Raw genomic sequence first — 56,868 nt, forward strand, 5'->3', positions numbered from 1 at the left:
TACTCGATCACGACCAACCAGGCCGCCATCAGCGCGCTGTTCCGCGTCGTGAACCGATACGTGGGCAATCTGGCACCGATGCCGGCGGTTTTTCCCGACTACAAGGCACCGATCGTGCGCAACGGGGCCGAGGGCCGCGAGCTCGCTACAGCGCGATGGGGAATGCCATCATCGTCAAAAGCGTTGATGGATGCCACGAAGAAGCGGGCTGAAAAGATTCAGGCCAAAGGCAAGGCGGTGGATTTCAAGGAATTGCTCAGAATGGAGCCGGACGGCGGCACGACCAACATCCGCAACGTGAAGAGCAAGCACTGGACGCGGTGGCTGGGGATCGAAAATCGCTGCGTGGTGCCGTTCAACTCTTTCAGCGAGTTCAACAAGGCCGAGGGCGGCGACATATGGTTCGCGCTCGATGAGACCCGTCCCCTCGCCTGCTTCGCCGGCATCTGGACCAACTGGACGTCCGTCCGGAAGGTCAAGGAAGGCGAGACGACCAGCGATCTCTACGCATTCCTCACGACAGAGCCGAACGCCGAAGTCGCTGCCATTCACCCGAAGGCAATGCCGGTGATCCTGACGAAGCCAGACGAGGTCGAGACCTGGATGACAGCACCTCCGGACGAGGCCCTGAGGCTGCAGCGGCCGCTTGCCGACGGTACGCTCCAGGTCGTCGCCCGCGGCGTCAAAGAAGACCCGGCAAGGTCTATAATTTGACCAACGTGGTCTCTGAGCTTCATCGCCGCAATGACCAGGCCGCAGGCGGCGACGGCGCCGCTGAAGCACCACCGCCAGTGCTTTAGGTAGAACTCGGCAACGGCGTGCGTGGCCTTTTAACTGATCTTCAAGCACCTCGAACTCGGAGCTGCCCGGGCCGATGGCGACCAGAGTAGGCGCCATGCTGCTTTTGTTGCGGCGGAGGCGCAAGGTCGTCGACTTTAGGCCTCAACTTAAGTCGAAACATCTTAGTGCCCTCGAGATGCTTGCGTCCCTCTACAACCTGATGAAGTATCTTCGCAAACGAAGGGCAGGAAATGGCGATCGAGGTGGGGCTACACCCAGGAGCGACCTGGCACAAGTGTGACTTTCAGTGTCACACTCCGCGAGACCTGAGCTGGTCTGGGTCGCCTGACTTGCCCGGCGGAAACGAGGAGGCCGAGCGAGCTCGCCAGCAATGGGCAGAAAACTTCATTGCTGCTGCAGAGGCGGCGAAGTTGCAGGCTGTGGCTATATCGGACCACCACGACACTTGTCTGTCGGCTTACGTTCTCGCCGCTGCAGAGCGGTTGAATTCAAGCGTGCGCGTCTTTCCCGCTGTTGAAATCACGTGCTCAGATAACGCGCAATGCCTTGTCATTTTTGACCCTGCGGCAAACGATGACACCCAGAAGCTGGCTCTGAGTTCGGCAGGAGACATTCTCGCTGCCGCGGCCGCCGATGCGAAAACCTGCAAGATTCTACCCGCACGCAAGACTATCGCCGAGTTCGTGCAGGCCGTTCAAACAGAGAAGCATCTCCGGGAAATCAGCGTCGTACTGCCGCATTTTAGTAAGATGGATGACCACAAGAGTCTTAACGAGCCCGGCCATCATCCACGGTTCGCGAATCTGCCGATTGACGGCGTTTATATAGAGCGAAGCTACGCTTCGCTTGATCAGACAACCTTGAACAAAATCCGGGGCAAGATTGCCGACTGGGGAAAACGCCGGCGTGCTGTACTTGCAACTGGAGACAACCGCCAAGCCAGCTGGGACAGGCTCGGTGTCCACGACTGCTGGATAAAGTTGGGCGAGCATTCGATTGAAGCGTTCCGGCAAGCCCTGTTGGCCGATGAGGCGCGGATCGTTTTCGAATCGCCGGCATCTCCCACTGAGCACCTCGTGGAGCTCCGGTTCAAGAGCAGCCTTACAGGACCCGATACTGTAAGGGTGACGTTCAACGATGGGTTCAATGCAATCATCGGCGGCCGAGGTTCTGGAAAGAGCGCGATCCTCGAATTTATGCGCTTTGGCCTGGGTCGAACGGACAAAGACTTCGATCCGAAGATCGACCCTGAATACGATCGTGAGGCCAAGCTCATAAATGAAACACTGGCCGGCGACGGTTTTGTTGAGGTTGTATTGGAGCGGGAAGGCGTCCGGGAGACATGGAAACGGACGCTGGCAAACCGCGAGATGATCTCCGTGAGTGCGGCGGGGCGGATGCTCGAGCAGACGGCGAGCGCTGCGCGGGAGCGCTTGCGGTCGCGTGCTTTTCGCCAGAAGGGGTTGTCGAGCACCATGAATAACCCGGCCACCGCGTCGGAGCAGATAACTGGTATAGCCGCCGCAGAGGAGGTCGACCGGGAACGTGACGTCAAGCGGGCCATAAAAACGGCGCAGCGGGGCGTTGCTACAGCGCTTAGCAACCTGGCCGCGCTGTGGCAATCAAGATTTGAGGGGAAACAAAGTGCAGAGAAGGTCGAAGATCTCCGTCAACGCATCGGGGCTCTGACCAAGCGCCTCGAGGAGGAGGGTCTGTCTCCGCAGGCTCTGGCAACGATCGAGGAAGGACCGAAGTATGGTAGGGCCAGCGAGTTTATTGTGGCAGTCGGAGAGCAGGCCGAACAGGCCAAGAACGAGCTCGGCAGGCTGGAGGCGGCAACGCTGACTGTGGACCTGGCGGCCTACGATGGCGCCGGTGACTTCGCGGAGGTGGCTGGTTTGGCTCAGGAGTTAATGGCGGCGAAGGAGGCGATCAGGTCGTCACTCTCTGCGGCCCGAACCGTGCTCGATACGCTCGCCGGCAAGCAACAAACGACCAAAGGCGCCTTTGCGGCCAAGAAGGACGCCTTCACTCTGATTTACGGGGCAGCAGTTGAGGAGCAGGGCAAGCACAGCAACTTGATCGATGACATTGCTCGGCTGAATGCCGAACTGCAGACCGCGGAAGCGGCGCAGGCACGTGCCCGCAGTGCGGAGCTGGCCCAGGCGGCCGCGGAGAAGGCCTATGCAGACTCTATCAAGCAGCTGGATGATTTGGTGGCCCAGCGCTACGCGATCTTGAAGTTGGCTGCTGACGCCGTCGCCGGCAAGTCAAGCAACTTGCTTAAAGCCAAGGTACGCAAAGACAAGCTTCCCCTTGAGTATCGTGCTGCGCTCCACAAGCTTTTCGAGGCTTCTGGTACCCAGCAGGCCGAGGAGAGTTGCACGGAGTGGGTCAAGGCAAGCTTGGAGGCGGACGAGGCCGAGGGCTGGGCCAAGCTTCGGCAGAGCTTCGTGATACTCTACGAAGCGAAAATCATGGCCGGCTCACCTCCCGATGCCAGCGATGGCCTGCTGACTGCCCTCCAACAAGTTATCTTCGGAGGAACGCGACAACTCACGGAGCGCCAACGCAAACGCATCTATCAGAACCTGACGGACGTCTCGATCGCGCAGATCGTGGCTGCTGTTCCGGATGACGTTATCAACATGTCGTATCTTGATGACGGAAGGCCAATCGACTTCCGGATGGCCTCACCAGGTCAGCAGGCTTCAGCTCTTTTGGAGCTTTTGCTCAAGCAATCAGCAGGGACGTTGGTCATCGACCAACCCGAGGACGACCTGGATAATCGGGTGATCATGCGAATCGTGGAGCTCCTCAGAACTTCCAAATCAACACGTCAGCTGATCTTTACAACGCACAATGCGAACATCGTTGTGAACGGGGACGCTGATAAGATCATCGCATTGAAATCGCCTGAGCCGACCTCAAATCCGAACAACAATGCACCGCGGGTCCAGCTCGACTGCGACGGAGCCATCGAAACACCCGCGGTGAGAAAGGTGATCACCACGATCATGGAGGGAGGTCGAGACGCTTTCGATCTCCGCAGCCGCAAGTATCGCTTCGACACCCAAGGTTGAAGGACCAGCTTGTGAAAAAACACTGAGCGCAGTATCCTGATAAGACGCTGACAATATTCGCATAACGACCCGCTCGAGTCTAAGAGCCAAACAGGTGCGAGCAGTTGTGAGAAAGCACTACAGCGACGTAACCACGATCAAGGCCGGCTCGCGCTGAACTCTTTCCACATTGTGCCGCTCGAATCGAGCGTGCAGGTTTACGAAGACTAGAGTTGCTGGAGTCGTATGGCATCAATCGTTCTTGGGTCGCCATATCTGGAGCTAGCCGATGTGCTGGCCTAAGAACCCTTTGACCGCAGGAAGGCCGGCGTTATCCTAACGTCATGTCTTACGAATTTTTCAACCTGTCGCCTGCGGATTTTGAGGAACTCGCCGCCGACCTCATAGGCCGTGAGCTCGGCATACGTTTCGAGGTCTTTGCCGCCGGTCCGGATGGCGGAGCGGACGGTCGTCATGCCAGAGACGGCAATTCCACAATAATTCAAGCTAAACACTACGCTCGGTCGCCGTTCTCGGCCCTCAGGGCGCAGATTCGCAAGGAGCGGGCATCGATCGACAAACTGTCTCCTAACCGCTACGTGCTTGCAACGTCATGCCCCATCACGGCAGCTAATAAGGCCGAGCTTCAAACGATTGTGGGCGAGATGGTGCTGGATGCGGCTGACATCAAAGGACCCGGTGACCTGAACGCTTTGCTGCGAGACTATCCGGACGTCGCTAAGTCGCACATCAAGCTGTGGCTTTCGGGGACGGCGATGCTGGAACGAATTGTCCATTCGTCCGCTGCCGCGTTTAACGCGATGACCAAAACCGAGATCAAGGAAAAGATCCGGATCTTCGCGCCGAATCCGAGCTTTGATGAAGCGTTGAAGGTGCTGGACCAGAGCCATGTCCTCATCGTGTCCGGCCCTCCCGGCGTTGGTAAAACCACACTGGCCGAAATGCTCGCGTATTCTCACATGGCCGATGGCTGGGAGCTCGTGGCTATCCGCAGCTTGGAAGACGGTTTTAAGTTCATTGATGACACGAAGCGGCAGGTGTTCTTTTTCGATGACTTTCTGGGGAAAGTGGCGCTCGACCGCCAGGCTCTAGCGCACAAGGACTCGGAACTTGCCCGCTTTATGAAGTGGATTCGGTTATCGCCGCGGGCGCGGTTCATACTGACCACCCGCGCCTACATCTTCGAAGAAGCGCGGCGCGTTTCCGAACACCTTGCGGACAAGCGGTTGGATGTTAGCAAGTATGTGCTTGACGTCGGCAGATACACCCGGCGCATTAGGGCGCGGATCCTCTACAATCATCTGCTCGCATCAGGCACCCCGCAGCCGTTCATCGCGGCTCTTGTTGAAAGCGGGGAGTTGAAGAGGATCGTCGATCATCAGAACTATAATCCCCGGGTCGTCGAGTGGATGACGGATGCCGATCATTTGGCTGACGTGGATCCTTTAGCCTACCCGAAGGCGTTTCTCGCGGCACTTGCCAACCCGTCAGCCTTATGGGACGTCGCGTTCCGCACGCACATTTCGAAGGCCTGCCAGCACCTGCTCTATGCATTGTTTTTCTGCTCCGAGTACGGCGCCACGATTCTCGACCTGAGAATGGCCTTCGAAGCTCTGCATCCCCTCCTCTGCTCCGCGTTTGGAGGTACCAGGGATTCCAAAGATTTCGAGGAGTCGCTGAAAGTTCTCGAAGGTGGCTTTGTCGCAATTTCGGGTCAGCTTGTGCGCTTTGTGAATCCTTCACTACGAGACTATCTGACGGCGTATCTGCGGGACATCTCGATTTTGGCGGAGTGCGCACGGGCGTCGCAGCGCACGAGCTGGGCCGACCGGGTGTGGAAACACATCGAAGCCCTTAAGCTGCACGATGCGGATCAGAAACATCTGGCCTTGCAGTTCTTGGACATCGCTGCGGCCTTAACCACGCTGCCGGTCTGGAATCGAACAGTGGAGGACGGCGTCACTTATTTGCGGCCGGCGGGGCTCTCAAACACAGCGCGGCTGACGCTTCTGCTGGACTGGTGGGTCGCATCGAAGGACGAACGCTTCCTGCCTCTACTGTATGACCTTGCAAAGAACCCGGTCGATGGTCTGGATTCCTGGCGCGACGGAGGCGAAGCCCTGGAGTTGATCGGGAAACTTCGCGACGGATATTATTTCGAAGGCCTTCCGGAGGCCGAAAAGGTGGCAGACGACATCGAGGCCGCTGCGATTTCTATGATCGGAAACTATCCGCCGCTCGAGGAGCTCGAGAAGCTAGCTGATACAGCAGACGGCTGGGATCGGTTGCTCGGCGAACGGGTATCGGAGGCACTGGATGAAGCGATACGTTTTCAGATCGCTGATATTGATGAGGCGATCTCGCAGATTGACTCGGAATCGACACTGAAGGATTTCATTTCCTCCGTCGAGCGGCTCGGAGCGCGGGCTGCCGTTAGTAGTGAGCGAATCGCGCTTGCCGTGTGGTCGGTAAATGAACGAATCGGTAAGATCTCTGAAGATGCTTTCGGTATGGATCAATCGACGCCTCAGCATAAGAGCATTGAGAGGCCGGATCAGTTCGACGATGACGACCTGACAGGCTTGTTCAGACAATTGGTCGCGTACCCGCAAGACTCTCTCGGCTGAGGCTAACGAGCTCGATTTTGGAGGCAGCCGACATTAAGGGTTTGGTAGCATCTCCGCCATTGAACCGCCTCAAACCGCGCTTATATCGGAGTTGATTTTAGCGAAATACGCGCGGCGTGTTGGGGGGACAAGCCCACAAACTTAAACCCCTGCTTGCTGGCCTGCTGTGTGATGGCGCGTACCGAAAGGGACCCTCACGCACTAGAGAAGGAGAGCGCTCATGGGCGTCTTTCTGCATCTAGAAGCCAGCCAGCCGAACGGAGCAACGTTTCGTCTTGGCCTTGGGTGCTTCGTGCATCCGAATTGGGCTTCGATGATGCTTCTGCTTCACAGGCTGTTCTAACGGATCGGGCACCTCAGCGATGAGGTGCCCTTTTCGTTTAGGCTGTGATGCCAGCCAAGGGCCAAGGCCCCATCGGAACGGGCTGTTCCCCGATCATTAGCACGGCTTACCGGCCGGGGACCCACAGGAGAGCCGCCTTGGAATGGCTCACCCGGCTGTCACTAGCGCGAGCCTTAATGGAAGACTCTGATTAGGTTTGCGAGGACCGGTCAGGCCCGACGACGACACCTGTACTGATGCTCCTTTAATGATTGATAGGAGGATTGTCCGGGTCGTAGACGAGCGCAGGAGCTGCAGACTTGAGGACCAACTCTCGCAGAGATTCCCAGATGCGTACGAGGGATCCAAGGTCCTCCCTAATATCGTGTTCAGTTCGAAAGGCGCTGGAGCTGCGGAGTATGACGCCCATCCCCTCTGGCACTTCAATGTGCCGGACGATCTCTAGCAACCGTATCCGCTCGTTGGTGTCCATCTGGTTGCTAGCAGCGCCGCCCAATGCTGTGTTGGGCAGAAGAATCGTGTAGCGGCCAGGGATCGAAAGGTAAGTCGTCAAGCGTGCGCCTTGATCTCTGGATCCTTCTTTCAAAACCTGAACAATCAACACTTGGCGACGTTTGATCACGTCGCTTAGCTTGTAATCCCGGATGTAGGGTCTGAGGCGGGCGACGTCTGCTCGCGCCTCCCTCAATTCCGCTTCATTCACGCCGCCAGAATTGGCGCGAGTATCAAGGTCCTTTTGGTCAGACTGTTGTTGCCGGTAAAGCCCATGCTTTTCTTCTGGAGGTATTTGAAAATAGTCAGGATGAATTTCGGAGAATGACAAAAATCCGTCCCTCTGAGCTCCATAGTCGACGAATGCTGCATTGAGCGCTTGTTCGACTTTGCTGACCTTTGCCAGGTAGATGTTTCCTTCTATTCCAATTCGGTCGAGCCCCGGAGGGATCGCCTGTTGGATAGGAGCCGGCTCCGCGAAATCATCTTTTGGCGGCTGCAGCTCACTCTCTGTTTCGATCCAGCGGAGCGTCTTAGCGAGCCAGCGAAAAGATTGATCGTTGGCAACTGATAGACGCTTGAGTTGCGGTCCAGCATTGCGAAAGAACTTTAAGTGGCGGCTAAATCGCTTGCGAACGGCCGCGGTCACGCTGGCGATGTCCGCCGTGGATGCCGTATCAATTCCCTTGGTAACAAGGGCCGCGAGTGCCGTGAACGGCTTCGACTTCTTGAGACCCTCTGTGGCTACCAGAGCGGCGGCGCCCATTACAGCTATCAAAGGAAGTGACTGCGTCGTCATAACCTGTGCCGACACTGCACCCAAAGACGCAGCAATCGAAATAGTAATTGTTGCGTTGAGGAGGATACCGCTAGCGACAGTCCCGCTCCGCTCTATATTGCTCCCCTTCCCGATCTCTTGGACTGAATCCAAGACCGCCGATGCGGCATCGGGATGTATGATATCCGGCTGATTTTGCAACTGCTCCGCAAATTCGACCGCGGCCGCCCGATACTCTTCTTCCTCCTGACGCGTACGATTGTATCGCTCCTCGGCAGCGAGAGCTTCAAGACCGTCCGCTGAGGCTAGAATGAAGCTCCCGTGGATTTGTAATAGGCTGTCCGCTGCTTCTCGATCCGGAACCTCCAATCGCGGAAGGTCTTTGTCCTCGTCAGCGGCCCCCTTAGCGTTGGCGAGGCGAACGCCGGCAATATAGAGCAAAGAAAAATCAATCTGCTCTATCTCCTGGTTCACCAGATCGCGGTATGCACTCGCTCTTGCTAAGAGGTGATGGTGCGGAGAGTTTCCTTTATTTAGCTGCTCAACCAGGCCGCTGGAGAGCTCGCGTAGGCTGGGCAGCATACGCTTAAGGCGATCGACGTTATTCCCTCGCGCGTCAAGCGCAGCGGGTGGAGCGAGGGTAACAACGCCGTCCTCGTCGATCTCGAAGTGCGGTCCATAACCTTGTTGCGGCAGCTCAGGTCCGTCCGATACGACCGGCTCATCCGGAAGTTCGCCGTCTTCCTCCTCGTATATGCGGCTATTGCTAGGGGCCCATTCGAGAGCTGTCGACTCGAGCTCGGCCACCACTTGGTCGACAATTTCGGCGGGAATCTCGTCGTTGAAATAGCCTTCAATTTCTTCACGGGCGTCATAGGGACCGCCCCAGATCCATTGGTAGCCCCCTTCCCCGCTGTCGTATGGCGTACTCTCCGCAGGATCCTCGAAATTGGAGAGAAACCAAGCCTTCACCGCTTCTACCAGCGCATCGCCCTCCAGGCCCTCAAGTGGCTCCTCCGGGGGAAACAGCTTATCGTTCACGTTCAGGTCGGCCATGAAGCGCCCTTGGGTTGCGCAGCTCTACCCTACATTGGTGGTTCGCCTCTGCAAGTCCGCTGATCTGCTCCTGAAACGGACTCGAGAAGGACCTTGCCGATTGTCGAAGGGCACCCCGTGAAACGGGCTGCCCTTCTCGGTGTCAGGTAATGAACCCGGCCAAGGCCGATCGGAATGCTTCCAGAGGCCTGCGGCTCGGCAGTTCGAACCCCTTTGGCATAGTGATGATCGACTTATCTCGATCCCTTTTGCAGGTGATCGATAGCAGACCTGCCTCGTAGCGTCTCCGCTTCGGGTTGTCGTGCTCGTTGGCCAGCTTGCAGATTGCGGCCAAAGCCGCGGGCTGGAAGAAGTCCTCCACTTCCCGAAGCGTTTCAAGGACGGCTTCAACCCGCTTTGCAAGACCATCCATCTTCATCCGGATGGCGCCGATGGTCGCGGCGACCTTTTCTGGCTCTCCTGCGAGTAAAACTGAAGCTGCCGCAAAATCCGCCATTAGGCGGCTGAACTCTTGCCGCACGTCGGTCCTCGGGGCGCAAAGCCGCTTTGGCAGAGCTGCGCCGATCACGCGTCGATCCATGGCGGCGGCGGCCGAAAGCGTGTCGTACACCCAGGGCATCTGGGTCTCCAGCTGGCCGCGAAGCCGGTTGAAGTGCTTAAACACATCCGAGCTAGAGATGGAGTTTAGATAAGCGATAAAGGGGTTCACTGCGGAGCGGATCTCGCGCACCCGCCTGAGCGCATCTTGCCGAACCACGGCCGCATCGAAGTCAGCAGTGTATTTATCGAAGTCCTCGCCGTAGATCGTGCCGGCGCAGATCCAGCCGACCAAGAAGCGCGACTCTCCTTTCCTCATGACGAACCCGGCCAGATGTTGGTGATGGCCGTGGACACACGAAAACTTCTCTCTGTCCGACTTCCGAAGGTCGTATTTGTACTCGACGTAAGGCTCTTCGTCGCCGGCCGGTATCTCGTAGACGAGGTTTGGTAGGTTTTCCGGATCATCCGTCATCAGCTCCGTTTCGAGGAGCTGGTCATCGCTCAGTGCTTCCCAATGGCGCCGCGCTTGGCGGGCCTGCGGCTTCAACATCAACTCTCCTGTTGCTGGTTGCGCGAATCGACTCAGTACGGAGGGCATTATAGCGGTTCGCGATGCGTTCTTTTCGACTCGTCGGCGCTCACCCCGCTATTCACAAAGGTGGTGTTCGCGAGTGGCACCTCAACAGCCGCCGTCAAGGGTTCAGACGAGCGGCAGAGCCGCCCTGGACGGCGGTCTGTTATCGGCGCAAGGGGGTGGCCGAGCGGGAGATCGCCCAACCGAGGCCGCCAAGATGGTCGAGATGAAGCAACCCGACCTCTCCTAGCTCCTTCGGGGCCGGCTGAAGCTCGTTTCGGTGGAAAAGCTGATGCGCATGCTGACCGCCTTCGACCAGGACGTCGAAATCACGGTAAAACCGCATCGCAAACGTGGAGAGGCTGGCCGGATCACGTTCATTCCGGTGGCGTAGGATGAGAAGGACGGGCTTATGAACTTCAAAGCAACGGCCGCCGGCGCCGCTCCTGAGCCCCTCCTCCACTGTCCGAACTGCAATCACGAGATTCATCTTACGGAGTCGCTCGCTGCGCCTCTTATTGAGGAGACCAAGCGCCGCTTCCAGCAGCAGTTGGCGGAAAAAGACGCCGAAGTCACCCGCAAGACCGACGCGCTCCGCCAGGAGCGGGAGCAGCTGGCCAAGCAGCGCGAGACGATTGAGGACCAGGTCAAGCAAATGCTGGCGGCCGAGCGCGCCCAGCTGGTCGCCGCCGAAGGCAAGAAAGCACGCGAGGCTGCGGCCGCCGAGCTGCAGGCCAAGGCAAATGAAGCAGCCGAGCTCCGCCAGACCCTAGCGGCCAACACTGCCAAGCTTGCCGAGGCCCAGCAGCAACAGGTCGAGCTGATGCGCAAGCAGCGTGCGCTCGACGATGAGAAGCGCGAGCTCGATCTGACCATCGAAAAGCGTGTCCAGGCCTCCGTTGAGCAGATCCAAACCAAGGCACGCCAAGAGGCTGATGAAGCTGCGCGGTTGCGCCTTGCCCAGAAGGATCAGACGATTGAATCGATGGCGCGGACGATCGAGGAGCTCAAACGAAAGGCGGAGCAAGGCTCGCAGCAGTCGCAGGGCGAGGTTCTCGAGCTCGAGCTCGAGGAGCTCTTGCGCGGCCGCTTCCCGACCGACACTATCGAGCCCGTCGGCAAGGGCGAACTCGGCGCCGACGTGATCCAGCAGGTCAATGGAGCAGTGGGGCAGTCTGCCGGCATCATCCTGTGGGAAACCAAGCGCACCAAGGCGTGGAGCGATGGGTGGCTCGCCAAGCTGCGTGACGATCAGCGCCGGTCCGGTGCCGACGTCGCTCTTATCATTTCGCATGCCCTTCCGAAGCATATCGAGCAATTCGACCTGGTCGATGGGATCTGGGTGGCTCATCCCCGGTGCGCGCTGCCCGTCGCTGTGGCGCTTCGCCAGGCGCTGATTGACGTGAGTAACTCGCGTCTGCTCCAGCAGGGCCAGCAAACCAAGATGGAACAGGTCTATCACTACCTCACGGGCAACAAGTTCAGACAGCGGGTCGAGGCGGTGGTCGAGAAGTTCAACGACATGCGCAAGGACCTGGACAGCGAACGCAAGTTCATGGTGCGCCAATGGGCCAAGCGGGAAACCCAGATCCTCTCGGTCATCGACTCGACTGTCGGGATGGTCGGGGATCTGCAGGCCATCGCGGGCAAAGCCATGCCTGAGATCGCGAGCCTGGACGTGCCGCTCCTCGAGGACAGTGCCGAGCCTTCAAGGAAAGCCGGATGATTGCGAGACGTTGACGCTGAGCTCAGCTCCCCCCTCCTCGCTTGAGGCAGCGCAACGATTCTATCTTGCTGGCCGGCACGAGGAAGGACTCTCTCATACAGAAGTGAGAAGGTGCCGGCTATGTCGGGCGGCTCTTACCGAGATACGACTTCGAGGAAGCGGCTCTGTCGGGCGGCGTTCGACTCGCCTTGGTCTCCGTTGAGACGAGTAGCGCAGTTCACAATGCCGAGAGTAGACTCGCCGACCGGCCGCCAAAAACACCGTTTGAAAAACCGTTTTAGCTCGGCATTCTCAAACGGTTTCTCTCGCTAAGGTCTTGATTTGTATGGTGGGCGCACCAGGGCTCGAACCTGGGACCCGCTGATTAAGAGTCCGCAAAATCGAGAACTTGCTTACAACCGGAACCGGCGCGGAATGCCTGGGCCATGAGCGTTCAGCCTCTCTGTCACCTGCGCCTGCCGTCAACGCATCCCTTTCGTACGATCTTTTACCTTCTCGCGCGATCTCGCCGCTGTCGCGGTTTCAAGCGTCGGCGGCAGTCTGCATGATGCCCCGGCACACCATACGGCAAAAGCCGCTACACCAGCTTGCGCTTAGACCGATCGCAATGCCACGTTCTGCCATAATTCCTGCAGGCTCTTGGCCGCGTCGTATGCCAGCCGCAATGGCAGCCGGGTATTGCGGCGAAACAACTGTAGAAGCCTTTCTCAAACGAGTCGGTAAGGAGTATCCTCGACCACGTGTGAAAGAAGGGAGGCGTCAGCTGTGGTTGAGAGACGATCTGGACCGAGCTATCGCGCCGGACATGGTGCCGGGCGACCTCGCCGAGGATTTGTGACGTTGGAGCGTCCGCTTCCACGCTTTGTGGAGGTGCGTCGGCTTGCCCGCGGTTCGGTCGCGTTCTATTTCCGGATCCCCACCTATTACCGCAATCTCGGCTGTGAGATGGCGAATGAGCCACTTGGGACGAGCTACGAAGTCGCATGTGGTGAAGAGGGAAAAGGCGGACGCGCTGCCACACTCAATGGCCTCTTCGATGAGTGGAACAACCACCGCAGAGGGGAGCCGGGCGAGCAGGCAAAGATCGCGCGCTATGGCACGATCGATTGGCTGTTCCGACAATACAAGACGGAGAAGGCGTATACTGAGAAGGTCTCAGCTCGGTCGCGCCCCGACTACGAACGGATCATGCAGATGATCTGCGACACCGTCGGAAAGAGCGGACGGCGGATCGGCGAACGGCAGATCATGGAAGTTACGCCACGAGCCGCCGATAAGATCTACGACAAAATCATCAACGGGCCGAACGGCATCAGACTGCGGCAGGGAGAAAAGGTGGTCGGGCTCTGCCGAAAGGTATGGCGGATCATGCGTCGGCTGCACCCGGAGCTGTTCGATAAGAAACACCCGAACCCCTGGGACGATTTCACCCTCAAGAGCCGCACCAAGACCAAGAAGCACGCGGTCACTCGAGAAGAGGTTTATAAATTTGCATGGGGCTGCATCAAAGAAGGGCGGCCTGAACCCGCGGCCGTCGCGGTGATCTGCTTTGAATGGCTGCAACGGCCGGAGAACGTAGTGGCCGGTTTTTTGACTTGGCCCGACTATCGCAGCAAAAACTGGCCACACGCTGTGCGCATCGAACACCATAAGAACAAGGCGTTGGTCTGGCATCCGCTCGAAGAGACTCTCGACGGAGAGACCGTGAAGTTTTACGCCGAAGCGGAGGACGTTTTGAGCCATCTGCCCAAGCTCGGCGTTCCGATGATCATGCGTCGGATTCAAAAGGGTGAACGCAAGGGCGATGCCAAAGTGTGGTCCTACCCTGGCATGGAAAAAGTGGTGCAGCAGATGCGAAATAAGATCGACGGCGTGTCAAAGCTGTTCACGCTTGATGCCTGTCGACACGGCGGTATGACCGAACTCGAGGAGGCCGAGTTGACGGACGGCCAGGGTCGTGCGCTCTCGGGCCACAAGACCGCACAGGCCTATCGCGCTTATGCCAAAGAAACGATGGTGCGAGCATTGGCTGCGACCCGTAAGCGGCATGCACATCTCTTGGCGCAGAAAGAGCTCGATCGGCAGAATGCTGATGGAGCAGCATCACCGCGAGACGAAATGCAGCAAACCTCCCCAATGTCGAAGACTAGCGTCGGATCGCGGAGATAGACTTCGTGCTTCGTTGATCGCTGCAAAAGGGTCGACGGCGTTTTGCCGCTGGCGATCCCGCATGCGACGTGAAAGGCAACAATCGAAAGGTTGCTATTCGCAGACAGCGTTCACGCGCTCAATTCGCATTCTGATAAGTTGAGCGGCGTTCAACTCGCGATGTCATCCATCGGTCTTCGACCCAAAAACGAAACCAGCACAGAATTTCCAAATGCGGGGCAAATTGAATTTCCAAATGCGCCGGAAATCCCGCGTCGAACAGGGCCATTTGCGCAGTAAATTCAGTGCGTTGGCTATGGCTGGGGCGGGAGGGATCGAACCTCCGAATGGCGGAATCAAAATCCGCTGCCTTACCACTTGGCTACGCCCCATCAGGCCCGTAGGAACGGCGGCGACAGGAGCGCCCGCGGATTCCCTCGAGTGGTGCCGGTCTATAGGGAGAGGCGCGGCATTTCAACCGCCCGGAGGGGCAAAATACCACAGGCGCCGGCGGCGCCGCGCCATGCCTGATAGGGGCGCTACGCCACCCCGCTCTCGACGGCCGCTCCGCCACCCCTCCTGACAGTTGAGACCTCCCCCGTTTCATGGGAATACGGCGGCAAGAACTGTCTCCCCGGGAGTGAGCCATGACCTACCGCGCGCCGATCTCTGACATGCTGCTGTCGCTCAACCACGGCGCCGGCCTGAAGGCTGCCATGGAGGCCGGCCATTACGGCGATTTCGACGGCGATATCGTGAGCGCCGTGCTGGAGGAAGCCGGCAAGTTCGCAACCGATGTGCTGGCGCCGCTCAACAAGGTCGGCGACGAGCACGGGATCAAGCTCAGCGACGGCAAGGTCACGACCGCGCCGGGCTGGCCGGATGCCTACAAGCGCTGGACCGAGGGCGGCTGGAACGCGGTCTCCGGCCCCGAGGATTTTGGCGGCCAGGGCCTGCCGCTCGCGATCAACGCCGCCTGCACCGAGATCTGGAGCGCCGCCAACGTCGCCTTCGGCCTCTGCCCGCTGCTGACAGCGTCGGCGATGGAGGCGCTGGACGCGCATGGCAGCGACGAGCTGAAGAAAATCTATCTCGAGAAGCTCGTCTCCGGCGAATGGACCGGCACGATGCAGCTGACCGAGCCGCAGGCCGGCTCCGACGTCGGCGCGCTGCGCACCCGCGCCGAGAAGCAGGCCGACGGCACCTATCGCATCAAGGGGACGAAGATCTTCATCACCTATGGCGAGCACGACATGACCGACAACATCGTGCATTTCGTGCTGGCGCGCCTGCCGGACGCGCCGGCCGGCACCAAGGGGATATCGCTGTTCCTGGTGCCGAAATTCATGGTCAACGAAGACGGCTCGCTGGGTGCGCGCAACGACATTTTCGCAAGCGGCGTCGAGCACAAGCTCGGCATGCATGCCTCGCCCACTTGCACCATGACAATGGGCGATCATGGCGGCGCCATCGGCTTCCTGGTTGGCGAAGAGAACCAGGGCATGCGCTGCATGTTCACGATGATGAACCAGGCCCGCCTCGGCGTCGGCCTCGAGGGCGTCGGTGTTGCCGACCGCGCCTATCAGCAGGCATTGTCGTACGCACAAGAGCGCAAGCAGGGCCGCGCCCTCGGCAAGAAGGGTGACGGCTCCGATGCGATCTTCGTGCATCCCGACGTCAAGCGCATGCTGATGCGGATGCGGGCGCAGACCGCGGCGGCGCGCACCATCTGCTATGCGACCGCCGTGGCGATCGACGTCTCGACACGCGCCAGCGATCCGAAGGTCCGCGCGGACGCTGCCGCGCGCGCGGCGCTGCTGACGCCGATGGCCAAGGGCTATTCCACCGATGTCGGCAACGAGGTCGCCTATCTCGGCGTGCAGGTGCATGGCGGCATGGGCTTCATCGAGGAGACCGGCGCAGCACAACACTATCGCGATGCCCGCATCACCGCGATCTACGAGGGCACCAACGGCATCCAAGCCATCGACCTCGTCACGCGAAAGCTCGCGGCCAACGGCGGCGCAGCGGTGTGGGCGCTGCTCGACGAACTCTCGGCCATCGTGAAGCAGGTCGAAGCTTCCAACGATCCCGCCTTCGGCACCACGGGCGTGAAGTTGCGCGAGGCACTGGAGGCGCTGACGCGCACAAGCAAATGGCTGCTGGAGCGGGTTGCGTCCGCGCCGAACGAGGCGCTGGCCGGCGCGACGCCGTATCTGCAACAGTTCGGCGCCACGCTTGGCGGCTGCATGCTGGCATCCGAAGCGCTCGCCGCGAAATCCCATGGCATCACGGACGCCGCGCGCTACGTCTCGCTGGCGCGCTTCTTCGCCGAGAACATCACCGTGCAGGCCGGCGCGCTCGAGCGAACCGTGACGGAGAGCGCGGAGTCGGTCGCGGCGGCGGATGTGGTATTGTTGGGGTAGCTGGGACGGCGTAGTCTGGATGAAGCGCAGCGTAATCCGGCGCTGTCATTGCTTGTGGCACGAATCCCGGATTGCGCTGCGCTCCATCCGGGCTACGAAGCCGCGAGCTTCGTACGTCGCCCCGGCCGCCACAGCACCACGCCCGCCGCCAAAAGGTCGAGCACCACGCACATCGCAAATGCCGTCGTGTAATCGCCGGTTACGCTGCGCACGAGGCCGACGATGCCGGGGCCGAAGGCGCTGACGATGCCGCTGATCGACGTGCCCAATCCCATCGCGGCGGCAAAAGCGCCGGCGCCGATCTCGCGCTGGATGATCAAAGGCGGGAACGTGATCATGTTGCCGATCGAGAAGCCGTAGACGGCGCAGCACACGAGCAGCACGGTCGGATTCGTGCTTTGCAGAAGCACGAACAGAGCCGCCGCCTGGCTCGTCATCGATGCCGCGCAGGCGAGTCGCGGATCGAGCCGGTCGACGAACAGGCCGAGCGACAGGCGCCCGACCACTGCCATCGCCGCCATGATGGTGACCGCAAGGCCCGCACTGGCGCGGCCGATCAGCGGTTCGAGAAACGTCACCTGGTGGATGATGAATCCCATCTGCGCCAGCAGCGCGACCGCGATCGGCAGCACCATGGTCCAGAACGCCGCGTTGGCGAGCAGCGTCTTGCGCGAGTGAACCGCAGGCAAGGCAGTGCCGCCAGCGGATGAATCCCCACCCGACGTCGGCGGCATTTCGGTCCGCCAGCCGGTGAAGATGACCACCACCGGCAGCACTAGCACCACCATCGCGAGCGTGGCGGCCAGCATCGCGGAACGGAAGCCGATGCTGGCGCTCAGCGACAGCAGCAGCGGCACGAGGACGATGCCGCCGCAGGTCGCGCCGTTGTAGGCGAGGCTGAGCGCGAGCCCGCGGCGCCGTTCGAACCAGGAGTTCAGCACGGTCGCGATCACCACCGTGCCCATGCCGGTCCAGCCGACCGACATCAGCGCATAGGCGAGATAGAGCTGCCAGGGCGTCTGCAGCAGCGCCAGCAGCACCGTCGAAGCGCCGAGCGCCGACAGGCCGCACAGGATCAGCGACCGCAGCCCGATGCGGGCGAGCAGATCGTCGGTGAAGATGACGAGGACGGCAGTCAGGAGAAAGGAGAAGGTGCTGGCCGCGGAGACCAGAGTGCCCGGCCAGCCATGGGCGCGCTGAAGCTCGGCGAGATAGACGCCCTGGCCGTAGAGGCCGAAGCCGAACATGAAGAAAGCCATCAGGAAGCAGGCCAGCACGACGCGCCAGCCGCGATAGTGCAGCGAGGATTCGTCAACACGAGTGGCAGCAATCATCAATCAGGCAATCGGCCAAATGGAGCGGCGCGAGGCGATCGTGCACCACAACCAGGGGTTTTTCAATCGAAAATGGCAGCTGATTATTGCAACGCGTCGCACGGCGGGAAGCGTGATGCGCCCGTCTCGGGCGAATTCGGTCTTCAAAAGGTCGCGCGAGCGCATTGGCACGCCTGCAAGATGATGTAGGCTGACGTTTCGCGAGTCTAGCCAATGTCAGTGTCGCGGCGACCGCAGGGGCCCCTCATGCCGAATGGCAATATCGTCGTCACCGAAGAGCGCGAAACACGCGTGATCACCCTGCGTCGCCCGAGCAAGAAGAACGCGATCACGCAGGACATGTATCGGGAGATGAGCCGCGCGATCGACACCGCGCAGAACAATCCCGACATCCGCTGCATGATCATCACCGGAGGCTCCGGCGTGTTCACCGCCGGCGATGATATCGACGATTTCATGCACGCCGACACGTCGCGCCCCGAGACGCTGTCCGACGGCGCCAAGTTTCTCTATTCGCTCGCCCTCAACGCCAAGCCGGTGATCGCGGCCGTGGACGGTGCATCGATCGGCATGGGCACCGTGATGCTGTTCCATTGCGACTATGTGCTGGCCTCGAACGCGGCAACCTTCTCCGCGCCCTACATCCATCTCGGGCTCGTGCCGGTCGGCGCGTCCAGCCTCTTGATGCCGAACACGATGGGCTACCAGCGCGCCTTCGCCATGCTGGTGATGGGGCGGACTTTTACGGCCGCGGAAGCGCATGCCGCCGGCTTCGTCAACACCGTGGTCTCGCCGGGACATACCGAGGTCGAGGCGCGCAAGGTGGCGCGCGATATCTGCCGGCTGCCCGCCGAAGCGGTCGCGACCTCGCGCAAACTGCTCCGCGTCGCATCCGAGGAGCTCACCCGCCGTATCGACCAGGAGGCCCATTTGTTCGGCGAGCGGCTGAAGTCGGAAGAAGCCACCGCCGCGTTCAACGCGTTCGCGAGCAGAAAAAAGAAGAAAAAGTAGGCTGTCGTCCGGCGCAGCGCCGCGGAATGACGGCGAGAACTTTCGTGAAATCTTCGTGCGGACCGACTAGTCTGGTTTCATGCAACATGTTCTCCGCCTGACCGTCTTCGCGCTCGCGCTCGCCGCCCTGCCCGCGTCCGCCCAAACCGCCGCACCCGTCGAGCTGCGCATCCTCGCGATCAACGATTTCCACGGCAATCTGCGCCCACCGCCGGGCGGCATCCGGATCAGTGATCCCGAGGACAAGTCCAGGAAGGTGATGGTGGCGGCCGGCGGTGCCGAATACATGGCGACGCTGGTGAAGCAGCTGCGCGAGGGACACAAGAACACGATCTTCGTCGCCGCCGGCGACCTGATCGGCGCAAGCCCGTTCCTGTCGGCGATGTTCCACGACGAGCCTTCGATCGAGTCGCTCTCGATGATGGGGCTCGCGATCACCTCGGTCGGCAATCACGAATTCGACGAGGGCAAGACCGAGCTGTTGCGGATGCAGAACGGGGGCTGTCATCCCGTCGACGGCTGCCAGGGGCCGCACCCCTTCACGGGCGCCAAATTCCGCTATCTCGCGGCGTCCACCATCGAGACGGCGACGGGCAAGAGCGTGCTGCCGCCTTACGAGATCAGGGAGTTCGAAGGCATCCCCATAGCCTTCATCGGGCTGACCTTGAAGGACACCGCGGGCATCGTCTCGCCATCGGGCATCACGGGTCTTGAATTCCGCGACGAAGCCGAGACGGTGAACGCGCTGGTGCCGCAGCTGAAGGCGCGTGGGGTCGAGGCGATCGTGGTGCTGATCCACCAGGGCGGCGAGCCGGCTGGCGACTACAACGAATGCCCTGCCATCACGGGGCCGATCGTCGACATCGTGAAAAAATTCGAGCGCGCCGTCGACGTCGTCGTCAGCGGCCACACCCATCGTGCTTATGTCTGCGATATTGACGGGCGGCTCGTCACCAGCGGCGACAAATACGGTACGCTGGTCACCGCGATCGACCTCAAGCTCGATCCGGTAACCCGCGACGTCGTCAGCGCCCGGGCCGAGAACGTCCTCGTCGCCAACGCCTCGCTGCCCAGGGATCCCGAGCAGACCGCACTGATCGACGCCTACGACAGGCTTTCGGCGCCGATCGCCAATCGCCCGGCTGGATCGGTGACGCAGGCGCTGTCACGCGTGCCGAACGACGCCGGCGAAAGCCCGCTCGGCGACGTCATTGCGGACGCGCAGCTCGCCGCGACCAGGGACGCCAAGGACGGCAGCGCCGTCATCGCGCTCACCAATCCCGGCGGTATCCGCACCGACATCGTCCCGAAGGAGAACGGCGCGATCACCTTCGGCGACGTTTTCGCCAGCCAGCCGTTCCGCAACCGGCTCGTCACCATGACGCTCACGGGCAGCCAGCTCAAGGACATGCTGGAGCAGCAATGGCTCGATCCGAAGCGGCCGCGGATTCTCCAGGTCTCGAACGGGTTCAGTTACGCCTGGGATGCGGCGAAGCCATTCGGCGAGCGCGTGATCAACGAGAAGATGACGCTCAATGGCAGGCTGATCGAAGCCGGAAGCGGCTACCGCGTCACCCTCAACGATTACCTCGCAGTTGGCGGCGACGGCTTTACGGTCGCCAAACAAGGCACGGGGCCGCAATATGGCGGCTACGACGCCGACGCGCTGTTCGCGTTCTTCAGGGCGCACGGACCGATCGGGCCGCTGCCGCTGAGCCGCATCCTGCGCGTGAATTGATCCGGATCAAACGGGCCGGTTCGGGACACCCTTTGCCATTCCCGGGGGAACGCATAGATTGGGTTTTGCATTTGCGTTTTGGCGCCGGATGCGCCAAGCGACGTCGAGAGCCCGCATCCCATGAGGCCGACTGATGAGTACGCTTCTCCTCTCCCACAAGGCCTGCCTCGACCACGTCACGCCGCCGGGACACCCTGAAAGGCCGGACCGCCTGCGCGCGGTGGAGGAGGCGCTGTCGCATGAGCGCTTCCAGTTCCTGGTGCGCGACCAGGCGCCGGAGGGCGATCTCGATCTCGTCACGCTCTGCCACAACGAGCACTACGTCACGGAGCTGCGCCACATCGCGCCGACCAGCGGACAGGTCTATATCGATGGCGACACCTCGATGTCGCCGGGCACGTGGGAAGCGGTGATGCGCGGCGTTGGTGGCGCGGTCGCGGCGACCGAAGCGGTGATGGCGGGCGAGCATCGCAACGCATTCGTCGCGGTGCGCCCGCCCGGCCACCACGCCGAGATCGGCAAGCCGATGGGTTTCTGCTTCTTCGACAACGTCGCCATCGCCGCGCGCCACGCGCAGCGCAAATACGGCATCAAGCGCGCGGCCATCGTCGATTTCGACGTGCATCACGGCAACGGCACGCAGGATATCTTCTGGTCGGACCCGACCGTGATGTACTGCTCGACGCACCAGATGCCGCTGTTTCCGGGCACCGGTGCCAAGAGCGAGCGCGGCGACCATGACACCATCGTCAACGCGCCGCTCGCCTCCGAGGACGGCGGGCCGGAATTCCGCATCGCGTTCGAAAGTTTGATCCTGCCGCAGCTCGAAAAATTCAGCCCGGAGCTGCTCGTCATCTCTGCCGGCTTCGACGCGCATTATCGCGATCCGCTGGCGTCGCTGAATTTGCGCGCGGAGGATTATGCCTGGGTGACGCGCAAGCTGATGGACCTCGCCGACAAGACCGCCGGGGGGCGCGTTGTTTCTGTGCTCGAGGGCGGCTACGACCTGCAAGGACTGAAAGAATCTGTTACGGCGCATGTCGGCGCCCTGATGGGTGCCTGACACACCCGCCACATTGCGCCCGCAAAACTTTGCTTTCTCCGACATGAAGCGAATCGGGCAATCGGAAACTTATATGGCCGAAAATACCCAAATCGACATCTCCAGGCTGACCTTCGAACGCGCCATTGAAGAGCTCGAAACCATCGTGAAGCGGCTCGAGGACGGCAAGGTGCCGCTCGAGGAATCCGTGACGATCTACGAGCGCGGCGAGGCCCTGAAGCGCCGCTGCGAGGAGTTGCTGCGCCAGGCCGAGGCGCGCGTCGACAAGATCACCACCGATGCCAGCGGCCAGGCCACCGGCACCGCGCCGCTCGACGTCCAGTAAGGGCCGCCTTCAAAGCCGCCTATCTCACGCAGCGGGCACCGGCAATTTTTCATGATCGCACGCCGCCGTCGGCGTTGCTGCTGCTGCTTGATTCAAGGGAACCGGCACTCTGGAGATCACGGAACCTCCCGCAGAGGGCCCCTCGCCCTCCCAAATCCGTCTAAAAATAGCTTCCGCACGCGAAAAACCTTGCCGAGGAACCGGGCAAGCTTGGAACCCTTCCGCTGGCGCTGGGATTAACCACTCTGGCCCGGGGGTTGCAGGTGCATGCCCGTAATCGGCCCAGCGGGTTGGCTTTGGCCCAAGCTTTGGTGTAAAGCTGCGCGGAGTGTGGCTTTTTGTAAGCCTTGCGTAGGCACTGATTACCGACGACAAGCGCTTCAAACTGCTGATGAATTGGCTGGGATGGACGAAGCCGATCTAAGTGACAGGGATCACAGAGACTGAACCGGAGAGCACTTAAGCTCACCTAAGCTTGAAGACGGGGCTTTGCCCCATGCAGGTGGCTCCGACGGTTTAAGGACTCGCGCTGCGCCGATATTGAGCAAACCCATCGCGCACCGGAACAATCTTCCGGCGCTGACAAATTGGAAATCGCCGTGAACGCATATAGTAAAACGCCGCTTCTCGACACCATCCGGACGCCGGACGACCTGCGCAAGCTCAAGGTCGAGCAGGTTCGCCAGGTCGCCGACGAGCTGCGTCAGGAGACCATCGATGCCGTCTCGGTGACCGGCGGTCACTTCGGCGCAGGCCTCGGCGTGGTCGAGCTCACCACTGCGATTCATTACGTCTTCGACACCCCGCGCGACCGTCTGATCTGGGACGTCGGCCACCAGGCCTATCCGCACAAGATCCTCACCGGCCGGCGCGATCGCATCCGTACCCTGCGCACCGGCGGCGGCCTGTCCGGCTTCACCAAGCGCAGCGAGAGCGATTACGATCCGTTCGGCGCCGCGCATTCCTCGACCTCGATCTCCGCCGGCCTCGGCATGGCCGTCGCGCGCGACCTCTCCGGTGGCAAGAACAACGTTATCGCCGTCATCGGTGACGGCGCGATGTCGGCGGGCATGGCCTACGAGGCCATGAACAATGCGGGGGCGATGAACTCGCGCCTGATCGTCATCCTCAACGACAACGACATGTCGATCGCACCGCCGGTCGGCGCGATGAGCGCCTATCTGTCGCGGCTCTACTCCGGCAAGACCTATCGCACGCTGCGCGATGTGGCCAAGCAGATCAACCAGCGCCTGCCCAAGATCCTCGCCAACCGCGCCAATCGCGTCGAGGAATATTCCCGCGGCTTCATGATGGACGGCGGCACGCTGTTCGAGGAGCTCGGCTTCTATTACGTCGGCCCGATCGACGGCCACAACCTCGACCATCTCCTGCCCGTGCTCAAGAACGTGCGCGACATGGAGACCGGCCCGATCCTGCTCCACGTCGTGACGCAGAAGGGCAAGGGCTACGGCCCGGCGGAAGCCTCCGCCGACAAGTACCACGCAGTGGTCAAGTTCGACGTCGCGACCGGCACCCAGGCCAAGTCCAAGCCGAACGCGCCGGCCTATCAGAACGTGTTCGGCCAGAGCCTCGTCAAGGAAGCGGAGAAGGACGACAAGATCGTCGCCATCACCGCGGCGATGCCCTCCGGCACCGGCGTCGACATCTTCAACAAAGCGTTCCCGGACCGCACGTTCGACGTCGGCATTGCCGAGCAACACGCGGTGACGTTCGCCGCCGGTCTCGCCACCGAAGGCTACAAGCCGTTCTGCGCGATCTACTCGACCTTCCTGCAGCGTGGCTACGACCAGATCGTGCATGACGTCGCGATCCAGAGCCTGCCCGTGCGCTTCGCCATCGACCGCGCCGGCCTCGTCGGCGCCGACGGCGCCACCCATGCCGGCTCGTTCGACAACGCCTATCTCGGCTGTCTGCCGAACATGGTGATCATGGCGGCGGCCGACGAAGCCGAGCTGGTGCACATGGTCGCAACCCAGGTCGCGATCAACGATCGTCCGAGTTCCCTGCGCTATCCGCGCGGCGAAGGCCGCGGCATCGAGATGCCCGAAATCGGCGTTCCGCTCGAGATCGGCAAGGGCCGCATCGTCCGCGAGGGCAGCAAGATCGCCCTGCTCTCCTTCGGCACGCGCCTTGCCGAATGCGAGAAGGCCGCCGACGAGCTCGCGGCCCACGGCCTTTCGACCACGATCGCGGATGCGCGCTTCATGAAGCCGCTGGACACCGAGCTGGTGCTCAAGCTCGCGCGCGACCACGAGATCCTGATCACGATCGAGGAAGGCTCGGTCGGCGGTTTCGGCTCGCATGTCGCGCAATACCTGACCGACCAGGGCGCGCTCGACAGCGGCCTGGTGCGGTTCCGCACCATGGTGCTGCCCGACGTGTTCCAGGACCACGACACCCCGGCGGCGATGTACGGTCGTGCCGGTCTCGACGCCAAGGGCATCGTCGCCAAGGTATTCGAGGCGCTCGGCAAGGACGTCAAGGCCGAGACGGTCAAGCTCGCCTAACAGCGAGCTTCGACCTTCCGCGAAGCAGCTCTGATGAAAATCTATCTGGCAGGCCCCGACGTGTTCCTGCCAGATGCGGTCGAGATCGGCCGGCAGAAGGTTGCGATCTGTGCCACGCACGGCCTCACCGGCCTCTATCCCCTCGACAACGACATCGACCTCGCCGCTCCCGACGCCTCGCGGCAGATCTTTTGCGGCAACGAGGCGATGATGGACGCGGCCGATGCGATCATCGCCAACCTCACGCCGTTCCGCGGCGCAGGCGCCGATCCCGGCACCGTCTACGAGCTCGGCTACATGGCCGGCCGCCGCAAGATTTGCCTCGCCTATTCCAACGACGGCGCCGCCTATGCCGACCGCCTCAGTCGCTTCATGGACGTGACGTCCGAGGACGGGCGGCTGATCGATGCGCAGGGGCTGACGGTCGAGGATTTCGGCCTCGTCGACAATCTCATGATGATCCACGCGCTGGAGCTGCATGGCTGCCCGCTGGTGACGCCGGCGCAAATGCCGATCGACGTCTGGCACGATCTTGCCGCGTTCGAGGCTTGCGTCCGGATGGCGGCCGCGCGATTGATCGCTACATAAGCGCCTCTGGCGTCTTCGGAGAGATGATGTCCCCTGCCCGCAAGCGCGCGGATGTTCTGCTGGTCGAGCGCGGCCTGTTCGAGAGCCGGGCGCGGGCGCGCGCGGCGATCGAGGCCGGGCTCGTCACGGCCGACGACAAGCGGGTGGCAAAACCGTCGGAGACCATCGCCGAGGACGCCGTGATCCAGGCCGAGCCCGCGCACCCCTACGTCTCCCGCGGCGGCGTCAAGCTCGCCGGCGCGCTGGAGCGCTATCCGATCGAGATCGAGGACCATGTCTGCCTCGACGTCGGCGCGTCCACCGGCGGATTTACCGAGGTGCTGCTGGCGAATGGCGCGAGTCTCGTTTTTGCCGTCGATGTCGGCACCAGCCAGTTGCATCCCTCGCTGCGCGGTCACTCCAGGATCGTGTCGATGGAAGAGACCGACATCCGCGCCTATGACGGCAAGCGTTTGCCGGCGCGGCCCGATGTCGTCGTGATCGACGTCAGCTTCATCTCGCTCAAGACGGTGCTGCCCGTGGCGCTGTCGCTGGCGGCCGCGCCGATGAGCCTGCTGGCACTGATCAAGCCGCAATTCGAGGCGGACCGGAAGCACAACAAGAAGGGCATCGTCCGCGACGCCGCCGTGCACCGCGAGATCTGCGACGACATCGCCGCCTTTGCGGCCTCGCTCGGCTGCACCGATATCGAGGTGTTCCCGTCGGCGATCACCGGCGGCGACGGCAACATCGAATTCTTCCTGGGCGCGCGCCGTGGTTGAGCGCGTGAGGATCGATCACGTCGGCCATCGCGGCGACGGCGTCTCGCTCGACGCTGGTGATGCCGTCTATGTGCCCTACACGCTCGGCGGCGAGACCGTCGAGGTCGATCGTGTCGTCGGCAACCATCCTGATCGCCGCAAGCTGCTGGCGGTGGATGTCGCCAGCCCCGAGCGCGTCGCGCCGTTCTGTCCGCATTTCGGCGTCTGTGGCGGCTGCGCGATCCAGCACTGGGCGACTGAACCGTATCACGCCTGGAAGCGCGGCATCGTGGTCGAGACCCTGGCCCAGGCCGGCATCGACTGCGAGGTGGCGCCGCTGGTCGATGCCCACGGTGCGGGACGCAGGCGCATGACGCTGCACGGCCGGTTCGGCACCCATGACATCCTCAAGGTCGGCTTCTCGGCTGCGAGCTCGCACGATGTCATCCCGATCGATCGCTGCCCGATCCTCGATCCCGGGCTCGAGGGCGCGCTCGATGCCGGTTGGGCGCTCGCCGAACTGCTGACGTCCAAAATGCTGGTGACGAAGCCGCTGGACATCCAGGTGACCGCGACCGCCAACGGTCTCGACGTGGACGTGCGCGGCTCCGGCCCGCTGCCAACGCCGCTCGTGACGGCGCTGTCGCGCGTCGCCGAGCAGCATCGCCTGGCACGGCTGACACGGCACGGCGAACTGGTGCTGCAACGCCTGCCACCGACCCTGCAGATGGGCCGCGCCGAGGTGACGCTGCCGCCGGGCTCGTTCCTGCAGGCCACCGCCGCCGGCGAAGAGACGCTTGCGTCGCTGGTCGCGGAGCGCGTCGGCAAGGCCAAGAACGTTCTCGATCTCTTCTGCGGCGTCGGGCCGTTTGCGTTGCGGCTCGCCGAGAAGACCCGCATCAGCGCCCATGACAACGACGTCGGCGCCATTGCAGCGCTCGAAAAAGCAGCACGCACGCCGGGCCTCAAGCCGATCAAGGCCGAGCCGCGCGACCTGTTCCGCCGTCCCCTGGTGGCGCCGGAGCTGCGCGATTTTGACGCTGTCGTGTTCGACCCGCCGCGCCAGGGCGCACAGGCGCAGGCCTTGAAGCTCGCCGCGAGCAAGGTGCCGGTGGTGGTCGCGGTCTCCTGCAATGTGGCGACCTTTGCTCGCGATGCGCGGCTGCTGATCGATGGCGGCTACAAGATTGACGTAGTCGTGCCGGTGGATCAGTTCCGCCACACGCCGCATGTCGAGCTCGTTGCGAAGTTCACGCGCTAGTTAGCGCCGAAGGCCACTCAACGCCGGCGACTCGCCGGGCAGCATGTTCGATCTGAGATCGCTATCCATACGGCCGGAGTCCTGCTGGGTGAACCCGGCGCCGAACGACAGGCTGAGGTTGGAGGTCGGCTTGAATTCGACACCCGCGAACGCGCCATAGCCGGGTGCGCCGCCGGAGGTGAGCGGCGCAAGCGAGCTGCCGATGCCGTTGCCGTATTTCAGGGTGTCGAAACCGGCAAAGAACGTGACGGGCATGCCGCCCGCGGTCTTGGTGTTGTAGCCGAATTGCGTGCTGTCGTAGGAGAGCGCGCTGAAATTGCCGCTCAGTCCGGCCGGGCTGAGGCCGCTCCAATTGAGATTGCCATGCTGGCTGCCGACAAAGAAGCCGTTCGCAAAATTGCTGCGGCCGCTTGCGTCGGCGCCATTGAAGCTCGGGAAATTGCCGTAGCTGTCGGCGCTCTGGCCGGCAACGCCGCCGAAGCCGAAAGGTCCGCCGGGGATCCAATATTGCAGGGGTGCGCCTTGCGCATGAGCCGGCGCTTCGCCGAGGCAGAGCAGGGCAAGAAAAACCGCGAGACCGCAAGAGCGTGTAAGCCTGGACATCCAAATAACCGTCGAAAAGCTTGCGAATTATACCCACCAGACAGCATGAATGCCAGCATAGCGACACCAGTCTTCCCTTGAGTTCCGGGATCACGTTTTCCTGCCAGTTTGAACTTCCCGCATGCCGGATTGACCCACCTAAGGGGGCGCGTCAGCACGGAGGCTGTCATGGAGGTCAATTCCGACAGGTTGAATGCCTTTATGGGCAAGATGGTCACCGAATTCGGGGCAGCGATGAATGCGTCGCTGGTCCTGCTCGGGGACAAGCTCGGTCTCTACCGTACCCTTGCCGCCAAGGGACCGATGAACTCGTCCGAGCTCGCAAGCGCCACCGGGACGGCGGAGCGCTACGTCCGCGAATGGCTCGCGAGCCAGGCGGCATCCGGCTACATCGAATACGATTCCGCTTCGGCAAAATTCTCGATGCTGCCGGAGCAGGCGATGGCGCTTGCCGATGAGGACAGTCCGGTGTTCCTCGGCGCGTTCGGCAATGTCATTGCCTCGGCGTTTCTCGACGAGCCGAAGGTCTCGGACGCGTTCAAATCCGGCAAGGGCGTCGGTTGGAACCGGCGCAGCGAGTGCCTGTTTTGCGGCACCGCACGCTTCTTCCGGACCGGGTACATGCATCATCTGGTGCAGGAATGGCTGCCCGCGCTCCACGGCGTCGTGGACAAGCTCAAGCGCGGCGCCAAGGTCGCCGATGTCGGCTGCGGGCACGGCGTCTCGACACGGCTGATGGCGGAAGCCTTCCCGAACTCCCGCTTCTACGGCTTCGACTATCACGAGGGTTCGATCGAGGCCGCGCGAAAGGCGGCCACCGAAGCCAGATTGGGCGACCGGGTCAGCTTCGCTGTTCATTCCGCCAAGACCTATCCGGCCGAGGGCTATGATCTCGTCTGCTTCTTCGATTGCCTGCATGACATGGGCGATCCCGTCGGCGCCATCGGCCACGTGCGCGAGACCATGGCAAAGGACGGCACCTGCATGCTGGTCGAGCCGTTCGCAGGCGACCGCCTCGAGGACAATCTCAACCCGGTCGGGCGGGTCTATTATGCGGCGTCGACCATGATCTGCACGCCGGCCTCGCTCGACCAGGAGGTGGGCCTCGCACTGGGCGCGCAAGCCGGCGAGGCAAGGCTGCGCAAGGTCGCGCGAGAGGGCGGACTGACGCGCTTCCGCCGCGCAGCTGAAACGCCCTTCAATCTGATTCTGGAGGCGCGGATCTGATCTTCCCCATTCCGGCGCGTGGCTGCGGTATTTGGCCATGCCGATGCTGCAGCCACGCCTGGCGCCGACATCCTTGCCTCGCTCGCGCGGCAACGTAAGCTGGCCGCCGCAAATGATCGGTAATGGCGCTTTGGCGCCCGCGTGCGACGTCTTGCGTCAGATCGACCGGCAATTGAAGGCGCTGACGCGGTCCAGCGAGCAGCAGCCGTGATCGGCTATGCCGTCCTGTCCACCGAGGACGATGTGTCCGCCGGCGGATATTTCGTCACGGGCACCATGAATGACTTGTTGCCGACCTGGTAGATGATCTTGCCGTTCTGCCCGTCGTCGGTCGCAATCTGCGCCTGCCCGAACATGATGACGTTCTTGTAGACGGTGCCGGTGCCCTGACGGGTGACGCCGTCGGTGGTGACGCTGACCTGCGCTTCGTTGCCGTTGACGCCGAGCACCCTGAAGCTCGCGCTCTTGCCATTGTCACTTGAATAGCCACCCCAGCTTCCCATCAGACGGCTGTCCGAGGCCGGCGGCGCCTGCTTGTCCAGCGTCGCGGTCTGCTTGCCAGCGCCCGCGGAGGATAACAGCACCAAACTCTTGCCGTCCTTGGTGCCGACCGTGATGTTACCGAAGGTGAGAAGCGAACCGGCGACCTCGCCAAAGCCGCGCTCGGTGTGCCCGTTATGGGTGTACTCGACCTGCGCCCGGGCACCGCGGATGTTCACGACCTTGAAGCCGACGGGCTGGTTGTTGCCCGCCCAATTGCCCTTCCAGTCACCGAGCAGGGCGCTCTGGTGATACACCCGCTCGTTGGCGGGCGAAATCTGGCTGGTGCTCGATGAGACGATGGCCATTGGATTGCTCGGCGGATTTGTCTGACAGGCCCGCTTGGTTCGCGCCCCGACAGGAACGTCAGAACAGTATCCGGAAACAATTGGAAGCAGCCGATTAGGGCCACGCAACAGTTAACGCATGGTTAAAATTCCATCGCGGGCAAATAGGGCAAAAGGTCTCGTCCGGGGGCCGCGCTCAGCGACCCCAGCGGTCTGACCAGATCTTCTCGCCGATCATGCAGTTCACACGCGGCTCCCTGTCCTTCTCCGCAACGCGCATCACCGGGCGCTCCGGCATACGGCCTGCAACCTCCATCAAGAGCTTGGTGCGGATGGCTTCCTTGAACTTCTCGCGATCCTTGATCGTGATGACAAAGGAACCGGGGCCGCCGATGACACAATCTTCATAGTAGAAGTCGAGATTGTCGATATCCATGGTCGAATAGGACGGCTCCTTGACCATGATCGGGAGGCCGTTGATCACGATGCCCTTCTCGATCGCCGCGTCGCGCGCAATCGTGACCGGAGTGCCATTGTTGTTGGGACCGTCGCCGGAAATATCGATCACACGGCGCAAGCCTCGATTGGGATCCTCGTCGAACAGCGGCATCGCGAAACTAATCGCGCCGGAGATCGAGGTGCGCGAGGCGCGCCGGATCGGCGTCTTCAGGATTTCGGCGGCGACGGCATCGGCGGTCTCCGGTCCGTCGATCAGGCGCCAGGGGATGATGATCTTCTGGTCGGTCGAGGCGGCCCACTCGAAATAGGTCACCGCGATCCGGCCGTTCGGGCCCAGCTTCAGCGCCTGCAGGAATTCCTTCGACTGGATCGCCTGCGCATAGCCTTCACGCTGGATTGCGAGCTCGTCCATGTCCATGGAGTAGGAGACGTCGACAGCGAGGATCAGCTCGACATCGACCGTCTGCGCGTCCCTGTCGGCTGCTTGCCGCTGCGGCTGAATTTTAGGCGACTCAAATTTGGGTCCTGGTGCCGCGATGCCCGCGACGTCCCCTCCGGCGAACATGCCGGTCACCAGCACAGCCCCGATCGAGAACAGCAAGCGCATCGCAGCCTCCCGTCGTATGACGCGATGGTGACATGCAATCGCCTTGCCGCAAAGTCCGAAGATCGCTCGCGCTTCACATTCCAGTTAGGGATTTGCGCGTTAGGACTTGCGGGTCGGGGATTGCGAAGCATTACGCAAAGCTGCCGCCATGTTGCCGCGCTCGCGCCGCTGACTGCGCGATCGCTGGCACGGGTATGCCGTCATGCGCCATGCGCCCCGGACGAACGGGCCACTGGACAGAGCACCCTCGCCCATTTGTCCGGCGCCATTTCCATGCTAGGCTGGCGACACAGATGGGGATGGAGTCCCCCGACAACCGCCCGGCGGCCTGTGACCGTAATGGGCTGATGACTCCTGCTTGAGGAGGGGCAATTTCTAAGCCTTTGCCTTCGGCGGGAGCATGGACAAACCCGCCGCTGGCGGGTTTTTTGTTGCCTGGATGCGAAGGCCAAGGAGAGGTCAAGCAGAGGCCGAGGAGAAGTCCTGGACGTGACGACGACAACACCGAATGCTGCACTTGCGGGGCTGCCCAGGGGAATCTGGGTGCTCGGTTTCGTCTCGATGCTGATGGACGTCTCTTCCGAGATGATCCACGCGCTGTTGCCGGTCTATCTCGTCACCGTGCTCGGCGCCTCCACGCTCACCGTCGGCTTCATCGAGGGCATTGCCGAGGCGACCGCCTCGATCACGAAGATCTTCTCCGGCGCGTTGTCCGACTGGCTAGGCCGGCGCAAATTGCTCGCCGCGCTGGGCTACGGACTCGCCGCGCTGACAAAACCGCTATTCCCGCTTGCCCCCAGCGTCGGATGGCTGGTTGCCGCGCGCTTCATCGACCGCGTCGGCAAGGGCATTCGCGGCGCGCCGCGCGATGCGCTGATCGCCGATATCGCACCCATCGGCCTGCGTGGCGCGAGCTTCGGCCTGCGGCAGTCGCTCGACACTATCGGTGCCTTCGTCGGGCCGCTCATGGCGATCGGCCTGATGTGGTGGACGGCGGACAATTTTACGATGGTGTTCTGGGTGGCCGTGCTGCCGGGCTTCCTGTCGTTCGGACTGATCGCGTTCGCGGTGAGTGAGCCGGAGCCGGACCCTGGCCGGGAGCCGTCAAGGAATCCACTGAACACCGCCGCGATGCGCCAACTCGGGTCCGTATACTGGCGCGTGGTCGCGGTCGGCGTCGTGTTCACGCTGGCGCGCTTCAGCGAGGCCTTCCTGATCCTGCGCGCGCAGAACATCGGCCTCAATGCGATGTGGGTGCCGGCCGTGCTGGTGCTGATGAACATCGTCTATGCGTTGTCGGCCTATCCGGCCGGCGTGCTCTCGGACCGGATCAACCGCACCGGCCTGCTCGCGCTCGGCCTCGTCTTCCTCGCGGGCGCCGATCTCGCGCTCGCACTGCTGCCAAACCTTGGCGGCCTCGCCCTGGGCGTCGTGCTGTGGGGACTGCATATGGGATTGACGCAAGGCCTGCTCTCGGCCCTCGTCGCCGACGCGGCGCCACCGAGCCTGCGCGGCACCGCGTTCGGCTATTTCAACCTGTTCACCGGCCTTGCCTTGCTGGCCGCAAGCGTGATCGCCGGCGCCTTGTGGGATGCCTATGGTCCGGCCGGCACGTTCCTGGCGGGGCTCGGCTTCGCGCTGGTCGCGCTCGTGGGACTATTCGCCGTCGGCGGCGGGCTGGCAACGGAGGAGAAACGATGACGGGGGGCTGTTCGCCGTGCTGAGCGGAGTGCTTGCGATCATGATCGGCAGCATGCTCGGCGGCTGCGCGCGCTATTTCATCTCCGGCGCGATCGCCCGGCGGCTGGGCGAGACGTTTCCGTGGGGCACCGTGACCATCAATGTCACCGGCGCCTTTCTGATCGGCATTTTTGGCGCATTGGCGACCCATCCCGGCTCGGTCTTCGCCGCGCCCGATCCATGGCTGTTCGCGGTCACCGGTTTTCTTGGCTGCTACACCACGGTGTCCTCGTTCAGTCTGCAAACGCTGACGCTGGCGCGCAACGGCGAGGCGATGCACGCGCTCGGGAATGTCGCGGTCTCGGTCGTGCTCTGCCTCGCGGCCGTCAGTTGCGGCTTCCTCCTCGCGGACACTCTGGCAGGCTAGAGGCAGATGAAGTCCCCCTCCTTTGCCGATCGCTGGCGCACCGCGACGCTCTATGCCTGGATTGCCGCCGGCAGCATGGTCGGCGGGCTGGCGCGCTATCTGGTCGGGCTTGCGCTCGACACCGGCCCCGGCTTCCCGGTCGCGACGCTGTTCATCAACGCCACGGGCTCACTGATCATCGGCTTCTACGCGACCCTGACCGGGCCCGACGGCCGCCTGCTGGCCCGGCCCGAGCACCGGCAGTTCGTCATGACCGGGTTCTGCGGCGGCTACACGACCTTTTCGACCTTCAGCCTGGAGACTTTCCGCCTGCTCCACGGCGGCATGAAATATACGGCGCTCGCCTATATCGCGGCATCCGTCATTTGCTGGCTGGTGTCGGTATGGGCAGGCCATATGATAGCCAGCGGCACCAACCGCTTGCGAAGGAGCTAATCATGCAAATCCCCAATCAGGCAGTTTCGCTCCGGATCTTCATTGGCGAGAACGACCATTTCGACGGCAAGCCGCTCTATGAAGCGATCGTGATGACGGCGCGCGAGCGGCATCTGGCCGGCGCCACCGTGCTGCGCGGCCCGATGGGCTTCGGCAAGTCGAGCCGGCTGCACACTTCGAAGATTCTGCGGCTCTCGGAAGACCTGCCGCTGCTGATCGAGATCGTCGACAGCGAGGACAACATCAATGCATTCCTGCCCATCCTGGATGGCATGATGTCGAGCGGCCTGATCACCTTGGAGAAGGTGCAGGTCCTGCAATATGGTGAGAAGGCCGCGCGCTGAGCGCGCCGGCAGGAACCCGAGCCCGCCATATCCGGGAGGCGGAATGAACGATACCGTTGCCAAACCGAAAACCAGGACGAAGACCAAGGTCGAGCGGCCGAAGCTTCATAAGGTCATCCTGATCAACGACGACTTCACGCCGCGCGAATTCGTCACGATGATCCTCAAGGCCGAGTTCCGGATGACCGAGGATCAGGCCTACAAGGTGATGATCACCGCCCACAAGCTCGGCGCCTGCGTGGTCGCGGTTTTCACCAAGGACGTCGCCGAGACCAAGGCTACCCGCGCAACGGATGCCGGCCGCACCAAGGGCTATCCGCTGCTGTTCACCACGGAGCCGGAGGAATAGTGGCTCCGGCCCGGCTTTGGTGCTTTGGCGCCCTGTTGCGATTTCAGCGCCGAATCGGCTCTGCCGAATAATGTATCTATTGGCCGTCAACAGGCGCATGGTGAGCCATCACCGGCCCGTCACGGCATCTATCGGTGACTGAGAGAGTCTTTGCGCTCCCGCCCAATGCGGAGCGTCCCATGCAAGACACCACCAAGAGAACCATCCCGCTGAGCAATCGCCTTGCCCAATTGGCAGCCGAGGCTCGCCGTCGCGCAGAGATTGCCCCGCCCGGCGTTCAGCGGGAATCGCTTCTCAAGGCGGCGCGCTTGAGCGAAACAGCCTCGCACATTCATGATTGGCTAAGTTCGCCGGGCCTGAAGGCGCCGCGCTAGTCGCGAATGCATCAGCCTGCCGATGGAGCGAAGCCCAAGGCAGCAGTGCCAGTTTGAGCGCCGGCGCAGCATTCCCGGAAACCAGAACTCAAATATAAGTTGCACGTGGTGAACGATATCTTGTTTTGATTGTTGAGATAGCGTTCCCCGAACGCAGCGGGAGCAGGCAACAGCAAAGCAGCCCCCCGATGATGAAATCTCTTATCGCGTTCGCGATGTTCGCGCTCCTCGGAGTGTCGGTAATGGTGTTGCCCGGCTTCGCTCCGCAAGTGAAAGCGCGCGAAACCGTTGCTTTGGCGAAGGCGGACCGGCTGGCGAGCCATCCGGTGGCCAGGAATTGCCTGGGCCAGGTCTGGCCGGACTTCGAAGCGTCGTGTCTGCGCCGAGGTGAATCCGATGTCAGGGTTCATGAAGCTCGTTTGGTGACGGCGCGCCGCTAGATCCAACAGTCGCAAAGCGCCGGCCGAGCTTGTCGGATGATCCAGGAAAGTGTCGTGCACAGATGTCAACACCTCCAACCTCCTTGCCGAAAGTTCTCGTCGTCGAAGACGAGATGATCCTGCGCATGCGCGCGGTCGATATCGTGGAGGATGCAGGCTTCTGCCCTGTGGAGGCCGTCAACGCCGACGAAGCAATCTCGATCCTCGAGTCGCGGTCGGACATCTCGCTTCTGTTCAGCGACATCCAGATGCCGGGAACCATGGACGGCTTGAAGCTGGCCCACGCGGTGCACGATCGCTGGCCTGCCATCAAAATCGTGCTGGTTTCCGGTCAGGTAAAGCCGTCTGAAACCGAAACGCCTGCGGACAGCCGCTTCTTTCGCAAGCCGCTCGCCGTCGACGAAATGATCTCGCAGTTGCAGACAATGATCGGAGCGGGCGCGCTAAAAATCCTTCCGACCACAACGACAGATCCCGGGGAAAACCTTGAGGTTACTCGATCGCCACAGGAATCGGTTCTGGTAGCGGAGAACGACAATCTGCGCCTGTTGCTGGAACAGGCCGACACCGACGCCAAGGTCCTGCTCGCTCAAGCCGGCATCGAAGCCCACGAACGCGAGGCCGCCGACAAGTTGCAAAAGCTCATCCTCGGAGAGCTGCATCATCGCATCAAGAATACGCTTGCGACGGTGAGCGCAATCGCAGCCCAGAGCTTCCGGGCCGCAATCAATCTCGAGCAAGGCCAAAAAGCCATGGATGGCCGCTTGCTGGCGTTGGGGCGTGCCCACGACCTGTTGATACAGGTCAGCTGGTCAAATGCGAGCCTCACTCACACCCTGAGCGGCGCCACCGATCCTTTTGACAGTCAGGGGGGCCGACGATTCCATTTCAATGGGCCGGACCTCCGGATCACGTCCGGTGCCGTGATAGCGCTGGCGATGACATTCAACGAGCTCTGCACCAACACAACGAAATTCGGCGCGCTGTCCAGTTCCTCCGGCCATGTCGAGATCGCATGGACGGTGGACGAGATCGAGCAAAGGCTGCGCCTGAAGTGGAGCGAAAGCGGCGGCCCCGTGGTGGCGCCGCCGACGCGGCGAAGCTACGGCACCCGGATGATCGAGTCGCTCGGCCAGCAACTGAACGGGCAGGTGCGGCTGGCCTACGAACCGTCCGGATTTGTCTATCAGCTGGATGTACCGCTGAAGTCCGTGATGGCGTCGAACGCCTGAATTCTGCTCACCGGCTTGGCGGCGGCGGACATCCGAGGACGACCTCAGGCCATCAGCACCGGCGTCTCCTCCGTCAGCCCGTACACGCGCTGCGCCTTTGAAAAGCCCGCGATCGGGAATTCGCCGAGTTCGTGCCAGTCGTGGCGGCAGACATTGGCGAACATTTCCGAGGCCACGACGGTCCGCCCCAGGCGACCGGTGATCTTCTCGAGCCTGGCGGCAAGGTTCACGGCGGGACCGATGCAGGTGAAGTCGAGGCGATTGCCGCCACCGATATTGCCGTAGAGGATGTTGCCGACGTGGAGCGCAACGCCGAAGCGGAAGCGCTCGACGACGTCGCCGACAGGGTACGCGAGCGCCTCGACGCTGGCGCGGGATTCGCGCGCCGCCTCCAGCACCCGCGTGCAGACATGCGCGGCATCGCCGACATATTCGTCGATCGGGAATACCGCGAGCAGGCCGTCGCCCATGAATTTCAGCACCTCGCCGCCATGGCCGCGGATCGCGGCGACCTGGCAGTCGAAATAATGGTTGAGGATCTCGACCACGGTCTCGGCCGGCAGCCGGTCCGACAGTGCGGTGAAGCCGCGCAGATCGGAGAGCCAGATCGCAGCCTGCATGGTGTCGTTGTGGCCGCGGCGGATCTGACCGCCAAGGATGCGCGCGCCGGCACGATTGCCGACATAGGTGTCGAGCAGCATCTCGGCGGTGCGGCGCAGGCTGATGATCTCGGTGATGCGCGCGAGCGGTTTGATGATGGCGTGAATCGCCGCGATGTGTTCATCGGTGAATCCGCCTGGATGGCGCGTGGTCCAGCTCGTCGCGTGGACCGAGCCGTCGAGAAACTGCATTGGCATCGCGACGTAGTCGGTTACGCCTTCGGCACGCATATCGTCGAAAAAAGGGAAATGCTTGCTGCCGGGATCGTCCATGCGTCCGCGCACCTCAAGTCCCTGCTCGAACACGACCCGCAGCGGACTTCTGGCGAATTCCGGCGTCTCCAGGATCTCGAAATCGACCGTGCCGATCTCGACCTCCTCGCCCTCCCGCCAGATGAAGTTGCGACCGAAAATTTCGGGATGCAGCGTGCGGATGAAGATGCCGAACCGCCATAGCGGCAGACCGGCTGCGACCATCCGTTCGCAGGCTTCCGCCGTCATCTCGGCCGGGGTCTTCGACGACCAGGCGCCGTCGATCAGCCAGCTGGTGATGCGTTGGAGCTCGGAACTTTCCATGCGCGCATTTGCGGACGAAGTTGTGGGATCGTCAAGCTGCGCGGTGGGCCAGTGGCGCGATACAAGCGCCTCGCAGAACGCTAGCGCCCGACCTGGCCGCGGTCGCGCAGGAAATGATCCGCCAAAACACAGGCCATCATGGCTTCGCCGACGGGTACGGCGCGGATGCCGACGCAGGGATCGTGGCGGCCCTTGGTCATGATCTCGGTGTCGGCGCCGTTGCGATCGACGGTGAGACGCGGCTGCAGGATCGACGAGGTCGGTTTGACCGCGAAACGCACCACCACCGGCTGCCCTGTGGAGATGCCGCCCAGCACGCCGCCGGCGTGGTTGGAGAGAAAACGCGTGCCGTCATTGCCCGTGCGCATCTCGTCGGCGTTCTCTTCGCCGGTCAATTCCGCCGCGCCAAAGCCGGCGCCGATCTCGACGCCCTTCACCGCGTTGATGGTCATCATCGCGCCCGCCAGATCGGAATCGAGCTTGGCGTAGATCGGCGCGCCAAGGCCAGCCGGCACACCTTCGGCGACGACCTCGATCACCGCGCCGATCGAGGAGCCGCTCTTGCGGATGCCGTCGAGATAGGTCTCGAAGAATGCGGCCTTGTCCTTGTCCGGACAGAAGAACGGATTCTTCGCGATCTCGTCCCAGTCCCACTTCGCGCGGTCGATCTTGTGCGGCCCCATCTGCACCAACGCGCCGCGCACCTTCACATCGGGCAACACCTTTCGCGCGATCGCGCCGGCGGCAACGCGCGTCGCCGTCTCGCGCGCCGAGGAGCGGCCGCCGCCGCGATAATCGCGCAGGCCGTACTTTGCTTCATAGGTGAAGTCGGCATGACCGGGGCGAAACTTGTCTTTGATCTCGGAATAGTCCTTGGAGCGCTGGTCGGTGTTCTCGATCAGGAGCCCGATCGGCGTGCCCGTCGTCACCTGCACGCCGGTCTCCGGATGCGCCATCACGCCGGAGAGGATCTTGACCTGATCCGGCTCCTGGCGCTGGGTCGTGAAGCGCGACTGGCCTGGCCGCCGCCGGTCGAGATCGCCCTGGATATCGGCCTCGACGAGCGGGATCATGGGCGGGCAGCCGTCGACCACGCAGCCGATCGCCACCCCATGGCTCTCGCCGAAGGTCGTGACGCGGAACATGTGGCCGAAGGTGTTGAAGGACATCGCTGCTCGCTGGCTCGGTTCCCGCGTGTGGTAACGCGCGGGGCGCCGGTGGTCAAACCCGCAGCCCCCACGGAGACGGCGAACCGGCTTAACTAAACTTCTCCAGCCGCCCGTCCCGGAACACGTAGACGGCGCCCTGCTCGATGTAGAGTTCGGCGGCTCTCGCCGGCGTCTCCAGGCCGAGTGAAACCATCAGGGCCCGGCAGGTCCCACCATGGGCGACCGCGACGGTGTCGGTCCGGAGCTGCTCGTACCAGGCGCGCACGCGGACCTGCACATCGGCGTAGGTCTCCCCGCCCGCGGGGCCCACCGTCCATTTGTCGGCGAGGCGCCGGGCATATATTTCGGGATCGGAGGCCTCGCTCTCGGCCAGCGTCAGTCCCTCCCAGGTGCCGTAGCCGATCTCGCGCAAGCGATCGTCGAGCGTATAGTCCGCAATCGGCAGTTCGAGCTTGCTCCGCGCCAGTTCCATGGTCTGTCGCGCGCGGCCAAGCGGACTCGACACGTAGGGTAATGCAGCCTTGTCGCGGCCCTCGCGCCTGAACAGGTCGGCGAGAATGCCGCCGGCCTGCACGGCCTGACCGCGACCGCGCGTGTTCAGCGGAATGTCCTTGATACCCTGAAGCCTCCCGAGGGCATTCCACTCGGTCTCGCCGTGGCGAAGGTAATAGATCGTGGGCACGGGCATTGCTGGGTAAAAAGTTAGTCCTTCCCGCCGAACGAAATGTCCGGCGCGTCCGGGCGCTTCATGCCGAGCACGTGATAGCCGGAATCGACGTGGTGCACCTCCCCGGTGACGCCGCGCGAGAGGTCCGAGAGGAAATACAGCGCGCTGCCGCCGACGTCTTCCGTGGAGACGTTGCGCCGCAGCGGCGCGTTGGCCTCGTTCCACTTCAGGATATAGCGGAAATCGCCGATGCCGGACGCCGCGAGCGTCTTGATCGGCCCCGCGGAGATCGCGTTGACGCGGATGTTCTTCTCGCCGAGATCGGCGGCGAGATAACGCACGCTTGCTTCGAGCGCCGCTTTCGCGACGCCCATGACGTTGTAATGCGGCATCCACTTCTCGGCGCCGTAATAGCTGAGCGTGATCAGCGAGCCGCCGTCGGTCATCAGCTTCTCGGCGCGCTGCGCCACGGCTGTGAACGAGTAGCAGGAGATCAGCATGGACTTCGAAAAATTCTCCTGCGTGGTGTCGACGTAGCGGCCGTCGAGCTGCTCGCCATAGGCGATCGCATGCACCAGGAAGTCGATCTTGCCCCACTTCTCCTTCAGCACCGCGAACGCCGCATCGATGGTCGCGGCATCGGTGACGTCGCAATGGCCGAGTACGAGCCCGCCGATCTCGGCGGCAAGCGGCTCGACGCGCTTCTTCAGCGCATCGCCCTGATAGGTGAAGGCGAGCTCGGCGCCGGCCGCGTGACATGCCTTGGCAATGCCCCAGGCGATCGAGCGGTTGTTGGCAACGCCGAGGACCACGCCCCGCTTGCCCTGCATCAGACCTGAATTCTGCGCCATTTTGCTAACGTCCCGTCGAGCTCCCGGTAAGGTTTGGAGGTACACCAGCCCTCCGTGGCGGTACAGTCCTAATACGCGGCGTTAACGCTGTTTCACGCGCCGGAATAGCCGTTCCGCTCGGGTGTTATGATCGTTGTGGCGCTCGCGCCGGACATCAGGACGTCAAGATCGCAATGAGTGCGTTTCGCCAGAGCGTTGAAGCCATGATCCCGGCGTTGCGCCGCTACGCCCGCGCGCTCACGCGCGAGGCGGATGCGGCCGACGATCTGGTGCAGGATACGCTGGTGCGGGCGCTGCGTTCGGAGCGCCTGTTCCTCGGGGGCGACGTCAGGAGCTGGCTCTATACGATCCTGACCAACCTCAACAAGAACCGGCGGCGCTCGCTGGCACGGCGCCCGCAATTCATGCAGCTGACGGAGAACAACCCGGACGCCAGCGGGACCGAAGCCGAAGGGCGCGATATCGAGAGGGCGCTGGCGACGCTCGTCGAGGAGCAACGCTCGGTGCTGCTCCTGGTGATGCTGGAGGGCATGAGCTACCGCGAGGTCGCCGACATCCAGGGCGTGCCGATCGGCACCGTGATGTCGCGCCTGGCACGTGCCCGCGCCCACGTTAAAGCCTCGCTGGAGGGTGAGCGCCCGGCGCTCAGGCGGGTGAAATGATGGCAGGATTGATGCATCGCGCCGGTCGTTTCTCCTGCATGGCATGGGAAGCGGCGCAGTTGAACCACGAAGAACATTTTGGGCCGCAGAGCCAGAGACGATCGATATGAACGACCGCAAGATCCCAGTGACCGAGGACGAACTGCACGCCTATGTCGACGGCGAGTTGCCGGCCGAGCGCCGCGCCGACGTCGAAGCCTGGCTTGCCGCGCAGCCTGAGGATGGCGAGCGCGTGCAGTCCTGGCGCGCCATGGCCGAGATGCTGCACGCCCGCTACGATTCCGTCGCCCAGGAGCCGGTGCCGGCGCGGCTGGAGCTCGAACGGCTGGAGCGCCGCCCGCGGCACTGGCTCTATGGCGCCGCCGCGGCCGTGCTGGTGGCCTTCGTCGCCGGCGGCACCGCCGGCTGGCTGGCGCATGGCGCCGCCAACGCGCCCTCGACCTTCCAGAGTTTTACGACTGACGCACTCGACGCCCACCGCCTCTATGTCGTCGAGGTTCGCCATCCCGTCGAGGTCGGCGGCAACGAGCGCGACCACCTCCAGGCCTGGCTGACCCGGCGCTGCGGCTGGACCGTGTTTGCACCGAACCTGGAGGCGAGTGGACTAAAGCTCGTCGGTGGCCGGCTTTTGCCGGGGCCGAACGGGCCGGCGTCGTTCCTGATGTATGAGGGTGCCTCGGGCGAGCGGTACACGATTTACACCGCCAAGACCGAGAATGGTGCAACGCAGATGCGCTACGCCCGAACGGACAAGGACGGGGCGCTGTTCTGGTCGGAGCGCGGCGTCGGCTACGTCGTCAGCGGTGGCGGCGACCGGGATCGGCTGACCAAAGTGGCGCAGGCAGTCTACGACCAAGCAGAGAAAAGCGGCACCTAGACAACCACGCAAGCGCGGTGCCTCGATTCCGACATTGAAAATTTGGAATGAAGACATCGGCGCGTCTCATTATCGCACCGGATGATCACGCGAAAATGAGCAGCGTTCGATCCGCCGATCGACGCGGGCGGCCTCGATTGGGGTTTTTGGTACCGCGCTGGTCCCCCTCTCGAGGCCGCACCTTTTTATCGGCTGCCCCGCCGGACAGCCGACACGTCGAGCACGTGAGCCAAGAAGGGCTAACACGCCTCGGGCATATGATGAGCATCATCTCGACGGACGACGCTCTCAGTCTTTAGGAGAACCCCTTCACACTTTCTGGATCACGCTTAGCCAAGCCCGCTACGTGGATTGTAGGGGCGTTGGTCCCGCCACTTCTCCATCAATGCTTCAAGCTCGGCGTCGTTCCCGTCCGGTAGCATAATCCTGACAGTAACGAAGAGATCCCCGGTTCCGCCAGCTTTTGGCAATCCTTTGCCCTTCAGGCGGAAGGTCCGGCCGCTGGAGGTGTTTTGCGGGACCGAAAGCTCCACGGCATTGCCGAGGGTGGGCACGCGGACCTTGCCGCCAAGCACCGCCTCATAAAGCGTGACCGGCAGGTCGATCCGGAGATCGGCGCCCTCGATCTTGAAGAACGGATGCGGCGCGATGCCGATCGTGATCAGGAGATCACCCGGCGGATGGCCCTGGGCGCTCTCGCCCTGTCCCCGCAACCGGATCTGCTGGCCCTCGGTCACGCCGGCCGGAACCTTGACGTTGAGTTCCTTGCCGTTCGGCAGCCGGACGCGCTTCTCGCCACCCTTCACCGCCTCCTCCAGCGAGACGGTCATAGCGACATTGACGTCGAGATCGAGCCCGATCCCGCCGGTGTCGAATTCGAACTGGGCACCGCCGCCGGCCCCGGGGCGCGGACGCGGCCCACCGCCGAACATGCTGTTGAGGATGTCCTCGAACGCGCCGCCGCCCGGACCAGGGCCCGCGCCGCCACCGCGGAACGTATAGCTCTCGAACCCGCCGGGACCCGCGCGACCGCGCGGCCCGCCGCCGCCGGGAAAGCCCTGGAAGCGCGGCTTGCCGTCGGCGTCGATCTCGCCGCGGTCGAATTGCTTGCGCTTGTCCTCGTCGCCGAGGATCTCGTTGGCCGAATTGAGCTCAGCGAAGCGCTCGGCCGCCTTCGGGTCGTTCTTGTTGCTGTCAGGATGGTGCTTCTTAGCAAGCTTGCGATAGGCGCTCTTGATCGCGGCAGCGTTGGCGCTCCGCGGCACCCCCAAGACCTCATAGGGGTCGCGCATCCGTCACGTCTCCTTCAAGAAATCGAATTGTTCAAAGGGCTCCCCGCCCCCAACTGAGCCTCATGTGGGGGGCGAGTGGTATTTTTGCAACTAGCCTGGTGAAGCGATTCCTAGCTCCGCCACGGCTTTAGCGTATGAATCTCCCAACTGCCACGGCTGCTTTGGCAGCCCGCGCCCTGGAGCCAGCTTTCGGTGCTGCCGTTGACGTAGCTCGCCAGGAAGTCGCGGCACTTGCGGCCGTCCTCGGCGGCATAGGATTGCGCGATCGGCGTGACCGAACCGCGCGCTCCGGTTTCCGGATTCTCCCAATGCTGGCTGGAATCCTTGTCGTTCTTGCTGAGGACGTCGGAGGCGGCGTTGCGGGCGAAGGCGAGATCGGTCTCGGTCGGTGCCGCCGCCCTGGCCGGCATTGCGATCGAGCCGGTGAGGTCGCTGTCCTCGGCCTTGGCGTAGGCGCTCTTGTCGTTGCGGGAGAAGCTGCAACCGCCGGTGCCGAGCCCGATCAGAATGATCGTCATGACGAAGCCGGACGGCCGGATCGCCGATAGGCCAACGCGTCCCCATACCCTATATAGGGCGGTAGCAGACAACAGCGCGTTTTGGACCGCAGGACGCAACTCGGACCCCAGACATGACCGACACGACCTCGATGAAACACCAGACACCCTTAACATCCGGTGATTTCACCGCCGCCGACGAGCCGTTTGCGCTGTTCGAGGCCTGGATGAACGAAGCCATCAAGAGCGAGCCGAACGATCCGAACGCCATGGCGCTCGCAACCGTCGATCCCGATGGCCTGCCGGATGTGCGCATGGTGCTGATGAAGGGCTTCGATACCGATGGTTTCGTCTTCTACAGCCACATCGCCAGCCAGAAGGGCCGCGAACTCGCCGCAAATCCTAAGGCGGCGTTACTTTTTCACTGGAAGTCGCTGCGCCGGCAGGTCCGCATCCGCGGCAACGTGACGCCGGTGACCGAGGCCGAAGCCGACGCCTATTTCGCCACCCGCCCGAAACAGGCGCAGATCGGTGCCTGGGCGAGCAAGCAGTCGCAGGAGCTGGAGAGCCGCTTCGCCTTCGAGCAGGCGATCGCCAAGGTCGCCGCCAAGCACATGATCGGCGAGGTGCCGCGGCCGCCGGGCTGGAGCGGCTGGCGCATCACGCCGTCGCGTATCGAATTCTGGCACGACCGCCCATTCCGCCTGCACGACCGCATCGAATTTCGCCGTGACGCGGCCGGCCAGAAATGGTCCAAGACGCGGATGTATCCTTAGTATTTTGTTCGACCATGATCCCTTCGGAAAACCGCTGCACGCTTTGCGCTAACGCGGCCCCTCCGGATCCGGATCATGCTCCAACCTGAAAGACCTTCATGCCGCAGCCTTCCAACGCGCCGCGCCGTACGCTGCTCCTGACCGGGGCGAGCCGCGGCATCGGCCATGCCACCGTGATCCGTTTCTCCTCGGCCGGCTGGCGCGTGATCACCTGCTCGCGACATCCGTTCCCGGAGGATTGTCCGTGGGATGCAGGCCCTGAGGACCATATCCAGGTCGACCTCGCCACGCCCGCCGATACCACCCGCGCAATCTCCGACATCCGCGACCGTCTCGAAGGCGGGATGCTGCATGCGCTGGTCAACAATGCCGCGATCTCACCGAAGGGCGCCGACGGCTCCAGGCTCGGCTCGATCGACACCGACCTCGACACCTGGACGCATGTGTTCAACGTCAACTTCTTCGCGCCGATCATGATGGCGCGCGGGCTGCTCGAGGAACTGAAGACGGCCAAGGGCTCTGTCGTGAACGTCACTTCGATCGCGGGCTCGCGCGTGCATCCCTTCGCAGGCGCCGCCTACGCCACCTCGAAGGCCGCGCTGGCATCCCTGACGCGCGAGATGGCCTCCGACTTCGGCCGCGTCGGCGTGCGCGTCAATGCGATCGCGCCGGGCGAGATCGACACCTCGATCCTGTCGCCGGGCACCGAGAAGATCGTCGACCAGCAGATCCCGATGCACCGGCTCGGCACGCCCGACGAGGTCGCCAAGATCATCTACGTGCTGTGTACGGACACCAGTTCTTACGTCAACGGCGCCGAGATCCACATCAACGGCGGCCAGCACGTGTAGGCGAAGCATGGGTCGGCCCACCGAACTCGTCACGGTCGAGACCAGCCACGTAGTTGGCGTGGAGGACCTGACGCGGCGCACGCTGACCTATTCGTCGTCATCACCAGATGCGCTGGGCGACAATGTCGAGGCGATGCTACGCGACGTCCGGGAGCACCTGGCTTCTTTCAGCGGCAACGGGGTCGTGGCCGAGACCATCGTCTCGACGGCGCAGATCGTGAAGCGCTAGCTGATTTGCCGAAGGGCGGGAGCAAGGCGATCCAGACAACGCCGCCGCAAGACCTGGATCGCCCTTAGCTTCCGTTGCTCAATCGAGTCGAATCCGACGTGACCGCTCGCGTGGCTGCGGAGCGGCCGTGCTGATTGCAGTCGAACAATCGTCGTCGTTCTCACCGTCGAGCAGCGGAGCACCACAGTGTCGGCACATGCGTGCCGACATCGACGACGCCTTGCCGCTCGTCACGACGTGGCGATAGCTCGCCAGATCGATGACGTTGGGGGGCGTCGTTATGTGTTTTTCAACCATGGCTGTTCCTCGCGGCTTACCTGCTCCTTATCGCAGACAAGTTTCGCGTAAACGTTCAGCCCACCGCTCAAATTTTATCGGAGGAATTGGGGCGGCGAGCACACATCGCCGTGCGGCCGCAATCCCGCTCTATTCTGCGACACCAGACACTGTGTCTCTGCGTCCCGCGTAAGGTCTCGGTAGCTATTACAGCCACTTCTTCCACTTGAAGATCCAGTACGGAACGATCGCCGCAATCAGCATCAGCACCAGCGCGAACGGATAGCCGTGCGCCCATTCGAGTTCCGGCATCGACTTGAAGTTCATGCCGTAGATCGAGGCGATCAGCGTCGGCGGCATCAGGACAACCGCCATGACCGAAAACAGCTTGATGATGTTGTTCTGCTCGAGATTGACGACGCCGAGCATGGCGTCGAGCACGAAGGTGATCTTGCTGGAAAGATAGGAGGCATGATCGGTCAGCGAGACGACGTCGCGCTGCATGGTCTTGAGCTGCTCGCGCATGTCCTTCGACCATTTCACGCCCTCCACCACCGCCGAGAGGAAGGCGACGACACGGCCGATCGAGACCAGGCTCTCGCGAACCTTGGAGGTCAGGTCGCCCTTGCGGCCGATCGAGATCAGGATTTGCGAATATTGCTTGGCATGACCGTGGCGCTCGCTCTCCGGCTCGAAGATGTCATGCGAGACCTGGTCGATCTCGGCGCCGCAGCGCTCCAGGATGTCGGCGCAGCGGTCGATCACGGCATCGAGCAGTTCCATCAGCACCATCTCGCCGGTGATGGCCGGCGTGCAGGAACGGGCCAGCTTGGCCTCGACCAGCGCAAAGGGCTTGGGCTGGTCATAGCGCACCGTCACCAGGCGGTGGTCGCCGAGAATGAAGGTCACCGCCGTGGTTCGGGGCATATCGGTATCGGAGTGGCACATCAGCGTCGCGGTCATGTAGCGCGCGCCGTTCTCCATATAGAGGCGGCTCGAGATCTCGATCTCCTGCATGTCCTCCCGGGTCGGGATTGCGATCCCCGAGAGCTTCTCGACGGCTTTGTCCTCGGCCGCGGTCGGGTTGACCAGGTCGATCCAGACCGCATGCTCCGGTACTGCCGCGAGATCCTCGACGATGGCCTTCTTGAGGGAGGACTCGGAGGGAACAAACACAGAAAACATGCACAACTCCAGGAGGGGCCTGCGACAGACTGACAGCCCTTAGCGCGATTCTGACAAGTTGATGATGACAAGCACATTAACGGAGCGTTTGCATTTGTGGCGGCGGCGTGGCCCAACTGTGGCACGGAATCGACACATGTGCCCGTTTTGCCCAGAAACCGACTCGGGCCCGCAAAACTTGCGGCAGAAAAGCCACAGGTAAGGTCTTGCAGCGCGGGAGAAGCTTCGTAAGGCTGGAATTGTGGCAGATTTCAACGATAATGGGGCCAACGGAATCGTGGAATTGGGCCTGCTCAAGCCCCACGAAAGCTTGTTGTTGTCGATTGGAACCAAATCATGTCGTTGCTGAAAGTTACGCTGGGTATTTTGGCCGCTGGCCTGATGCTGTCGGGCTGCATGCAGGCCACGCATTTTGAAGCGACCGACACCAAGGCATTCAAGCCGAAGGACAAGGAACTCCTTGCCAAGGTTCGGTACGAGAACACCCCGGTCGCAGAGCCGTTCCGCCGCGCCATCGTCGAGTACCACCGCAAGGAATCGCCCGGCTCGATCGTGGTCGATTCCGACAACCATTACCTCTACTACGTCCTGGATGGCGGCAAGGCGATCCGCTACGGCATCACCGTCGGTGAAGAAGCCATGGCCTGGTCCGGCATTGCCAAGGTCGGCAGCATGACCGAATGGCCGGCCTGGCACCCGACCCCCGGCGAGATTTCGCGCCTGGGCGTGCCCACCTTCGTCGCCCCCGGTCCGGACAATCCGATGGGTTCGCGGGCGATGTATCTGTATTCGGGCGGCAAGGACACATTGTTCCGCATTCACGGCACAAATCAGCCGGAATATATCGGCGCCTCAATCTCGTCGGGCTGCATCCGCCTGACCAACGAGGACGCGATCGACCTCTATGGCCGGGTCAAGGTCGGCACCATCGTCGTGGTGCTCGAACCGAAGCATGGCGACTCGCCGTACAATTCGCGCCTTGCGCTCGGCGGCGGCGGAACTGGCCAGGCGGGCAGCTACTGATTGCCTCCTGATCTCTGACATTCAAAAGCGCCGGTTTCACCGGCGCTTTTTTGTTGCCGGCTTGTGCGGCTGGGCTTTGTGGCCCTCGGCCGCCGACTTGTCCGCAGGCGTAGGAGATTTCTCCGCCTCGTCATCAGCGCCTTGCTTCGTCTCGGGCTTTTCTTCAGGTTTGGCCGCGACCTCACGCGGCGGCGCCTCCTCGGGCCGTTCGGCCGGCAGCAGCGGGGCGACCTGCGGCAGGGGATCCCAGACGTTCCACTGGCAGATCCGGTAGTCGTTGCGCCGCTGCGCGAGGTCGAGATGGATATGGTCCTCATGGTACCAATCCGAGCCGGGGCCGAGCACGGTCGAAAAGCGCGAGCAGACCGAATGCAGCACGCGCTCGCGCACCTCGCGCGACATCGTGCGGTCGGTCAGGCCGAGCGATTGCCCGTTAGCGAGCTTGATGGCGCGGACATCGATCGCGTTGGCCTTGCCGTGCTCGGACAGCATGGCGCCGGCAACGCGGTTGCGGCCGCGGCACTCGAAGCTGTCGAAATTGTCGAGATCGCTGATGGTCGAGCCGAGGCTCGCGGCCAAGGGCACCACGTCCTTGCGCACCCAATCGGCGATCGCGGACGCCATGGTGCAGCGGAGGATCGCCGCCGGCTTGACCGCCACTTTGCGCTTGTCCGGCAGCACGATGGCTTCGAGCCGCACCAGATCCTCACCGCCGCAGGCGCCGGGGCCGCGGATATCCGGGATCGAGGGCGCGATAGCGATCTCCTCGGTCAGCGCGAGACGGCACGCCGAGGCCTGCTTCTCGGGCGGGGGGGCCTCCTCGGCGGGCTTGGTGCTGCCAGGTTTGTCCACGGAAGGCTTGCCGGGAGACGGCGTTTCCGCGGAAGGCTTGCCGCCGGTCTCCGGAGGAGCCTCGTCCGACGCCTTGGCCGATGCCTTGGGGGCCTCCTCGGGGCGAGGCCTTGGGAGCGGGATCTTGCCAGAGATATTGGCAGAATGAACCGTCGCGCGCGGCCGTGGTGCAGCAATACCAAAGATGTCCAGCGGGGACCCATATTTGCGCGCCTCAGCCCGATCCGCGAGCCCGAGCGCGACGGTAACCATGGCCGCGCCGACGGACATATAGCCGCGACAAGACCATTTGCGGCGAAAGGCGGGCAGGCTAAAACTCATGACAATTCTTTGGCCCAACGCTGAGAGCGACAATCCGCCCAGCGGCTTCTCGGAGGAACGACCGAATGCTTGGTTTGATGCAAGACTGGCCCCTGCTCTGCCACCGGATCATCGAACACGCCGCCAAGATTCATGGCAAGCAGGAGGTTGTGACGCGCTCGGTCGAGGGACCGATCCATCGCACCACCTATGCCGATATCCACAAGCGGGCGCTCAAGGTCTCGCAGATGCTGGAGCGCGACGGCATCAAGCTCGGCGACCGTGTCGCAACGATCGCCTGGAACACCTGGCGCCATCTCGAGGTCTGGTACGGCATCATGGGGATCGGCGCCATCTGCCATACCGTCAATCCCCGCCTTTTCCCCGAGCAGATCGCCTGGATCATCAACCATGCGCAGGACCGCATCGTGATGACCGACATCACGTTCATTCCGGTCCTGGAGAAGATCGCCGACAAGCTGACAAGCGTGGAACGCTACGTCGTGCTCACCGACAAGGCGCACATGCCGCAGACGACGCTGAAGAACGTGGTCGCCTACGAGGACTGGATTGCGGAGGCCGACGGCAAGTTTAAATGGAAGGACTTTGACGAGAACACGGCGGCCGCGATGTGCTACACATCAGGCACCACCGGCGACCCCAAGGGCGTGCTGTATTCGCATCGCTCCAACGTGCTGCACGCGCTGATGGCCAACAATGTCGATGCGCTCGGCACCAGCGCCTCCGAGACCATGCTTCCCGTGGTGCCGCTCTTCCACGCCAACAGCTGGGGCATCGCCTTCTCGGCGCCGTCGCAGGGCACCAAGCTCGTGATGCCCGGCGCCAAGCTCGACGGCGCCTCGGTCTATGAGTTGCTCTCGACCGAGAGGGTGACGCATACCGCCGGCGTGCCCACGGTGTGGCTGATGCTGCTCCAGCACATGACCGCGAACAATCTGAAACTGCCGGACCTGAAGATGGTGATCTGCGGCGGCTCGGCGATGCCGCGCTCGATGATCAAGGCCTTCCTCGACATGGGCTCGAACGTCCGCCACGCCTGGGGCATGACCGAGATGAGCCCGATCGGCAGCGTCGCGGCGCTGAAGCCGCCGTTCCAGAATGCGACGGGCGAGGCACGGCTCGACGTGCTGCAGATGCAGGGCTACGCACCGTTCGCCGTCGAGATGAAGATCACCGACGATGCCGGCAAGGAACTGCCGTGGGACGGCACGACTTTCGGCCGCCTCAAGGTCGCCGGCCCGGCCGTTGCCAAGGCCTATTACCGGGTCGACGCCAACATTCTGGACGAGGACGGCTTCTTCGACACCGGCGACGTCGCGACCATCGACGAAGCCGGCTACATGCGGATCACCGACCGCTCCAAGGACGTGATCAAGTCCGGCGGCGAGTGGATCTCCTCGATCGAGCTGGAAAACCTCGCCGTCGGTCATCCCGCGGTGGCGGAAGCCGCCGTGATCGGCGTGTTCCATCCCAAATGGGACGAGCGTCCGCTGCTGATCGTGCAGCTGAAGCAAGGCCAGCAGGCCAGCCGCGAGGACATCCTGAAGTTCATGGACGGCAAGATCGCCAAATGGTGGATGCCCGACGACGTTGCCTTCGTCGAAGGCATCCCGCATACGGCGACGGGCAAGATCCTGAAGACCGCGCTGCGCGACCAGTTTAGGGAGTACCGCTTCCCGAACGCGGCGGCGTAGGCGGCCACCACCGTCATGGCCGGGTCAAGCTCGGCCATGACGATGCAGCCTTCTGCGGAACGCTTGAATTTGCCCGCGGGCCGTGGTCTCAACGGCCCATCGTCGTGCCAGATCGGCCGGCACCGTCCCCAAGACCCCGGCAGAGCTCACCCGATGGCCCGCAGGTTTTCCGCTCCCTATCAGTCGGAGCCCGTGTCCAGCCTCGCGAGCTGGGCGCGCAATCTGGCCGTGTTCGCGGTGGTGGCGGTGGTGGTCTCGATCATCATCGTCCGGTTCGGCTTCCTGGAGATGAAGCCGGCACTCGCGACCTTCTTCGGCGGGCTCGGGATTGCGGCGCTCTCGATCCTGTTCGGGCTCGCCGGCTTCGCTGCGATCTGGCAGAACGGCTCGCGCGGCATGGCGCGCATCCTGCTTGCCTTCCTGATCGACGGCGCGATCCTCGCCTATCCAGCTTATCTCGGCCTGCAATACCGCAAGCTGCCGGCGATCCACGACATCACCACGGACCCGATCGACCCGCCGCGCTTCGACGCGCTGGCCCGCCTGCGCACCGGCGATGGTGCCAATACCGCTGTGTATGCCGGCCTCTATTCGGCCGAGCAGCAGCGTCAATTCTATCCCGATATCGAGCCAATCGAACTCGAGATTTCAGTCGACCGCGCCTATGCGATCGCGCTTCAGCTCGTCAACAAGCGCAAATGGCTTGTCATCGACGAGCGCGCGCCGCAGCCGCCGCGCCGAATCGGCCGCATCGAGGCGGTGGCGCGCTCGCCGATCATGGGGTTCCGCGAGGACATCGCGATCCGCGTCGTGCCCGATGGCGAGGATTCCCGCGTCGATATCCGATCCGCCTCGCGCTATTTCGAGAGCGACCTCGGCAGCAACGCCGCGCGTGTGAAGAAATTCATCGACGATCTCAACACCGCCGCCGATGCCGACGCACTCAAGCCGGTGAAGAAGACGCCGGTGGCGCCGCCAAAGGCGCCATCGAAGACGGTGAAGAAATAGGTTTATGTCATTCCGGGGCGACGCGAGGCGGCGAGCCCGGAATTCATCGGGCCGCAGCATCCGCGGATAAATGGATTCCGGGTTCGCGCTAACGCGCGCCCCGGAATGACGAGAGACTAGTTCGCCATCCGATAGGTCCCGCCAATCACGGGATCGCCGTCCGTCGCCACCACGCCGCGGGCGACCAGGTCTTCCAGATGCGCCAGCACGGAGTAGCCCGCTGCAGTGGTGAGCCTCGGATCGATGCCGATATAGATCGCCCGGACCATGGTCGGGATGTCGGTCTCGCCCTTGGCAAGGCGGTGCAGGATAGAGGCCTCGCGCGCCTTGCGGTGACGGATCAGGAAACGCACGAAGCGCGGACCGTCGGGAATTTCGGGACCGTGACCGGAGAAATACACATCCTCCTCGCGCGCGGCGAGGCGATCCAGCGATTCCATGTAGTCGATCATCGAGCCGTCGGGCGGCGCCACGATCGAGGTCGACCATCCCATCACGTGATCGCCGACGAAGCTGAACTTCCGCTCGGGCCAGGCGAACGCGAGGTGATTGGCGGTATGGCCGGGTGTCGCCACGGCCTCGAGCCGCCAGCCGTCTCCTTCGACGACGTCGCCATGGCCGATCCTGATATCGGGCGCGAAGTCGCGGTCGGCGCCGGATTCCGGGTTGTGCTTCTCGCTCTCGAAACGCGGGCGCGAGGCGCGGTGCGGGCCCTCGGCGTAAACAGGCGCGCCGGTCGCTTGCTTGATCCGCGCGGTGTTCGGCGAATGGTCGCGGTGGGTGTGGGTGACGAAGATATGGCTCACCGTCTCGCCGCCGACAGCATCAAGCAGCGCCGCCGCATGCGCCTCGTCGTCCGGACCGGGATCGATGATCGCAACGTTGCCCCGGCCCACGATGTAGCTGACCGTGCCGGTGAAAGTGAACGGGCTCGGATTGTTACAGAGCACCCGCCGCACGCCGGGGCGGACTTCCTCGACGATGCCGGGCTTCAGCGGAAAGTCGCGGTTGAACGGGACGTCGTCATTGTCGGACATGGGACTTCCTGTAGCCAAACTCTCTGCCGTCATACCCCGCGAAAGCGGGGTATCCAGTACGCCGCGGCGGTCGAGACGAAGACGAGGTCTCTGGGATACTGGATCGTCCGCCCCAGTGCGCAATGCGCACAAGGCGGACGATGACAGCGGAGCAAGGCAACTGCCATGGAACACATGGCGCTCAGAAAAACGCCTGAATACCCGTGATCGCGCGGCCCAGGATCAGGGCGTGGACGTCGTGGGTGCCCTCGTAGGTGTTGACGGTCTCGAGGTTATGGACGTGGCGCATCACGTGATACTCGATCGAGATGCCGTTGCCGCCGTGCATGTCGCGCGCGACGCGGGCGATGTCGAGGGCCTTGCCGCAATTGTTGCGCTTCATGATCGAGATCATCTCGGGCGCGAACTTGCCCTCGTCCATCAGGCGGCCGACGCGAAGCGAGCCCTGAAGGCCCAGCGCGATCTCGGTCTGCATGTCCGCGAGCTTCTTCTGCACGAGCTGGGTCGCAGCCAGCGGCTTGCCGAACTGCTTGCGGTCGAGCGTGTACTGGCGGGCGCGGTGCATGCAGTCCTCGGCCGCGCCGAGCACGCCCCAGGAGATGCCGTAGCGGGCGCGGTTGAGGCAGCCGAACGGGCCCTTCAGGCCGGAGACGTTGGGCAGCAGCGCGTCTTCCGGAACCACGACGCCGTCCATCACGACCTCGCCGGTGATGGAGGCGCGAAGCGACAGCTTGCCGCCGATCTTCGGTGCCGACAGGCCCTTCATGCCCTTCTCCAGCACGAAGCCGCGGATCTGGTTGTCGTGCGCGGCCGACTTGGCCCAGACCACGAACACGTCGGCGATCGGCGCGTTCGAGATCCACATCTTGCTGCCGGTCAGGCGATAGCCGTCCGAAACTTTCTCGGCGCGGGTTTTCATGCCGGCCGGATCGGAGCCGGCATCAGGCTCGGTCAGCCCGAAGCAGCCGACCCACTCGCCGCTGGCGAGCTTCGGCAGGTACTTCTTGCGCTGGTTCTCGTCGCCATAGGCGTAGATCGGATACATCACCAGCGAGGACTGTACCGAGTTCATCGAGCGGTAGCCGGAATCGACCCGCTCGATCTCGCGCGCGACCAGACCATAGGCGACATAGCCTGCATTGGCGCAGCCATATTCCTCCGGCAACGTGATGCCGATCAGGCCGAGCTCGCCCATCTCGTTGAAGATCTCGCGATCTGTCTTCTCTTCGAGATAGGCCTTGGCAACGCGCGGCAGCAGCTTGTCCTGGGCGTAGGCGCGCGCGGTGTCGCGCACCATGCGCTCGTCTTCGGTGAGCTGCTCGTCGAGCAGGAACGGATCGTCCCATTGGAAAGAAGCCGAAGCCGGCTTGTCCTTGGCCTGAGGGCGCGCGGTCATGAAACGTCCTTTCGTCTGGTTCCGTCAAAATTTGCCCGACAACGTAAAGCGCCGCGGCAACAAGTGCAATTGCGTTGCAGATGATCGGGTCTGCGTGAATCCCGGGGACGAGTGAGGCTCACCCCGGGGGATGCGCTTCGCGCACCCTGAGATGACAGCGCTAGCTTTCGAGCTGCTCGTTGGCGACGATCTCGATGCCGAAGCCCGAAAGGCCCTTGTAGTCGTGCACCGAGGAGGTGAGATGCCGGATCGAGGTGACGCCGAGATCGCGCAGGATCTGCGCACCGACGCCGACTTCACGCCACTGGCGGTTGCGGTCGGCCTCGGTCGCGCTCTCATCAGGCAGCGGCGCCACGGGGACACCGGCCGCACCGTCGCGCAGATAGACCAGAACGCCACGGCCGGATTTCTTGAAGTGCTCGAGCACCGCCGCCATGCGCTTGTGGCCGGTGAAGATGTCCTTGACGATGTTCGGCTTGTGGAAGCGTGTCAGGACGTTCTTGCCGTCGCCGACGCCGTTGTAGACGAAGGCGACGTGGGCGATGGAATCGAACGGCGAGCGGTAGGCATAGCCCTGCAGCGGCCCGATCGGGCTCTCGGTGACGAAGGTCGAGACCCGCTCGATCAGCTTCTCGCGAACCTGGCGGTAGGCGATCATGTCGGCGATGGTGACATGCTTGAGCTTGTGCTGGGCGGCGAAGCGGGCGACCTGCTCGCCCTTCATCACGCTGCCGTCGTCGTTCATCAACTCGCTGATGACGCCGACCGGCGGTAGGCCGGAGAGCTTGCACAGATCGACCGCGGCCTCGGTATGGCCGGAGCGCAGCAGCACGCCGCCATCCTTGGCGATCAGCGGGAAGATATGGCCGGGACGGGCGAAATCGTTGGCGCCGGCGTTGGGATTGGACAGCGCGCGGCAGCACGAGGCGCGCTCCTCGGCCGAGATGCCGGTGCCGCCGTCGGGCTTGTAGTCGATCGAAACCGTGAATGCGGTGGTGTGCGCGGAATCGTTGTGGGCCACCATCGGATCGAGCCGCAGGCGGCGCGCATCTTCGGTGGTGATCGGCGCGCAAACGATGCCGGAGGTGTGGCGGATGATGAACGCCATCTTCTCCGCGGTGCAGAACGAGGCGGCGACGATCAGATCGCCCTCACCCTCGCGGTCATCGTCGTCGGTGACGACCACGAGCTCACCCCGGGCAAAGGCCTGCAAGACTTCCTGGACGTTATCCGGCATTTCCCAATCTCTATCGGTTATGGCCCGGAGGCTTAGCCGGACTTGGCCCGGGGCGCTAGTGTCCCCGGCGCAACCACATATGCCGGACCGCAGCCCTGCCCGGCGGGCGGCTTGCACGGGCATACCAGGGATATGGGCGCGGAAAAGCCCGGTGAGAAGCCGGCCGGGCGCGGTCAGGGCAGCACTTCGCGCCGCTCGCCGAGCCGCTGATCGAGCTCGGCACGCTTGTCGGCCAACAGGCCGGCTTGGGCGGCCTCGATCACCGTGAACAACTCATGAGCGTCGCTGAGCCGGGTCACGGTGACATAGCTGGCGCCGGCCGCGTAGAGTTCGCCTACATCCGACAACAGATCGGCCGTGGCAACGATCATGGCGGTCGGGTTGAGGGTGCGAACGTGGCGGACCAGCTTCTCGTTGCTGGCACCCTTCAGAAGCGCATCCGGTACGCTGAGGATGATCATCTCGGACTTGCCGACGCCGGCATGGAGCAGCGTGTCGGCGCTGCTGATATCGCCATAGATCACGTGCAGGCCGCGCGAAAGCAGCGTCTGGTACACATTGGGGTTGAAGTCGATCACGGTGATCTGCTCGAGCAGCACCGGGGCCTGCCGTTCGATCTCGGCCAGCAGCGCGCTCGCCGCACGGAAAAAGCCGAGGATGACGATGCGGCGCGCCTCGCCATGGCCTTCGTGCCCTTCCTCGCCATGGCCGTTGCCGTGGTCGAGATCGCGCAGGCCGATCCGCTTGAGGGGGCCGATCGCCCAGCGGGTGATCTCGTCGCTGCGGGTCATCACGAAGGTCGAGAGCACGGCCAGCACCACGAAGGCGAAGGAGGCCGCATTCGCCGTCTGGGCTGCTATGTGGTGGTCGGCGACGCCGGTCTGGATCACCACCAGCGAGAACTCGGAGATCTGCGCGAGATTCAGGGCCGGCAACAGGCTAGCGCGCAGGCCCTGCTTCATCAGATAGAGCGGGGCGAAAGTGGTGACGAGGCGGCTCACCACCGTGAACGCCGCGATCATCAGGGCAAGGCCGATCACGGAGAGCCCGGGCACGGGAATGGTCATGCCGAGCGCGACGAAGAACAGCGTGATGAAGAAATCGCGTAGCGTCGTGACCTTGGCCGTGACGTCGAGCGCATAGGGAAAGGTCGAGAGCGAGACGCCGGCGATCAGGGCGCCCATCTCGCGGGACAGCGACAGCCGCTCGGCTGTCTCGGCGACCAGGAAGCACCAGGCGAGCGCGCCGAGCAGGATCAGCTCGGGGCGGCGGGCGATCTGGTGAAACAGACGCGGCAGCACGTAGCGGCTCACCAGCAGGGCGGCGGCGACCAATACCGCGACGCGGCCGATCGAGAGCAGGATGACGCTGATTTCCAGATTGGCAAGGCTCGGCTGCACCGCCAGAAACAGGATGGCGAAGATGTCCTGGAGCACCAGCACGCCGAGGGTGATGCGGCCCGGCAGCGTGTCGAGCTCGCGCTTCTCGTAGAGCACCTTGACGATGATGACGGTGCTCGACAGCGCGCAGGCGACGCAGAGGTAAAC

Annotated in this window: 53 protein-coding genes, 1 tRNA gene and 1 riboswitch (1 of these 55 only partly in view); of the genes, 34 read left to right on the forward strand and 20 right to left on the reverse strand. The window is 62.9% G+C overall.

Features of this window, described 5'->3' with window-relative positions; genetic code table 11:
• The 3 genes from FXB41_RS00005 to FXB41_RS00015 all read left to right on the forward strand — a co-directional run.
• Positions 1-714, forward strand: a 714-nt coding sequence (locus FXB41_RS00005; RefSeq protein WP_219678529.1) for an SOS response-associated peptidase, incomplete at its 5' end; no start/stop codon positions are given.
• A 317-nt stretch (positions 715-1,031) separates the two neighbouring features.
• Positions 1,032-3,884: a TrlF family AAA-like ATPase gene (locus FXB41_RS00010; RefSeq protein ID WP_376707472.1), complete on the forward strand. Its 2,853-nt coding sequence runs from the start codon at positions 1,032-1,034 to the stop codon at positions 3,882-3,884.
• 323 nt (positions 3,885-4,207) lie between these two features.
• The gene (locus tag FXB41_RS00015) at positions 4,208-6,511 is read left to right on the forward strand and encodes an ATP-binding protein (protein ID WP_219678533.1); all 2,304 of its coding nucleotides are present in this window, start codon (positions 4,208-4,210) and stop codon (positions 6,509-6,511) included.
• 587 nt (positions 6,512-7,098) lie between these two features.
• Here the strand turns inward: FXB41_RS00015 and FXB41_RS00020 are convergent.
• Positions 7,099-9,180, reverse strand: a complete 2,082-nt coding sequence (locus FXB41_RS00020) for a ribonuclease E/G (RefSeq protein ID WP_219678535.1) — start codon at positions 9,178-9,180, stop codon at positions 7,099-7,101.
• Between the two features lie 142 nt (positions 9,181-9,322).
• Positions 9,323-10,270, reverse strand: a complete 948-nt coding sequence (locus FXB41_RS00025) for a hypothetical protein (protein ID WP_219678537.1) — start codon at positions 10,268-10,270, stop codon at positions 9,323-9,325.
• 316 nt (positions 10,271-10,586) lie between these two features.
• On the opposite strand from FXB41_RS00025, the gene FXB41_RS40435 reads away from it, so the two are divergent.
• From FXB41_RS40435 to FXB41_RS00040, 3 genes are all read left to right on the forward strand, one after another.
• Positions 10,587-10,688 (forward strand): hypothetical protein, encoded by a 102-nt coding sequence (locus FXB41_RS40435; protein WP_246648477.1) that lies wholly within the window; start codon positions 10,587-10,589, stop codon positions 10,686-10,688.
• Between the two features lie 18 nt (positions 10,689-10,706).
• The gene (locus tag FXB41_RS00035) at positions 10,707-12,020 is read left to right on the forward strand and encodes a DUF2130 domain-containing protein (RefSeq protein WP_219678539.1); all 1,314 of its coding nucleotides are present in this window, start codon (positions 10,707-10,709) and stop codon (positions 12,018-12,020) included.
• Between the two features lie 840 nt (positions 12,021-12,860).
• Positions 12,861-14,189 (forward strand): hypothetical protein, encoded by a 1,329-nt coding sequence (locus FXB41_RS00040; RefSeq protein WP_219678542.1) that lies wholly within the window; start codon positions 12,861-12,863, stop codon positions 14,187-14,189.
• 296 nt (positions 14,190-14,485) lie between these two features.
• On the opposite strand, the gene FXB41_RS00045 is transcribed toward FXB41_RS00040, so the two are convergent.
• Positions 14,486-14,560: transfer RNA gene (locus FXB41_RS00045), tRNA-Gln, on the reverse strand.
• A gap of 255 nt (positions 14,561-14,815) precedes the next feature.
• Between FXB41_RS00045 and FXB41_RS00050 the strand changes: the two genes are divergently transcribed.
• Positions 14,816-16,594, forward strand: a complete 1,779-nt coding sequence (locus tag FXB41_RS00050) for an acyl-CoA dehydrogenase family protein (protein WP_219678544.1) — start codon at positions 14,816-14,818, stop codon at positions 16,592-16,594.
• A gap of 92 nt (positions 16,595-16,686) precedes the next feature.
• Here FXB41_RS00050 and FXB41_RS00055 read toward each other — a convergent pair whose 3' ends face one another.
• Positions 16,687-17,928, reverse strand: coding sequence for an MFS transporter (locus tag FXB41_RS00055; protein WP_219678545.1), 1,242 nt, complete (start codon positions 17,926-17,928; stop codon positions 16,687-16,689).
• Here FXB41_RS00055 and FXB41_RS00060 point away from each other — a divergent pair.
• From FXB41_RS00060 to FXB41_RS00100, 9 genes are all read left to right on the forward strand, one after another.
• Positions 17,915-18,112: a hypothetical protein gene (locus tag FXB41_RS00060; RefSeq protein ID WP_219678548.1), complete on the forward strand. Its 198-nt coding sequence runs from the start codon at positions 17,915-17,917 to the stop codon at positions 18,110-18,112. The genes FXB41_RS00055 and FXB41_RS00060 overlap by 14 nt on opposite strands.
• A gap of 62 nt (positions 18,113-18,174) precedes the next feature.
• Complete coding sequence (locus tag FXB41_RS00065; protein ID WP_219678550.1) at positions 18,175-18,939, forward strand: enoyl-CoA hydratase-related protein; 765 nt, start codon at positions 18,175-18,177, stop codon at positions 18,937-18,939.
• Between the two features lie 79 nt (positions 18,940-19,018).
• Positions 19,019-20,677 (forward strand): bifunctional metallophosphatase/5'-nucleotidase, encoded by a 1,659-nt coding sequence (locus FXB41_RS00070; RefSeq protein WP_219678552.1) that lies wholly within the window; start codon positions 19,019-19,021, stop codon positions 20,675-20,677.
• A gap of 133 nt (positions 20,678-20,810) precedes the next feature.
• Positions 20,811-21,740 (forward strand): histone deacetylase family protein, encoded by a 930-nt coding sequence (locus FXB41_RS00075; protein WP_219678554.1) that lies wholly within the window; start codon positions 20,811-20,813, stop codon positions 21,738-21,740.
• 73 nt (positions 21,741-21,813) lie between these two features.
• Positions 21,814-22,065 (forward strand): exodeoxyribonuclease VII small subunit, encoded by a 252-nt coding sequence (locus FXB41_RS00080; protein ID WP_007594646.1) that lies wholly within the window; start codon positions 21,814-21,816, stop codon positions 22,063-22,065.
• A 599-nt stretch (positions 22,066-22,664) separates the two neighbouring features.
• Positions 22,665-24,593 carry a 1-deoxy-D-xylulose-5-phosphate synthase gene (gene dxs / locus FXB41_RS00085; protein ID WP_007594649.1) on the forward strand — a complete coding sequence of 643 codons (1,929 nt, stop codon included), beginning with the start codon at positions 22,665-22,667 and terminating at the stop codon, positions 24,591-24,593.
• A gap of 33 nt (positions 24,594-24,626) precedes the next feature.
• Positions 24,627-25,181 carry a nucleoside 2-deoxyribosyltransferase gene (locus tag FXB41_RS00090; RefSeq protein WP_219678555.1) on the forward strand — a complete coding sequence of 185 codons (555 nt, stop codon included), beginning with the start codon at positions 24,627-24,629 and terminating at the stop codon, positions 25,179-25,181.
• Positions 25,182-25,207: 26 nt separating this feature from the next.
• A complete protein-coding gene (locus tag FXB41_RS00095; RefSeq protein ID WP_219678557.1) occupies positions 25,208-25,942 on the forward strand; it encodes a TlyA family RNA methyltransferase in 735 nt (244 codons plus the stop codon).
• Positions 25,935-27,182 carry a class I SAM-dependent RNA methyltransferase gene (locus FXB41_RS00100; protein WP_219678559.1) on the forward strand — a complete coding sequence of 416 codons (1,248 nt, stop codon included), beginning with the start codon at positions 25,935-25,937 and terminating at the stop codon, positions 27,180-27,182. Before FXB41_RS00095 ends, FXB41_RS00100 begins: the two co-directional genes overlap by 8 nt.
• Here the strand turns inward: FXB41_RS00100 and FXB41_RS00105 are convergent, their stop codons facing one another.
• On the reverse strand, positions 27,183-27,785 hold the full coding sequence (locus tag FXB41_RS00105) for a hypothetical protein (RefSeq protein WP_219678561.1): 603 nt from the start codon (positions 27,783-27,785) through the stop codon (positions 27,183-27,185).
• Positions 27,786-27,953: 168 nt separating this feature from the next.
• Here FXB41_RS00105 and FXB41_RS00110 point away from each other — a divergent pair, with 168 nt between their 5' ends.
• Together FXB41_RS00110 and FXB41_RS00115 are read left to right on the forward strand one after the other, a co-directional pair.
• Positions 27,954-29,012, forward strand: a complete 1,059-nt coding sequence (locus FXB41_RS00110) for a class I SAM-dependent methyltransferase (protein WP_219678564.1) — start codon at positions 27,954-27,956, stop codon at positions 29,010-29,012.
• Positions 29,013-29,049: 37 nt separating this feature from the next.
• A complete protein-coding gene (locus tag FXB41_RS00115) occupies positions 29,050-29,223 on the forward strand; it encodes a hypothetical protein (RefSeq protein WP_219678566.1) in 174 nt (57 codons plus the stop codon).
• 4 nt (positions 29,224-29,227) lie between these two features.
• Here FXB41_RS00115 and FXB41_RS00120 read toward each other — a convergent pair whose 3' ends face one another.
• Positions 29,228-29,860 (reverse strand): hypothetical protein, encoded by a 633-nt coding sequence (locus FXB41_RS00120; RefSeq protein ID WP_219678568.1) that lies wholly within the window; start codon positions 29,858-29,860, stop codon positions 29,228-29,230.
• Between the two features lie 175 nt (positions 29,861-30,035).
• A complete protein-coding gene (locus FXB41_RS00125; RefSeq protein ID WP_219678570.1) occupies positions 30,036-30,905 on the reverse strand; it encodes a DUF1194 domain-containing protein in 870 nt (289 codons plus the stop codon).
• A 286-nt stretch (positions 30,906-31,191) separates the two neighbouring features.
• Positions 31,192-31,269, forward strand: a riboswitch (Fluoride riboswitch).
• 125 nt (positions 31,270-31,394) lie between these two features.
• Here FXB41_RS00125 and FXB41_RS00130 point away from each other — a divergent pair.
• The 8 genes from FXB41_RS00130 to FXB41_RS00165 all read left to right on the forward strand — a co-directional run bounded on the left by FXB41_RS00130 (position 31,395) and on the right by FXB41_RS00165 (position 36,186).
• Entirely contained in the window at positions 31,395-32,606 is a 1,212-nt protein-coding gene (locus tag FXB41_RS00130; RefSeq protein WP_219678572.1) for an MFS transporter, read from the forward strand.
• A gap of 16 nt (positions 32,607-32,622) precedes the next feature.
• A complete protein-coding gene (gene crcB / locus FXB41_RS00135; RefSeq protein ID WP_376707473.1) occupies positions 32,623-33,012 on the forward strand; it encodes a fluoride efflux transporter CrcB in 390 nt (129 codons plus the stop codon).
• Between the two features lie 6 nt (positions 33,013-33,018).
• Positions 33,019-33,447 (forward strand): fluoride efflux transporter CrcB, encoded by a 429-nt coding sequence (gene crcB / locus FXB41_RS00140; protein WP_219678574.1) that lies wholly within the window; start codon positions 33,019-33,021, stop codon positions 33,445-33,447.
• 2 nt (positions 33,448-33,449) lie between these two features.
• Entirely contained in the window at positions 33,450-33,791 is a 342-nt protein-coding gene (locus tag FXB41_RS00145; RefSeq protein WP_007594670.1) for a DUF190 domain-containing protein, read from the forward strand.
• Between the two features lie 43 nt (positions 33,792-33,834).
• Positions 33,835-34,140 carry an ATP-dependent Clp protease adapter ClpS gene (clpS, locus tag FXB41_RS00150; RefSeq protein ID WP_007594672.1) on the forward strand — a complete coding sequence of 102 codons (306 nt, stop codon included), beginning with the start codon at positions 33,835-33,837 and terminating at the stop codon, positions 34,138-34,140.
• Between the two features lie 179 nt (positions 34,141-34,319).
• Entirely contained in the window at positions 34,320-34,514 is a 195-nt protein-coding gene (locus tag FXB41_RS00155; RefSeq protein WP_219678576.1) for a hypothetical protein, read from the forward strand.
• 188 nt (positions 34,515-34,702) lie between these two features.
• A complete protein-coding gene (locus FXB41_RS00160) occupies positions 34,703-34,954 on the forward strand; it encodes a hypothetical protein (RefSeq protein ID WP_219678579.1) in 252 nt (83 codons plus the stop codon).
• 62 nt (positions 34,955-35,016) lie between these two features.
• Positions 35,017-36,186 (forward strand): sensor histidine kinase, encoded by a 1,170-nt coding sequence (locus FXB41_RS00165; protein WP_219678581.1) that lies wholly within the window; start codon positions 35,017-35,019, stop codon positions 36,184-36,186.
• A 44-nt stretch (positions 36,187-36,230) separates the two neighbouring features.
• Here the strand turns inward: FXB41_RS00165 and FXB41_RS00170 are convergent, their stop codons facing one another.
• From FXB41_RS00170 to fabI, 4 genes are all read right to left on the reverse strand, one after another.
• A complete protein-coding gene (locus FXB41_RS00170) occupies positions 36,231-37,421 on the reverse strand; it encodes an adenylate/guanylate cyclase domain-containing protein (RefSeq protein WP_219678582.1) in 1,191 nt (396 codons plus the stop codon).
• An 80-nt stretch (positions 37,422-37,501) separates the two neighbouring features.
• On the reverse strand, positions 37,502-38,590 hold the full coding sequence (gene aroC, locus FXB41_RS00175; protein WP_219678584.1) for a chorismate synthase: 1,089 nt from the start codon (positions 38,588-38,590) through the stop codon (positions 37,502-37,504).
• An 88-nt stretch (positions 38,591-38,678) separates the two neighbouring features.
• Positions 38,679-39,278, reverse strand: a complete 600-nt coding sequence (locus FXB41_RS00180) for a histidine phosphatase family protein (protein ID WP_219678586.1) — start codon at positions 39,276-39,278, stop codon at positions 38,679-38,681.
• A gap of 14 nt (positions 39,279-39,292) precedes the next feature.
• Positions 39,293-40,108 (reverse strand): enoyl-ACP reductase FabI, encoded by an 816-nt coding sequence (fabI, locus tag FXB41_RS00185; protein ID WP_007594677.1) that lies wholly within the window; start codon positions 40,106-40,108, stop codon positions 39,293-39,295.
• Positions 40,109-40,281: 173 nt separating this feature from the next.
• On the opposite strand from fabI, the gene FXB41_RS00190 reads away from it, so the two are divergent.
• On the forward strand, positions 40,282-40,770 hold the full coding sequence (locus tag FXB41_RS00190) for a sigma-70 family RNA polymerase sigma factor (protein WP_007594679.1): 489 nt from the start codon (positions 40,282-40,284) through the stop codon (positions 40,768-40,770).
• 106 nt (positions 40,771-40,876) lie between these two features.
• The gene (locus FXB41_RS00195) at positions 40,877-41,647 is read left to right on the forward strand and encodes an anti-sigma factor family protein (RefSeq protein ID WP_007594681.1); all 771 of its coding nucleotides are present in this window, start codon (positions 40,877-40,879) and stop codon (positions 41,645-41,647) included.
• 329 nt (positions 41,648-41,976) lie between these two features.
• Here FXB41_RS00195 and FXB41_RS00200 read toward each other — a convergent pair whose 3' ends face one another.
• Together FXB41_RS00200 and FXB41_RS00205 are read right to left on the reverse strand one after the other, a co-directional pair.
• A complete protein-coding gene (locus FXB41_RS00200) occupies positions 41,977-42,939 on the reverse strand; it encodes a DnaJ C-terminal domain-containing protein (RefSeq protein WP_219678588.1) in 963 nt (320 codons plus the stop codon).
• Between the two features lie 110 nt (positions 42,940-43,049).
• Positions 43,050-43,457, reverse strand: a complete 408-nt coding sequence (locus FXB41_RS00205; protein ID WP_007594695.1) for an RT0821/Lpp0805 family surface protein — start codon at positions 43,455-43,457, stop codon at positions 43,050-43,052.
• Between the two features lie 113 nt (positions 43,458-43,570).
• On the opposite strand from FXB41_RS00205, the gene pdxH reads away from it, so the two are divergent.
• The 3 genes from pdxH (at position 43,571) to FXB41_RS00220 (ending at position 45,292) form a co-directional block, all read left to right on the forward strand.
• Positions 43,571-44,212, forward strand: coding sequence for a pyridoxamine 5'-phosphate oxidase (pdxH, locus tag FXB41_RS00210; protein WP_007594697.1), 642 nt, complete (start codon positions 43,571-43,573; stop codon positions 44,210-44,212).
• Between the two features lie 98 nt (positions 44,213-44,310).
• Positions 44,311-45,063 (forward strand): SDR family NAD(P)-dependent oxidoreductase, encoded by a 753-nt coding sequence (locus tag FXB41_RS00215; RefSeq protein ID WP_219678590.1) that lies wholly within the window; start codon positions 44,311-44,313, stop codon positions 45,061-45,063.
• Between the two features lie 7 nt (positions 45,064-45,070).
• The gene (locus FXB41_RS00220) at positions 45,071-45,292 is read left to right on the forward strand and encodes a hypothetical protein (RefSeq protein ID WP_246648481.1); all 222 of its coding nucleotides are present in this window, start codon (positions 45,071-45,073) and stop codon (positions 45,290-45,292) included.
• 78 nt (positions 45,293-45,370) lie between these two features.
• Here the strand turns inward: FXB41_RS00220 and FXB41_RS00225 are convergent, their stop codons facing one another.
• Positions 45,371-45,589: a hypothetical protein gene (locus tag FXB41_RS00225; RefSeq protein WP_106942821.1), complete on the reverse strand. Its 219-nt coding sequence runs from the start codon at positions 45,587-45,589 to the stop codon at positions 45,371-45,373.
• Positions 45,590-45,775: 186 nt separating this feature from the next.
• On the reverse strand, positions 45,776-46,753 hold the full coding sequence (locus FXB41_RS00230) for a magnesium transporter CorA family protein (RefSeq protein ID WP_007594709.1): 978 nt from the start codon (positions 46,751-46,753) through the stop codon (positions 45,776-45,778).
• A 336-nt stretch (positions 46,754-47,089) separates the two neighbouring features.
• Between FXB41_RS00230 and FXB41_RS00235 the strand changes: the two genes are divergently transcribed.
• On the forward strand, positions 47,090-47,776 hold the full coding sequence (locus FXB41_RS00235) for a L,D-transpeptidase (protein WP_007594711.1): 687 nt from the start codon (positions 47,090-47,092) through the stop codon (positions 47,774-47,776).
• A gap of 36 nt (positions 47,777-47,812) precedes the next feature.
• Here FXB41_RS00235 and FXB41_RS00240 read toward each other — a convergent pair whose 3' ends face one another.
• The gene (locus tag FXB41_RS00240) at positions 47,813-48,949 is read right to left on the reverse strand and encodes an extensin family protein (RefSeq protein WP_219678592.1); all 1,137 of its coding nucleotides are present in this window, start codon (positions 48,947-48,949) and stop codon (positions 47,813-47,815) included.
• Positions 48,950-49,014: 65 nt separating this feature from the next.
• On the opposite strand from FXB41_RS00240, the gene FXB41_RS00245 reads away from it, so the two are divergent.
• Together FXB41_RS00245 and FXB41_RS00250 are read left to right on the forward strand one after the other, a co-directional pair.
• Positions 49,015-50,643, forward strand: a complete 1,629-nt coding sequence (locus tag FXB41_RS00245; RefSeq protein ID WP_219678594.1) for a fatty-acid--CoA ligase — start codon at positions 49,015-49,017, stop codon at positions 50,641-50,643.
• Between the two features lie 153 nt (positions 50,644-50,796).
• On the forward strand, positions 50,797-51,651 hold the full coding sequence (locus FXB41_RS00250; RefSeq protein ID WP_219678596.1) for a DUF1499 domain-containing protein: 855 nt from the start codon (positions 50,797-50,799) through the stop codon (positions 51,649-51,651).
• Between the two features lie 116 nt (positions 51,652-51,767).
• Here FXB41_RS00250 and FXB41_RS00255 read toward each other — a convergent pair whose 3' ends face one another.
• The 4 genes from FXB41_RS00255 to FXB41_RS00270 form a co-directional block, all read right to left on the reverse strand.
• A complete protein-coding gene (locus tag FXB41_RS00255; RefSeq protein ID WP_219678599.1) occupies positions 51,768-52,688 on the reverse strand; it encodes an MBL fold metallo-hydrolase in 921 nt (306 codons plus the stop codon).
• Positions 52,689-52,869: 181 nt separating this feature from the next.
• Positions 52,870-54,084 carry an acyl-CoA dehydrogenase gene (locus FXB41_RS00260; RefSeq protein WP_007594720.1) on the reverse strand — a complete coding sequence of 405 codons (1,215 nt, stop codon included), beginning with the start codon at positions 54,082-54,084 and terminating at the stop codon, positions 52,870-52,872.
• 160 nt (positions 54,085-54,244) lie between these two features.
• Entirely contained in the window at positions 54,245-55,321 is a 1,077-nt protein-coding gene (gene ribB, locus FXB41_RS00265) for a 3,4-dihydroxy-2-butanone-4-phosphate synthase (RefSeq protein ID WP_007594722.1), read from the reverse strand.
• Positions 55,322-55,494: 173 nt separating this feature from the next.
• On the reverse strand, positions 55,495-56,868 hold the 3' portion of the coding sequence (locus tag FXB41_RS00270) for a cation:proton antiporter domain-containing protein (protein WP_219678601.1). 354 nt of this gene lie beyond the right edge of the window; the window shows 1,374 of its 1,728 coding nt (coding positions 355-1,728); the start codon falls outside the window, past its right edge; its stop codon occupies positions 55,495-55,497.

Origin of the sequence: Bradyrhizobium canariense (genome assembly GCF_019402665.1) — a bacterium.
In the GTDB taxonomy this organism is placed as follows: domain Bacteria; phylum Pseudomonadota; class Alphaproteobacteria; order Rhizobiales; family Xanthobacteraceae; genus Bradyrhizobium; species Bradyrhizobium canariense.

Coding starts and splice junctions, on each gene's coding strand:
- FXB41_RS00160 (WP_219678579.1), top strand. CDS start 34,703: ATGATGAAATCTCTTATCGCGTTCGCGATGTTCGCGCTCCTCGGAGTG.
- clpS (WP_007594672.1), top strand. CDS start 33,835: ATGAACGATACCGTTGCCAAACCGAAAACCAGGACGAAGACCAAGGTC.
- FXB41_RS00050 (WP_219678544.1), top strand. CDS start 14,816: ATGACCTACCGCGCGCCGATCTCTGACATGCTGCTGTCGCTCAACCAC.
- FXB41_RS00215 (WP_219678590.1), top strand. CDS start 44,311: ATGCCGCAGCCTTCCAACGCGCCGCGCCGTACGCTGCTCCTGACCGGG.
- FXB41_RS00255 (WP_219678599.1), bottom strand. CDS start 52,688: ATGTCCGACAATGACGACGTCCCGTTCAACCGCGACTTTCCGCTGAAG.
- FXB41_RS00020 (WP_219678535.1), bottom strand. CDS start 9,180: ATGGCCGACCTGAACGTGAACGATAAGCTGTTTCCCCCGGAGGAGCCA.
- FXB41_RS00080 (WP_007594646.1), top strand. CDS start 21,814: ATGGCCGAAAATACCCAAATCGACATCTCCAGGCTGACCTTCGAACGC.
- FXB41_RS00115 (WP_219678566.1), top strand. CDS start 29,050: ATGCCGATGCTGCAGCCACGCCTGGCGCCGACATCCTTGCCTCGCTCG.
- FXB41_RS00235 (WP_007594711.1), top strand. CDS start 47,090: ATGTCGTTGCTGAAAGTTACGCTGGGTATTTTGGCCGCTGGCCTGATG.
- FXB41_RS00220 (WP_246648481.1), top strand. CDS start 45,071: ATGGGTCGGCCCACCGAACTCGTCACGGTCGAGACCAGCCACGTAGTT.
- FXB41_RS40435 (WP_246648477.1), top strand. CDS start 10,587: ATGCGCATGCTGACCGCCTTCGACCAGGACGTCGAAATCACGGTAAAA.
- fabI (WP_007594677.1), bottom strand. CDS start 40,108: ATGGCGCAGAATTCAGGTCTGATGCAGGGCAAGCGGGGCGTGGTCCTC.
- crcB (WP_219678574.1), top strand. CDS start 33,019: ATGAAGTCCCCCTCCTTTGCCGATCGCTGGCGCACCGCGACGCTCTAT.
- FXB41_RS00110 (WP_219678564.1), top strand. CDS start 27,954: ATGGAGGTCAATTCCGACAGGTTGAATGCCTTTATGGGCAAGATGGTC.
- FXB41_RS00225 (WP_106942821.1), bottom strand. CDS start 45,589: ATGGTTGAAAAACACATAACGACGCCCCCCAACGTCATCGATCTGGCG.
- FXB41_RS00015 (WP_219678533.1), top strand. CDS start 4,208: ATGTCTTACGAATTTTTCAACCTGTCGCCTGCGGATTTTGAGGAACTC.
- FXB41_RS00200 (WP_219678588.1), bottom strand. CDS start 42,939: ATGCGCGACCCCTATGAGGTCTTGGGGGTGCCGCGGAGCGCCAACGCT.
- FXB41_RS00035 (WP_219678539.1), top strand. CDS start 10,707: ATGAACTTCAAAGCAACGGCCGCCGGCGCCGCTCCTGAGCCCCTCCTC.
- FXB41_RS00155 (WP_219678576.1), top strand. CDS start 34,320: ATGCAAGACACCACCAAGAGAACCATCCCGCTGAGCAATCGCCTTGCC.
- FXB41_RS00065 (WP_219678550.1), top strand. CDS start 18,175: ATGCCGAATGGCAATATCGTCGTCACCGAAGAGCGCGAAACACGCGTG.
- FXB41_RS00070 (WP_219678552.1), top strand. CDS start 19,019: ATGCAACATGTTCTCCGCCTGACCGTCTTCGCGCTCGCGCTCGCCGCC.
- FXB41_RS00025 (WP_219678537.1), bottom strand. CDS start 10,270: ATGTTGAAGCCGCAGGCCCGCCAAGCGCGGCGCCATTGGGAAGCACTG.
- FXB41_RS00090 (WP_219678555.1), top strand. CDS start 24,627: ATGAAAATCTATCTGGCAGGCCCCGACGTGTTCCTGCCAGATGCGGTC.
- FXB41_RS00205 (WP_007594695.1), bottom strand. CDS start 43,457: ATGACGATCATTCTGATCGGGCTCGGCACCGGCGGTTGCAGCTTCTCC.
- FXB41_RS00075 (WP_219678554.1), top strand. CDS start 20,811: ATGAGTACGCTTCTCCTCTCCCACAAGGCCTGCCTCGACCACGTCACG.
- FXB41_RS00055 (WP_219678545.1), bottom strand. CDS start 17,928: ATGATTGCTGCCACTCGTGTTGACGAATCCTCGCTGCACTATCGCGGC.
- FXB41_RS00105 (WP_219678561.1), bottom strand. CDS start 27,785: ATGTCCAGGCTTACACGCTCTTGCGGTCTCGCGGTTTTTCTTGCCCTG.
- FXB41_RS00120 (WP_219678568.1), bottom strand. CDS start 29,860: ATGGCCATCGTCTCATCGAGCACCAGCCAGATTTCGCCCGCCAACGAG.
- ribB (WP_007594722.1), bottom strand. CDS start 55,321: ATGCCGGATAACGTCCAGGAAGTCTTGCAGGCCTTTGCCCGGGGTGAG.
- FXB41_RS00010 (WP_376707472.1), top strand. CDS start 1,032: ATGGCGATCGAGGTGGGGCTACACCCAGGAGCGACCTGGCACAAGTGT.
- FXB41_RS00095 (WP_219678557.1), top strand. CDS start 25,208: ATGTCCCCTGCCCGCAAGCGCGCGGATGTTCTGCTGGTCGAGCGCGGC.
- FXB41_RS00145 (WP_007594670.1), top strand. CDS start 33,450: ATGCAAATCCCCAATCAGGCAGTTTCGCTCCGGATCTTCATTGGCGAG.
- FXB41_RS00190 (WP_007594679.1), top strand. CDS start 40,282: ATGAGTGCGTTTCGCCAGAGCGTTGAAGCCATGATCCCGGCGTTGCGC.
- FXB41_RS00260 (WP_007594720.1), bottom strand. CDS start 54,084: ATGACCGCGCGCCCTCAGGCCAAGGACAAGCCGGCTTCGGCTTCTTTC.
- FXB41_RS00170 (WP_219678582.1), bottom strand. CDS start 37,421: ATGGAAAGTTCCGAGCTCCAACGCATCACCAGCTGGCTGATCGACGGC.
- pdxH (WP_007594697.1), top strand. CDS start 43,571: ATGACCGACACGACCTCGATGAAACACCAGACACCCTTAACATCCGGT.
- FXB41_RS00165 (WP_219678581.1), top strand. CDS start 35,017: ATGTCAACACCTCCAACCTCCTTGCCGAAAGTTCTCGTCGTCGAAGAC.
- FXB41_RS00180 (WP_219678586.1), bottom strand. CDS start 39,278: ATGCCCGTGCCCACGATCTATTACCTTCGCCACGGCGAGACCGAGTGG.
- FXB41_RS00195 (WP_007594681.1), top strand. CDS start 40,877: ATGAACGACCGCAAGATCCCAGTGACCGAGGACGAACTGCACGCCTAT.
- FXB41_RS00250 (WP_219678596.1), top strand. CDS start 50,797: ATGGCCCGCAGGTTTTCCGCTCCCTATCAGTCGGAGCCCGTGTCCAGC.
- aroC (WP_219678584.1), bottom strand. CDS start 38,590: ATGTCCTTCAACACCTTCGGCCACATGTTCCGCGTCACGACCTTCGGC.
- FXB41_RS00230 (WP_007594709.1), bottom strand. CDS start 46,753: ATGTTTTCTGTGTTTGTTCCCTCCGAGTCCTCCCTCAAGAAGGCCATC.
- FXB41_RS00240 (WP_219678592.1), bottom strand. CDS start 48,949: ATGAGTTTTAGCCTGCCCGCCTTTCGCCGCAAATGGTCTTGTCGCGGC.
- FXB41_RS00125 (WP_219678570.1), bottom strand. CDS start 30,905: ATGCGCTTGCTGTTCTCGATCGGGGCTGTGCTGGTGACCGGCATGTTC.
- FXB41_RS00245 (WP_219678594.1), top strand. CDS start 49,015: ATGCTTGGTTTGATGCAAGACTGGCCCCTGCTCTGCCACCGGATCATC.